At 52.0% G+C, this 57383-nt stretch carries 52 protein-coding genes, 3 tRNA genes and 2 riboswitches (2 of these 57 only partly in view); of the genes, 15 read left to right on the top strand and 40 right to left on the bottom strand.

The window, feature by feature from the left end:
- Nucleotides 1-1381, bottom strand: the 5' portion of a protein-coding gene (locus tag HC248_RS12830; RefSeq protein WP_168922816.1) for an ABC transporter substrate-binding protein. 203 nt of this gene lie to the left of the window's left edge; 1381 of the gene's 1584 nt are visible here — the first part of the coding sequence; its start codon is at nt 1379-1381; its stop codon lies off the left edge, out of view.
- 70 nt (nt 1382-1451) lie between these two features.
- Entirely contained in the window at nt 1452-2429 is a 978-nt protein-coding gene (locus tag HC248_RS12835) for an ABC transporter permease (RefSeq protein ID WP_168922817.1), read from the bottom strand.
- 290 nt (nt 2430-2719) lie between these two features.
- Between HC248_RS12835 and HC248_RS12840 the strand changes: the two genes are divergently transcribed.
- Nucleotides 2720-3916 carry a M20 aminoacylase family protein gene (locus tag HC248_RS12840; protein ID WP_168922818.1) on the top strand — a complete coding sequence of 399 codons (1197 nt, stop codon included), beginning with the start codon at nt 2720-2722 and terminating at the stop codon, nt 3914-3916.
- On the top strand, nt 3913-5010 hold the full coding sequence (locus HC248_RS12845) for a M14 family metallopeptidase (protein WP_168922819.1): 1098 nt from the start codon (nt 3913-3915) through the stop codon (nt 5008-5010). The genes HC248_RS12840 and HC248_RS12845 overlap by 4 nt, the downstream gene beginning before the upstream one ends.
- Before the next feature lie 24 nt (nt 5011-5034).
- Here HC248_RS12845 and atzF read toward each other — a convergent pair whose 3' ends face one another.
- The 13 genes from atzF to HC248_RS12910 form a co-directional block, all read right to left on the bottom strand.
- Nucleotides 5035-6867 (bottom strand): allophanate hydrolase, encoded by a 1833-nt coding sequence (atzF, locus tag HC248_RS12850; RefSeq protein WP_168922820.1) that lies wholly within the window; start codon nt 6865-6867, stop codon nt 5035-5037.
- A 34-nt stretch (nt 6868-6901) separates the two neighbouring features.
- On the bottom strand, nt 6902-10522 hold the full coding sequence (uca, locus tag HC248_RS12855; protein WP_168922821.1) for an urea carboxylase: 3621 nt from the start codon (nt 10520-10522) through the stop codon (nt 6902-6904).
- 80 nt (nt 10523-10602) lie between these two features.
- On the bottom strand, nt 10603-11265 hold the full coding sequence (locus tag HC248_RS12860; protein ID WP_168922822.1) for an urea amidolyase associated protein UAAP2: 663 nt from the start codon (nt 11263-11265) through the stop codon (nt 10603-10605).
- An 84-nt stretch (nt 11266-11349) separates the two neighbouring features.
- Nucleotides 11350-12087: an urea amidolyase associated protein UAAP1 gene (locus tag HC248_RS12865; RefSeq protein WP_168923834.1), complete on the bottom strand. Its 738-nt coding sequence runs from the start codon at nt 12085-12087 to the stop codon at nt 11350-11352.
- An 87-nt stretch (nt 12088-12174) separates the two neighbouring features.
- Nucleotides 12175-13011 carry an ABC transporter ATP-binding protein gene (locus HC248_RS12870; RefSeq protein WP_168922823.1) on the bottom strand — a complete coding sequence of 279 codons (837 nt, stop codon included), beginning with the start codon at nt 13009-13011 and terminating at the stop codon, nt 12175-12177.
- A 4-nt stretch (nt 13012-13015) separates the two neighbouring features.
- Nucleotides 13016-13834 (bottom strand): ABC transporter permease, encoded by an 819-nt coding sequence (locus tag HC248_RS12875; RefSeq protein ID WP_168922824.1) that lies wholly within the window; start codon nt 13832-13834, stop codon nt 13016-13018.
- A gap of 56 nt (nt 13835-13890) precedes the next feature.
- Nucleotides 13891-13998, bottom strand: a riboswitch (guanidine-I (ykkC/yxkD leader).
- 190 nt (nt 13999-14188) lie between these two features.
- Nucleotides 14189-14932, bottom strand: a complete 744-nt coding sequence (locus HC248_RS12880) for a hypothetical protein (protein WP_168922825.1) — start codon at nt 14930-14932, stop codon at nt 14189-14191.
- On the bottom strand, nt 14929-15735 hold the full coding sequence (locus tag HC248_RS12885; protein WP_168922826.1) for an N-acyl homoserine lactonase family protein: 807 nt from the start codon (nt 15733-15735) through the stop codon (nt 14929-14931). The genes HC248_RS12880 and HC248_RS12885 overlap by 4 nt, the downstream gene beginning before the upstream one ends.
- Nucleotides 15732-16523, bottom strand: a complete 792-nt coding sequence (locus HC248_RS12890) for a creatininase (protein ID WP_168922827.1) — start codon at nt 16521-16523, stop codon at nt 15732-15734. Before HC248_RS12890 ends, HC248_RS12885 begins: the two co-directional genes overlap by 4 nt.
- Before the next feature lie 45 nt (nt 16524-16568).
- The gene (locus tag HC248_RS12895; RefSeq protein ID WP_168922828.1) at nt 16569-17468 is read right to left on the bottom strand and encodes a DMT family transporter; all 900 of its coding nucleotides are present in this window, start codon (nt 17466-17468) and stop codon (nt 16569-16571) included.
- 23 nt (nt 17469-17491) lie between these two features.
- Entirely contained in the window at nt 17492-18256 is a 765-nt protein-coding gene (locus HC248_RS12900; protein ID WP_168922829.1) for an SDR family NAD(P)-dependent oxidoreductase, read from the bottom strand.
- Nucleotides 18256-19269 (bottom strand): fatty acid desaturase family protein, encoded by a 1014-nt coding sequence (locus HC248_RS12905; RefSeq protein ID WP_168922830.1) that lies wholly within the window; start codon nt 19267-19269, stop codon nt 18256-18258. The genes HC248_RS12900 and HC248_RS12905 overlap by 1 nt, the downstream gene beginning before the upstream one ends.
- Before the next feature lie 85 nt (nt 19270-19354).
- Nucleotides 19355-20389 (bottom strand): ABC transporter substrate-binding protein, encoded by a 1035-nt coding sequence (locus tag HC248_RS12910; RefSeq protein WP_202882385.1) that lies wholly within the window; start codon nt 20387-20389, stop codon nt 19355-19357.
- A gap of 54 nt (nt 20390-20443) precedes the next feature.
- Nucleotides 20444-20555: riboswitch (guanidine-I (ykkC/yxkD leader) on the bottom strand.
- Between the two features lie 319 nt (nt 20556-20874).
- On the opposite strand from HC248_RS12910, the gene HC248_RS12915 reads away from it, so the two are divergent.
- On the top strand, nt 20875-21675 hold the full coding sequence (locus tag HC248_RS12915) for a TorF family putative porin (RefSeq protein ID WP_168922831.1): 801 nt from the start codon (nt 20875-20877) through the stop codon (nt 21673-21675).
- A gap of 169 nt (nt 21676-21844) precedes the next feature.
- Here HC248_RS12915 and HC248_RS12920 read toward each other — a convergent pair whose 3' ends face one another.
- The 9 genes from HC248_RS12920 to HC248_RS12960 all read right to left on the bottom strand — a co-directional run bounded on the left by HC248_RS12920 (nt 21845) and on the right by HC248_RS12960 (nt 32376).
- Entirely contained in the window at nt 21845-23002 is a 1158-nt protein-coding gene (locus tag HC248_RS12920) for a Fic family protein (RefSeq protein ID WP_168922832.1), read from the bottom strand.
- A 312-nt stretch (nt 23003-23314) separates the two neighbouring features.
- Nucleotides 23315-24922 (bottom strand): gamma-glutamyltransferase family protein, encoded by a 1608-nt coding sequence (locus HC248_RS12925; protein ID WP_168922833.1) that lies wholly within the window; start codon nt 24920-24922, stop codon nt 23315-23317.
- A 25-nt stretch (nt 24923-24947) separates the two neighbouring features.
- Nucleotides 24948-25835 (bottom strand): ABC transporter permease, encoded by an 888-nt coding sequence (locus HC248_RS12930; RefSeq protein ID WP_168922834.1) that lies wholly within the window; start codon nt 25833-25835, stop codon nt 24948-24950.
- A gap of 3 nt (nt 25836-25838) precedes the next feature.
- Nucleotides 25839-26780: an ABC transporter permease gene (locus HC248_RS12935; RefSeq protein ID WP_168922835.1), complete on the bottom strand. Its 942-nt coding sequence runs from the start codon at nt 26778-26780 to the stop codon at nt 25839-25841.
- Nucleotides 26781-26803: 23 nt separating this feature from the next.
- On the bottom strand, nt 26804-28348 hold the full coding sequence (locus HC248_RS12940; protein ID WP_168922836.1) for an ABC transporter substrate-binding protein: 1545 nt from the start codon (nt 28346-28348) through the stop codon (nt 26804-26806).
- Between the two features lie 75 nt (nt 28349-28423).
- Complete coding sequence (locus tag HC248_RS12945) at nt 28424-29527, bottom strand: ABC transporter ATP-binding protein (protein WP_168922837.1); 1104 nt, start codon at nt 29525-29527, stop codon at nt 28424-28426.
- Nucleotides 29524-30516: an ABC transporter ATP-binding protein gene (locus tag HC248_RS12950; RefSeq protein ID WP_168922838.1), complete on the bottom strand. Its 993-nt coding sequence runs from the start codon at nt 30514-30516 to the stop codon at nt 29524-29526. Before HC248_RS12950 ends, HC248_RS12945 begins: the two co-directional genes overlap by 4 nt.
- Nucleotides 30513-31238 (bottom strand): DUF1028 domain-containing protein, encoded by a 726-nt coding sequence (locus tag HC248_RS12955; RefSeq protein WP_168922839.1) that lies wholly within the window; start codon nt 31236-31238, stop codon nt 30513-30515. The genes HC248_RS12950 and HC248_RS12955 overlap by 4 nt, the downstream gene beginning before the upstream one ends.
- A 208-nt stretch (nt 31239-31446) precedes the next feature.
- Nucleotides 31447-32376, bottom strand: coding sequence for an NAD-dependent epimerase/dehydratase family protein (locus tag HC248_RS12960; protein WP_168922840.1), 930 nt, complete (start codon nt 32374-32376; stop codon nt 31447-31449).
- A gap of 63 nt (nt 32377-32439) precedes the next feature.
- On the opposite strand from HC248_RS12960, the gene HC248_RS12965 reads away from it, so the two are divergent.
- The gene (locus tag HC248_RS12965; protein WP_168922841.1) at nt 32440-33480 is read left to right on the top strand and encodes a CDP-6-deoxy-delta-3,4-glucoseen reductase; all 1041 of its coding nucleotides are present in this window, start codon (nt 32440-32442) and stop codon (nt 33478-33480) included.
- Between the two features lie 242 nt (nt 33481-33722).
- Nucleotides 33723-34682, top strand: a complete 960-nt coding sequence (locus HC248_RS12970; RefSeq protein WP_168922842.1) for a Bug family tripartite tricarboxylate transporter substrate binding protein — start codon at nt 33723-33725, stop codon at nt 34680-34682.
- Between the two features lie 83 nt (nt 34683-34765).
- On the opposite strand, the gene HC248_RS12975 is transcribed toward HC248_RS12970, so the two are convergent.
- The 3 genes from HC248_RS12975 to HC248_RS12985 are packed head-to-tail and all read right to left on the bottom strand — an operon-like array spanning nt 34766 to nt 38508.
- A complete protein-coding gene (locus HC248_RS12975; RefSeq protein WP_168923836.1) occupies nt 34766-36061 on the bottom strand; it encodes a 3-deoxy-D-manno-octulosonic acid transferase in 1296 nt (431 codons plus the stop codon).
- Nucleotides 36058-37095 (bottom strand): lipopolysaccharide heptosyltransferase I, encoded by a 1038-nt coding sequence (gene waaC, locus HC248_RS12980; protein WP_168922843.1) that lies wholly within the window; start codon nt 37093-37095, stop codon nt 36058-36060. Before waaC ends, HC248_RS12975 begins: the two co-directional genes overlap by 4 nt.
- Nucleotides 37096-37122: 27 nt before the next feature.
- Nucleotides 37123-38508, bottom strand: a complete 1386-nt coding sequence (locus HC248_RS12985) for a phosphomannomutase/phosphoglucomutase (RefSeq protein ID WP_168922844.1) — start codon at nt 38506-38508, stop codon at nt 37123-37125.
- Between the two features lie 285 nt (nt 38509-38793).
- Here HC248_RS12985 and HC248_RS12990 point away from each other — a divergent pair, with 285 nt between their 5' ends.
- The 3 genes from HC248_RS12990 to HC248_RS13000 are packed head-to-tail and all read left to right on the top strand — an operon-like array spanning nt 38794 to nt 41358.
- Entirely contained in the window at nt 38794-39324 is a 531-nt protein-coding gene (locus HC248_RS12990) for a methylated-DNA--[protein]-cysteine S-methyltransferase (RefSeq protein WP_168922845.1), read from the top strand.
- Between the two features lie 35 nt (nt 39325-39359).
- A complete protein-coding gene (locus HC248_RS12995; RefSeq protein ID WP_168923837.1) occupies nt 39360-40241 on the top strand; it encodes a DMT family transporter in 882 nt (293 codons plus the stop codon).
- 10 nt (nt 40242-40251) lie between these two features.
- The gene (locus tag HC248_RS13000) at nt 40252-41358 is read left to right on the top strand and encodes a PAS domain-containing sensor histidine kinase (protein ID WP_337778949.1); all 1107 of its coding nucleotides are present in this window, start codon (nt 40252-40254) and stop codon (nt 41356-41358) included.
- Here HC248_RS13000 and HC248_RS13005 read toward each other — a convergent pair.
- Entirely contained in the window at nt 41309-42289 is a 981-nt protein-coding gene (locus tag HC248_RS13005) for an IS30 family transposase (protein WP_168920864.1), read from the bottom strand. The genes HC248_RS13000 and HC248_RS13005 overlap by 50 nt on opposite strands.
- A gap of 32 nt (nt 42290-42321) precedes the next feature.
- Here HC248_RS13005 and HC248_RS13010 point away from each other — a divergent pair, with 32 nt between their 5' ends.
- From HC248_RS13010 to HC248_RS13020, 3 genes are all read left to right on the top strand, one after another.
- Complete coding sequence (locus tag HC248_RS13010) at nt 42322-42582, top strand: ATP-binding protein (protein ID WP_168922846.1); 261 nt, start codon at nt 42322-42324, stop codon at nt 42580-42582.
- Between the two features lie 101 nt (nt 42583-42683).
- Complete coding sequence (locus tag HC248_RS13015; protein ID WP_272953617.1) at nt 42684-43043, top strand: response regulator; 360 nt, start codon at nt 42684-42686, stop codon at nt 43041-43043.
- Nucleotides 43044-43054: 11 nt separating this feature from the next.
- The gene (locus HC248_RS13020; protein WP_168922848.1) at nt 43055-43879 is read left to right on the top strand and encodes a response regulator; all 825 of its coding nucleotides are present in this window, start codon (nt 43055-43057) and stop codon (nt 43877-43879) included.
- Nucleotides 43880-43966: 87 nt separating this feature from the next.
- Here HC248_RS13020 and HC248_RS13025 read toward each other — a convergent pair whose 3' ends face one another.
- Entirely contained in the window at nt 43967-44653 is a 687-nt protein-coding gene (locus tag HC248_RS13025) for a Crp/Fnr family transcriptional regulator (protein ID WP_168923839.1), read from the bottom strand.
- A gap of 288 nt (nt 44654-44941) precedes the next feature.
- On the opposite strand from HC248_RS13025, the gene HC248_RS13030 reads away from it, so the two are divergent.
- Nucleotides 44942-46297: a hypothetical protein gene (locus tag HC248_RS13030; protein ID WP_168922849.1), complete on the top strand. Its 1356-nt coding sequence runs from the start codon at nt 44942-44944 to the stop codon at nt 46295-46297.
- Nucleotides 46298-46436: 139 nt separating this feature from the next.
- Here the strand turns inward: HC248_RS13030 and HC248_RS13035 are convergent.
- From HC248_RS13035 to folC, 9 genes are all read right to left on the bottom strand, one after another.
- Nucleotides 46437-46513: transfer RNA gene (locus tag HC248_RS13035), tRNA-Asp, on the bottom strand.
- A gap of 92 nt (nt 46514-46605) precedes the next feature.
- Nucleotides 46606-46681: transfer RNA gene (locus HC248_RS13040), tRNA-Glu, on the bottom strand.
- A gap of 102 nt (nt 46682-46783) precedes the next feature.
- Nucleotides 46784-46859: transfer RNA gene (locus HC248_RS13045), tRNA-Ala, on the bottom strand.
- A 72-nt stretch (nt 46860-46931) separates the two neighbouring features.
- Nucleotides 46932-48341: a glutamate--tRNA ligase gene (gltX, locus tag HC248_RS13050; RefSeq protein ID WP_168922850.1), complete on the bottom strand. Its 1410-nt coding sequence runs from the start codon at nt 48339-48341 to the stop codon at nt 46932-46934.
- Nucleotides 48342-48357: 16 nt separating this feature from the next.
- Nucleotides 48358-49587: an O-succinylhomoserine sulfhydrylase gene (locus HC248_RS13055; RefSeq protein ID WP_168922851.1), complete on the bottom strand. Its 1230-nt coding sequence runs from the start codon at nt 49585-49587 to the stop codon at nt 48358-48360.
- 6 nt (nt 49588-49593) lie between these two features.
- Entirely contained in the window at nt 49594-51108 is a 1515-nt protein-coding gene (gene purF / locus HC248_RS13060; protein ID WP_168922852.1) for an amidophosphoribosyltransferase, read from the bottom strand.
- A 33-nt stretch (nt 51109-51141) separates the two neighbouring features.
- On the bottom strand, nt 51142-51627 hold the full coding sequence (locus tag HC248_RS13065) for a CvpA family protein (RefSeq protein ID WP_168922853.1): 486 nt from the start codon (nt 51625-51627) through the stop codon (nt 51142-51144).
- Between the two features lie 18 nt (nt 51628-51645).
- On the bottom strand, nt 51646-52470 hold the full coding sequence (locus tag HC248_RS13070) for an SPOR domain-containing protein (RefSeq protein WP_168922854.1): 825 nt from the start codon (nt 52468-52470) through the stop codon (nt 51646-51648).
- 98 nt (nt 52471-52568) lie between these two features.
- Complete coding sequence (folC, locus tag HC248_RS13075; protein ID WP_168922855.1) at nt 52569-53882, bottom strand: bifunctional tetrahydrofolate synthase/dihydrofolate synthase; 1314 nt, start codon at nt 53880-53882, stop codon at nt 52569-52571.
- A 112-nt stretch (nt 53883-53994) separates the two neighbouring features.
- On the opposite strand from folC, the gene HC248_RS13080 reads away from it, so the two are divergent.
- Nucleotides 53995-54402, top strand: coding sequence for an arsenate reductase (locus HC248_RS13080; RefSeq protein WP_168922856.1), 408 nt, complete (start codon nt 53995-53997; stop codon nt 54400-54402).
- 278 nt (nt 54403-54680) lie between these two features.
- Nucleotides 54681-55448 (top strand): glycine zipper 2TM domain-containing protein, encoded by a 768-nt coding sequence (locus HC248_RS13085; protein WP_168922857.1) that lies wholly within the window; start codon nt 54681-54683, stop codon nt 55446-55448.
- A gap of 106 nt (nt 55449-55554) precedes the next feature.
- On the opposite strand, the gene HC248_RS13090 is transcribed toward HC248_RS13085, so the two are convergent.
- Both HC248_RS13090 and HC248_RS13095 read right to left on the bottom strand, forming a co-directional pair.
- The gene (locus HC248_RS13090) at nt 55555-56358 is read right to left on the bottom strand and encodes an anti-sigma factor (RefSeq protein WP_168922858.1); all 804 of its coding nucleotides are present in this window, start codon (nt 56356-56358) and stop codon (nt 55555-55557) included.
- A 75-nt stretch (nt 56359-56433) separates the two neighbouring features.
- Nucleotides 56434-57009: a sigma-70 family RNA polymerase sigma factor gene (locus tag HC248_RS13095; RefSeq protein WP_168922859.1), complete on the bottom strand. Its 576-nt coding sequence runs from the start codon at nt 57007-57009 to the stop codon at nt 56434-56436.
- 177 nt (nt 57010-57186) lie between these two features.
- Between HC248_RS13095 and ppnP the strand changes: the two genes are divergently transcribed.
- Nucleotides 57187-57383 carry the 5' portion of a pyrimidine/purine nucleoside phosphorylase gene (gene ppnP / locus HC248_RS13100; protein WP_168922860.1) on the top strand. The gene runs 130 nt beyond the window's last position, so only the first 197 of its 327 coding nucleotides appear in the window; its start codon is at nt 57187-57189; the stop codon falls past the right edge of the window.

Raw genomic sequence — 57383 nt, forward strand, 5'->3', positions numbered from 1 at the left:
CATCGACCTTGGGATTGCAATAAGAACCTAGATTGAACTGACCCGCACCTTGATCATCTGGACAAGCAAAAATAGCATTCAGAGCGTTGTGCGCGTCATAGGTACTTGGCGTCCAACCCAGCATGTAAAAACTGGTGTCACGGCGTAAGATTTTAGGAAAGTAAGTACCCTTGGTTTCGGCCTGAAGATTAATTTTTACATTGATGCGAGACAGGTTTGCCGACACTGCTTGGCAAATACGGCTGTCGTTCACATAGCGGTCGTTGGGGCAATTCATAGCGACCTCAAAGCCATTCGGATAACCGGCTTCGATCATGAGTTTTTTGGCCGCTTCCACGTCGTAAGGCAAACGCACATTTATCGTCGGATCGAAACCGTTGATGCCGGGCGCAACCATCAAAGCCGTCGGCGTCGAAGCTCCGCGCATCACCGTGCGTTTAATACCCTCAATATCAATCGCTTGATAAAAAGCTTGGCGTACGCGTTTGTCTTTGAAGGGATTTTTACCTTTGACATTGGAATACAGCAACTCATCACGCTTTTGATCCATACCCAGAAAAATAGTTCGTAGTTCTGGCCCTGTCATGACACGGGTGCTGGCGTTTTTATTCACGCGGTCAATGTCTTGCACTGGTACCGGTTCCATCACATCGATCTCACCAGACAGCAGCGCGGCAACACGCGTCGCATCATTGTCAATCGGGGTAAAAATCACTTCTTGTGCATTGCCTTCAATCTTGCCCCAATAGTTGGCATTACGAGAAAAACTGGTGCGCACATTAGGCTGGCGCTCGCGCAGGCGATAGGGACCTGTGCCGTTGGCACGAAATGAAGCTGCATTTTCAATGCCTTTGCGTCTATCCACAGGCACCACAGCTTGATTGGTTTCGCACCATTTTTTACTCATCATATAAACCAGAGAAATCACGTCCGGCAGTATCGGAAAAGGTGATTTGGTTTCTATTTCAACTGTGAAGTCGTTAATTTTTCGCACTTCCTTGAAATCGTTGGTGTAGCTTTTAAGGTCAGATCCTTCGGCTTGAGTGCGCTTAAAACTAAACAACACATCATCCGCAGTAAACGGTGTGCCGTCATGAAACATCACACCTTTACGCAATTCAAAGCGCCAGATAGTGGGTGAGGTTTGTTTCCAAGATGTTGCCAAGCCCGGCGCCAAGCTCAAGTCCTTGTTGCGCAGCACCAAGCCTTCATAGACGTTGCCGGTGATGCTGAACTGCAGCGATTCACTCAGAGAGTGCGGATCCATAGACAGCGAGTCACCAATATTGGCCACACGCAGCGTTTGCGATTGGGCAGAAAAACTGGCGACAACCAGCGCAGACAGCAGAGCACTCAGACGCAATGTGGACTTGAACTTCATGAATAACTCCAGGCAATGTTAGAAAAACTCGCAAGAAACATAGTCGCCTCAGGGCGCAAAAACACTGCGATTAGTGGCGCCCACCACCTAACCGAAGCCGGGGATCAACCGCAAAATACAACAGGTCAACAAACAAATTAATCAGTACAAATATCAATGCAATCAAGCACAGATAGGCAGACATCACCGGTATGTCTGCAAAGGTCACTGCCTGAATGAAAAGCAGACCCATGCCCGGCCACTGAAAGACGGTCTCTGTGATGATGGCGAATGCAATTAAGCCGCCTAGCTGCAAACCTGTGATGGTCAAAACCGGCACTAAAGTATTTTTCAATGCGTGACCGAAATGAATGCTGCGGCTAGACAAGCCCCGGGCGCGAGCAAACTTGATGTAATCGGTTCTCAGCACTTCAAGCATCTCAGCGCGGACTAGCCGCATGATCAAGGTGAGTTGGAAAATAGCCAATGTAACTGCCGGTAAAACCACATGCTGCCAGCCGTCTAGCGTCAGTAAACCGCTACTCCACCAACCAATTTTTACCGTGTCACCACGACCAAAACTAGGCAGCCATCCAAGACCGACGGAAAACATCAGAATCAATAAGATGCCGATTAAGAAAGTCGGTAACGACACGCCTAGCAGCGAGACTGTCATCATTAATTGACTAGAAAAAGAGCCACGCTTTAGCGCCGAATAAACCCCCATGGGGACACCTAGCAGCAAAGCCAAAACAGCGGCCACTGCAGACAGCTCTAACGTGGCGGGAAAGCGCTCAGCAATCAGGCGCGAGACTTTTGCGCCCTGACGCAAACTAAGCCCAAAGTCACCCTGCACCGCATTGACCAAGAAATGACCAAATTGCACAACAAAAGATCGGTCCAAACCCAAGTCAGTGCGGAGTTGACGGATCTGCTCTGGTCTTGCATCTTGGCCGAGCAGAAACACTACGGGGTCACCCACGTATTGAAACAACATAAAGGCAATAAAGGCCACCACAATCATGACGATCACGGCTTGCGTCAAGCGACGAAAAATAAAGACAAGCATTAATATTTAATCTCGGGTTAACACCATCCTAGCCTAGCAATTGCCGTGCCGGTCTCGGGGTTTACTTGTAGAAAATTCTGCACCAGAAAAACGATAAGTATGCATATGTATTTTTTAATTAAATTAAATACCTACCGACAAATGCATAACTAGCGTATTAAAAATTACACCTCAGCAGATCAATCAAGACACAGTCGCTGCAAATCTGGCAAACTGTATGACAACAAATGTGCGCGCATACCCGGTCACACCTGAACGTGGAAACGCGGCATTTTTAACCTGAGACTCTCATGAAAATCTTAGATTCCTTAGTCACCCAAGCCGCTGGTATTAGCGCCGTCAGACGCGATATTCACGCCCACCCAGAGCTATGTTTTCAAGAAGTCAGAACCGCAGACGTTGTAGCGCAAAAACTCGCCGAATGGGGCATTCCCATGCACCGCGGCATGGGCACAACCGGTGTGGTGGGAATTATTAAAAATGGCACTTCAAAACGCGCTATTGGCTTTAGAGCCGATATGGACGCCCTGCCCATGCAAGAGTCCAACACCTTTGCCCACGCCAGCCAATACAAAGGAAAAATGCACTCCTGCGGCCACGATGGTCATACCGCTATGCTGCTCGCTGCAGCCCAGCATTTCGCCACCAACCGAAATTTTGACGGCACGGTTTATTTGATTTTTCAACCTGCTGAAGAAGGCGGCGGTGGTGCGCGTGAAATGATTAAAGACGGTATGTTTGAAAAGTATCCTATGGACGCAGTGTTTGGCATGCACAACTGGCCGGGCATGAAGGTCGGACAATTTGCCGCCAGTCCAGGCCCAGTGATGGCGTCTAGCAATGAATTCAAAATAACCGTTCGCGGCAAAGGCGGCCATGCGGCGTTGCCGCACAACGGCATTGACCCCATACCCGTTGCCTGCCAATTAGTGCAGGCCTTTCAAAATATTATTAGCCGAAATAAAAAACCGGTTGATGCCGGCGTGATTTCGGTCACCATGATCCATGCGGGAGAAGCCACCAACGTGATTCCCAACAGTTGTGAGTTGCAAGGAACGGTGCGCACTTTCACGATTGAAGTGCTGGACATGATTGAAAAGCGCATGCAGCAAATCGCTGAACATTTATGCGCGGCGAATGATGCGACTTGCGAATTCAGCTTTACCCGTAACTACCCGCCGACGATTAATCACGAAAAAGAAACGCAATTCGCACGCGATGTGATGGAAAAAATTGTCGGCAAAGACAACGTCTGCCGCCAAGAGCCCACCATGGGTGCGGAAGACTTTTCATACATGCTGCAAGAAAAACCCGGCTGCTATGTGTTTATCGCCAACGGCGATGGTGACCACCGCGAGATCGGCCACGGCGGTGGCCCGTGCATGCTGCACAACCCAAGCTACGACTTTAATGACGACTTGATCCCGCTGGGCGCAACCTACTGGGTCAATCTTGCCGAGAGCTGGTTAAAGAAAGAATCCGCGTGATTGATGTCGAACATGCATTTTCAAAAAGTTATGCCGAGGCCAGAGAAAAGTTTTTAGCCGCTGCCAACAGCATTGGCAAAAAAGTCGATTCACGCCAGCATCCTCTGGCCGGCAAAGACGGCGAAGAGCTGGCTATGGACATAGTGTTGGATGGCCAAGCCGATGCGCAAAACCTTTTAATCGTGAGCAGCGCCTGCCACGGTGTGGAGGGTTATTGCGGCTCTGGCGTTCAAACCTATGCGATGCACGATGCAGAGTGGCGCAATAACGCCAAAGAGCAAGGCGTCGCAGTGCTTTACATTCATGCGCTCAACCCCTACGGTTTTTCACACATTCGCCGCACCACACATGAAAACGTGGATTTAAATCGAAACTTTCAAGACTTCAATCAGCCTTTGCCGGATAACCCGGCTTACCGCGAAATCGAAAGCCTGCTGCTACCCGAGGAATGGCCACCGAATCACAACAATATTGCGGCGACTGATCAATACATTAGCAACAACTCTGTACAAGCATTTCAAGCTGCGGTGACACGCGGCCAATATGAATTTGAACAAGGCCTTTTCTTTGGTGGAAAAGCAGCGACCTGGAGCAACCAAACATTGCGCCAAGTGCTGCGCGACTACGCTGGCCAAGCCAAACAAATCGCTTGGATAGATCTTCACACCGGTTTAGGCGAGAGTGGCGTGGGTGAGCGCATCAGTACCTGCCGCGAAGACAAATTAGCGCTGGCCAGAGCCAGACGCTGGTGGGACGGCGGCGGCACGACGCCGGTAACATCGATTTACGATGGCTCGTCAACCTCGGCTCTTCTGACTGGCTTGATGTCCAACAGTGTTTACGAAGAATGCCCAGAAGCGCTTTACACCGGTATCGCAATGGAATACGGCACTTTGCCGCCGCTACAAATGATGGAAGCGCTGCGCGCAGAGCACTGGCTCAACATTAACCCGCAAGCCTCTAAAGAATTGTCCGCACGGATTAAAAAGCAAATGATGGATGCTTTTTATGTTGATACGCCAGACTGGCGTGAGCAAGTCATCACACAAGCTAGGCAATCCTTGTTTCAAGCCGCACAAGGTTTAAAGGGCTAAAGGATTAAGGGCTAAAAACTAAACCTATGACAGTGCAAGAAACTGGCGCCAGCCACCTAATGCACTGATGTCTTTGGCTTGCGTGTTGGCTAAATCAACCGCATAAGCTTCGCAAGTAAAACCCAAAACCACAGAGCCATCGGCAAGTTCAACACTGCCAATCCCAAGGGGTGCGGGAATGCCGGCAACAAATGAGCCAAACTCACGCTGCTCTAACGCCCACACTTCCACATCAATCGCCACACCCCCCTCGGCCACGCGCAACATGCCAGGCCTAAAAGGTGGACCGCCGGGCAGTGCAAAAAGTTTGTAGCAAGCCGCGCTTTTGGTGCGACTGACTAACTTTGCACCGCGCTGCGTGAGTTGCCAATTAAGCGGCAGACCGCTTAAATGTGCACCACAAACTGCGACCTGCACCAAGCCGGATGGAAAAGCGGCAGCGCTTGGCACAGCTTGCGGCAAACGGTGCGGCGCATGCTCGGTCGCACCTACGCTTAAAACGCAAGCGGCATGCAAACGCGCGGCCAAACTAAGCAAGGGCAAATCCTTGCCAGCCGGCGCTACCAAGGTCACGCCCCAAGGCATGCTGTCCATTGCATCCGACATAAAACCAGTGGGCACAGCAACTGCTGCAAGGTCTAGCAAATTGACATAGTTGGTGTAGTAGCCCAGATTGGAATTGAGCACAATTGGATTGGCGTTAACCGCTTCAATCGTATAAGGCGTGATCGCCGTTGGTGTCAGCATGCAATCAATATCCAGCCACTGTTTTCGCGTTTCGCGCTCTAGCGCTTTAAGTTTGTAGAGCGAAGAAAAAGTATCGGCGGCAGAAATATTTTTCGCTTTTTCTGTGATGGCTAAGGTGACTGGGTGCAGGGCTTCGGGTTGGCTTTCTATAAAGCTGCGAATCGCTTGGTAGCGCTCGGCCACCCAAGGCCCGTCATAAAGCAAAGCCGCCACCGCCAAAAATGGCCGCAGATCAATTTCTACTGGCGTGCCGCCTAAGGCTTGCAAATGCGCAATCGCTTTTGCAAACTGGCCTGGCCCTTCTGCATTGCCATGAAAAGCCAAATCAGCTTGACGCGGCACGCCAAACTTAAATGCTGGCGCAACACCAAAGTCGTGACCATGCGGCGGCAAAGTGCGTGAGTAAGCGTCTTGATCATCTAGCCCTTGCGCGCAAGCCAATACGCTAGCGGCGTCACCAGCCGTCAATGCAAAAATCGACACCACATCCAAAGTCCTACAAGCCGGTACCACGCCGGTGGTGGGGATACGGCCACAACTCGGTTTAAGGCCTATAAGATTATTAAACATGGCCGGAACCCGGCCGGAACCGGCGGTGTCTGTCCCCAACGAAAAACTGGCCAAACCCAAGGCAACGGATACTGCCGAGCCGGCTGAAGATCCACCCGAAACATAAGCTGGGTTTATGCTGTTTTTGCAAGCGCCATAGGGCGAGCGCGTACCCACCAAACCGGTAGCGAACTGGTCTAAATTGGTCTTACCAATTGGAATGGCACCCGCATCAATCAAGCGCTGCACGGCTGTGGCGCTGACTTCTGGCAAATAAGAAAATTCTGCGCAAGCCGCTGTCGTGACAATGCCGGCTAAATCTATATTGTCTTTAATCGCAAAGGGAATGCCGTACAAAGGCAGGCTGTCCATGTCGCGGTTTTCTAGCGCCAAAGCATAGACCCGTATTTCGTCCAAGCTGAGTCGGCGAATCCAGATATTGCGGTCTAGCGCAGCGTCTTCAGCACACATTTTGTCGTGCAGCATTTCAACAAATTGCAACGGTGTTAGGCCAGCGCGGTAGCGCGCTTGCAAAGCGGGAATGGATAAATCGAGGTGCATTTTTTTCTCCAGTTTTGTAGGTTTATAGGTTTTTTTAGCGCATCAAAACCAGCGCTTGACCAGCGCTGACTGACTGGCCTTCGGTGCAAAGCAGTTTTTCAATGATTCCGTCACATGGCGCTTGCAGACTGATTTCCATCTTCATAGATTCCACCACTAGCAGCGATTGACCAGCAACTACCGAGTCGCCCACAGCCACTTGCATAGACCAGACACCGCCAGATACTTGCGATGCCACTACCGTGCCATCAAAGTCGAGCGCAGCGGCACCGGCGTCTAGATCATCCGCAGCTACGCCGCCATCCGGCGCTTCGGACACGCCATTGATGCGCCAGCGTTCGCGCTCCTCATTAAAAGCGGCTTGCTGGCCTCGCTTGAAGTGACTAATCGATGCTGCGTTGGCGTCTAAAAAGCGCTGGTATTCGGATAAGCGAAAGACACCGTCTTCCATACGAAGGCTGACACGACCGGCAATAAAGTCTTTGCGGTACTCCAGCAAGTCTTCTGCCGCCATGGGGTAAAAACGAATCTGATCAAAAAACCGCAGCAGCCAAGGTTTGCCCTGGCTGAACTGATTGGTCACGCGCCAGCGGTTCCACATTTGCACGGTGCGCCCGACAAACTGATAGCCGCCTGGGCCTTCCATGCCGTAGACACACATATAGGCGCCGCCAATACCCACCGCGTTTTCTGGCGTCCAAGTGCGCGCTGGGTTGTACTTGGTGGTCACCAATCTGTGCCTTGGGTCTAGCGGCGTAGCGACTGGCGCGCCTAGGTAGACATCGCCCAAACCCAACACCATGTAACTTGCCTCGAACAAAATATCGTAGACCGCTTGAATGTCAGCCAAGCCATTGATGCGGCGAATAAATTCAATATTGCTAGGACACCATGGCGCATCGGGATTGACCGACTGCATGTATTTCTCAATCGCCAACTTAGTCGCAGGATCATCCCAAGACAGCGGCAACCACACCGTGCGGCTGCTCACTTCAATATCTTGCGCGGCGCTGAGGCCGTGCTGGGCTTCCAGCAAAATAGCCATCAACTGCGGCAGCGGCAATTGCAAAGCGTCGTAATGCACTTGCAAAGAACGTATGCCGGGCGTCAGATCAATCACGCCTGTGAGCTCGCCGTTGTCAACCAAAACCTGCAAACGCAGCATCAAGGCTTGGACTAAAAAGCGCAGGCGTAAATCGAGTTGCAACTCACCAAACTCAATCAATACATAAGCGTCACCCGCACGGCGGAAAACCACTTCTACCGATTCACCTTGGGCTGCAACCCGGTGCAGCACAGCGCTGTCAACCGGCCAAGCGTTAGCCTCGACCAAGGACGGTGGCAAGGCAGTTTGAGAAGGCTCGGCCAGCGCCAATTGCTGCGCTTTTGCCGCAGCGATTGCTTGTGCATGCGTGAACGGAATAAAACGCACGGTATTGCCCGCGGCGAGTTGGCCAAGTTTCCACAGCTCTGACTGCACCACAGTCGCCGGGCAAACAAAGCCGCCCAAACTCGGGCCATCGGGTCCCAAGATAACTGGCATGTCGCCAGTGAAATCAATCGCACCAATCGCGTAAGCGTTGTCATGAATATTCGAAGGATGCAGCCCGGCTTCACCACCATCACTGCGCGCCCAGCTTGGCTTGGGGCCAATCAAACGCACACCGGTGCGGCTGGAGTTGTAGTGCACTTGCCAATCGGTGAAAAAAAACATTTCCATGTCTTGGGGCGTGAAAAAGTCAGGTGCCGCATGTGGGCCAACTAACACGCCTATATCCCAATGCGCTTGATAAGTCGGCACTAGCTGCGCCGCAGTCTGCAAATCCATAGCTGCAATAGGGCTTGCCTCGCTAATATGCAGCACATCACCGGCGCGCAGTACGCGCCCGCCATGACCACCAAACTGACCCAAGGTAAAGGTCGATTTGCTGCCCAAATAATCAGGCACATCTAGCGCACCACTGACGGCTAAATAGGTGCGGCAACCCGCACTGCTGACACGCCCCAAGCGCAAAGTTTGGCCCGCATTAATCGTCAACGCAGCATTCATAGCGGCACTCTGACCATCGAGTAAAAGCTCAATCGGCGCGCCAGTCACCGCCACAACCGCAGCACTGCGAAAACGCAAAATCGGCCCGGACAGCGTGATCTCTAGCGCGGCAGCGCCTTGCGCATTACCGACTAGACGATTGCCCAAGCGCAGCGCCAAACCATCCATAGGCCCAGACGGCGGCACACCCACAGACCAGTAACCCAGACGGCCTGGCCAGTCCTGCACGGATGTTTGCACGCCCGGGCTGAGCACTTCTATCGCATGACTGGGCGCAGAAAAAGCCGCCAAACTTTGGGTCGTGTGTTGGCCATCGAGAAACGGCGTAAAACGCATCACACCGCGTAAATACGCGAGGTTTGATTCAAGTCCCGCAATCCGCGTGTCTATCAAAGCTTGCTCAAGATTGGCAATCGCTTGCGCACGGTCTGCGCCAAAAGCAATCAGCTTGGCCAGCATAGGGTCGTAATGCGCGCTGACTTCGGTGCCACGTGCAATCCAAGTATCAACGCGTAAATTTTCAGGGAAAACAACTTCAGTGAGTAAGCCGGTAGACGGCTGGAAATTCTTCGCTGGATCTTCTGCATAAAGCCTAGCTTGCACCGCATGACCGCGCACCATTATTTTTTGCGTGTCCAGTGCCGGCATATCGCCAGCAGCCAAGCGCACCATCCACTCGACCAAGTCAACACCCGTCACCGCCTCGGTCACGCCGTGCTCAACTTGCAGTCTTGCATTGACTTCTAAAAAGAAAAATTCTTGGGTTTGTGCATCGACCACAAACTCCACCGTGCCGGCCGAACGGTAAGACGCAATCGCGGCTAACTTACGCGCGGTGTCTTGCAAAGCAAGACGCACTTCTTCACGCAAATTAGGTGCGGGTGTTTCTTCAACCACTTTTTGATTGCGTCTTTGCAGCGAACAATCACGCTCGCCCAAGCTCAGAACTGCGCCCAAACCATCGCCAAAAATCTGCACTTCAATATGTCTGGCGTTGGAGATATAGCGTTCGATAAAAACACCGGCATCAGAAAAATTAGCTTGCGCCAAACGTTTAACCGATTCAAAAGCCGACGCAAGATCTTGAGAATTGCGGCACATCTGCATACCAATACCGCCGCCGCCAGCACTGCTTTTAAGCATCACCGGATAGCCGATGACATCGGCTTCTAGCAGCGCGGCCTCTAAGCTATCCAACAAACCCGTGCCCGGCAGCAAAGGCACGCCGGCTTTCAACGCCAGCGCACGTGCGGTGTGCTTTAAACCAAACAAACGCATTTGCTGCGCTGTCGGGCCCATAAAAGCTAAACCCGCGGCTTCGCAAGCTTCGACAAACTGTGCGTTTTCAGACAGAAAACCATAACCCGGATGTATCGCTTCAGCACCCGTGCGCAAGGCCGCTTGGATAATCGCCTGCATGTCCAGATAACTGCTGGCGACTGCCGCAGGGCCAACACACACCGCCTCATCGGCCATGGCGACATGGGCTGACTCTGCATCGGCTTGCGAGTAAATCGCCACTGAAACCACACCCATTTTGCTAAGTGTACGTATGATGCGGCAGGCAATCGCCCCGCGGTTGGCTACAAGTACTTTTTTGAACATAAATCAGCTCAGTGCAAAGCGCAGGTCGTCCTGCAAATAAAAAAATAAATCAACAGTCGTCTGCTGATCAAAAACTGTTTTTAAGCCGCGTCCCAGACCGTGCAGCGCACCGGTGTTGGGTTGTAGCCATTGCAAGGGTTGTTTAATTGCGGGCAGTTGGAGATCAAAACAATGACATCCATTTCAGCCTGCATTTCCACATATTTACCGGGTGCAGAAATACCGTCTTCAAACGTCAAACCACCGTCTGGAGTGACCGGCACGTTCATAAAGAAATTGATGTTTGAAGCGATATCTCTTTTATGCAGGCCGTAATCACTGTTGCCAATAGCCTGCATAAAACTGTCACGGCAGCTGTGCATGCTGCGTTTATCCAGCGCATAACGCACAGTATTGCTTTCGCAAGAACATGCACCGCCCAGCGTGTCGTGACGACCACAGGTATCGGCCACTATGCGCAGCATGGCCTTGCCTTCGCTAGACAGAAGCGTTGTGTCCAGACCCAAATACAGCGCACCTTGCGCCGTGATGGTGTGGGTCAAGCTGTAGTGCTCTTTGATGTCGGCGGCGTTAAAGAAAAGCGTGTCAACCGCTTGGTTGCCTTCTAAGTCGGTGATGCGAAAAGTCTGGCCTTTGCGCAAGGTATGAATCCAAGGCGAGCCAGCGGGAACCACAACATCAAAGCTTGCCAAAGCCGGATCAAGGTCGCTACTTTGTGTGCGGGGCTTAAAATTTAAAGACATGATTTATTCCTGATAGATATGGGTCAATGCAAAACTGAGGCGATTAAAAAACGTATTTATAAGAACGCATTTATAAAACTACGTTTATAAAAACCAGCGTTCAGAATTGATAAAGCCTCTTTCGTTTTCAGCACAAGACAGACGGCAAGCATCATCAGCGCCCGCCGTGCCTGAGCGCCATGCACTTAATCTCACCGCACCTGGCGCGTAGTCAGGCCTAGGATCTAGCGGGTGCGGCGCAGCAGAGAGCAGCACCAACACATTCATCTCAAAACGCACATCAACATATTGGCCGCTGGCGCGGTGGCTGGTATCAAAGTTAATTTTTCCTTCAACGTCGCTGGTGACTTTGCTGAAAAAATTCACACTCGGCCCCATATCGCGGCGGCTCAAGCCCCACTTTGTGAGTTCGGTCAAAAGTCCTTCTTGACCACTTCTGTGCATGTTGTTGCGGGCTGTTTGGTAATTCAGTAAGCCGTATTTTTTCTCCATGCTGGCGCTGTCCAACACGCCGCAAAAAGTGTCATGCCAGCCGCAGCTGTCTTCTGGGATGGAGCACAGCACGCGGCCCATGTCTGAATAACACGCATGCCCAGCGGTAAGAAAAGCCGTGTGTTGGGCTTTTAAAGTGTCTGGCATGTTGTAGCGTTCGGTTTTTTCTTCTTGATTAAAGAAAAGCGCAGACACATTTGCAAGGCCTTGCAAATCGGTAAGGCGCAAAGTATTGCCCCGGCGCAGCACACCCGACCAATGGCAACCACCGGGCAAGGCTTCATTCCACAACAACTTATCTTCTGAAAATTTAGAAGATGACTGCGGCATCGCGGCAATCGCGAAGGGGGTTAAATCTGAACTATTTTTTGGCATAAACAACTTAAAAATTTAAATCAATCGGCGACTTAGAAAACCTTAACCCAACACTTGGGCGCGGTTAAGTTTATCTAACATGTCGTGGTCGGTGCTGACACCGGTGCTTTCGCGGATGCGTTGCAAAATCTCGGCGCGTAGGGCTCTGAAATCTGGCGTGTGTTTCATCTCTTGCGTGCGCTGCGCCGCAAGTGGCACTGGATAAATACTATGAATACGGCCCGGCCTAGGCTGCATCAAGACGACGCGCTGACCCAAGTAAACCGCTTCTTCAACATCGTGTGTGACGAACACAATGGTGGTTTTCTCGACCCGATGTATATGCAAAATCAAGTCGTGCATGACTTCACGGGTTTGCGAGTCAAGCGCGCCAAACGGCTCGTCCATTAGCAATACCGATGGCCGTCCCATCAGCGCGCGGGCAATCGCTACGCGCTGCTGCATGCCGCCAGAGAGTTGATTCGGGTAAGCGTTGCGCACTTTATCCAAACCAATTAGACCGAGCAAAGCGTCAGCACGGCCAGACGCAACTTCAACATCAGAGGAAGAAATTTGCTGGCGATTAATTTGCAAACGCCGGCTGAACTTTATGTTTTCAATCACAGTCAGCCACGGGAACAAGCTGTAGTGTTGAAACACCATGGCTCTTTCTGCGCCCGGGCTGTTGATGCTTGCGCCGTCGCAAAGAACATCTCCGCTGGTGCGAAATTCCAGACCCGCCAAAATTCTCAGCAAGGTTGATTTTCCGCAGCCGGATGCACCCACTATGGTGACAAATTCATTTTCTTGAATCTCTAAGCTGACATTTTCTAAGGCAGCGGTTGGACTGGCTGCGCGTTCAAAAATTTTGCCGACGTTTTGTATATTGAGTTTTGACATGTGATTAAACCCTGGCCTGTGCCCATGGATACAAGCGCCTATGCAGATAACGAAAGCCTTGGTCTAAAAGTAAACCAATGACACCGACCAAAATAATGCCGCCAAAAATAGTGTCGGTTTTTAAATAGCGTTGGGCTTTGAGAATCGCGTAACCCAAACCCGAATTAGCAGCGACTAATTCCGCCACCACCAAATAAGTCCAAGCCCAGCCCATGGTGATGCGCAAGGTATCTAACATGGCTGGCCGTGCTGACTGAGCCAGCACCAAACGCACCATTTCAAAACGCGTAGCGCCCATGGTGAGCGCCGCTTCAATCTGGGCCAGTGGCACAAGGCGAACATTCTCAGCAATCATCAGCACCATTTGAAAAAACGTACCGATGAAAATAATCGAGATTTTGGCGCTCTCGCCAATCCCAAGCCAGAGCATGACCAGCGGGATAAATGCGACGGCTGGCATATAGCGGATGAAATCAATCAGCGGCTCTAGCAAAGCCTCGGCCGGGCGAAAAGCACCGATTAGCAAACCCAGCGGCAAGGCCAGCAATGCTGACAGCCCAAAGCCAGCGCTGACGCGGTAAATACTAATTGCGGCGTCGCCTAACAAATTGTCATCGACTAGCCAGGTATAAAGACGCGTCACAACTTTGAGCGGGCCGGGCAGAAAAATTGGGTCTACCCAACTTGAAGCGGCATACAGCGACCACATCACAAAGGGAACGAATAGCCCGAGTACGGCGAACATCCAGTACTGACGGCGAGATAACTGGCCTGCGATACGCCAAATGCCGGGTCGGCTAGGTAGCGAGGATTTTTTTGACATGCAAGCTCCAAAAGTTGATGAGACGTGGCTAAGAGAGGACAGCAATAAATACCATCTCCTCCCGGGCTTTTGTCCCTCCGTGGAGCCGCATAAATGCGGCCGACAGCTCTCGGACCAGACAACACAAAAATGCATTTGTGCTCGGAACCCTAGCTCTCTAGCAAATCAAGCGATGTGCGGTGCACGGCGCCCTCTCTTAACTCTGTACTTGCAATATCAATGCCAACTCTTTTCAGCCCTTAATCATGCGCATTCTTAAATGGACGCACAGATTCGTGCATTAACTGCTGCTGCCAGCGTGCCGTCTTCGCAATTCAAACGAGCACGCACCGTATGCGTGCTAACGCTTGACCATCACACAGTAGAGTCAGTGCAAGTCCACTCTAAAACTTGCCAGTTCACACCGACAAAACTGCCGCGTGTAATAGCGCTGCTTGGGCTAGAGCTATGAATAGATAGCGCTAGGCTTTGGGATTTTTTCTTTCGTAGTGTGGATTGCTCTATGCGCCAAACACCAGAGTCCAAAGTGCCAAAAGAAATTTCAAAATCCAAGTACTCATTTTTCAATACTGGCTGGCTAAGAATAAGGTCTGCCAGCGATTGCCCCATGGACAAGGCCAGCGGCCACGGCACAGCGCGCGGCCGCACATACATAAGATATCGCCCAGCCATTAACAAGCGGGTTTGATTATCTTTGCCCTGCTCATTTAGGCCAGCCAGCACAATAAAGCGACCGGTCGACTCCGGCAGGCGGCTCCAGGCTTCAAAATAGATTGAATGAATGCCGGTCTCTTCAACCGTGTCGAGGGTTGGGAACAGCATCACCCCAGCATCAATGTCTAGACGTGGCGGCTGAAAGTCCATTCGTCTGTGCCAAGTGCAAACTTGCCTTTCGGCTACTTTTTCAACCAGCGTGACGCCGCAAAATCCTTGTTGATTTTCTACTTTTAGCGGCATAAAAGAATCGGGTACGCGCAGGTCGGCATGCCAATAACTAGTTTGCATCCAGCGCACAAAGCTGCTGTCGTCGCGCATCGTTGGGGTTTGCAAAAGATCGCGCTGCCACACGCCTCGGTAATTGTTGGGTACTGGCTTCATTGATAAGCCTCTGGGAAAACTGGCAGTGAACGGTAAAACGCCATATCGTGATTGGGCCAGATTTGCGCACCGGTTTTTTTTGCCAGCGTTTTTAGTTTTCGTATGCTGCTAATGGCTTCTTGCTCGCGGCCTTGCCAGAGTGTGCCGGGTGCAATTTCGTGGTCTAGATTTTCTTGTAAATCTGCCGCATCACCGGCGAGTAAAACCGGCTGACCCTTGGGCAATTCAATCAGCATAGACATATGCGCCACGGTGTGGCCTGGGCTTGCAATCGCATGCACACCTGGCAGCAAACTGTATTCACCTTTTTGTAATTTAAATTGCAAAGGTGAGCCGGCATCATCGAGTAAATCATCGGCAAACACCGCGCCATCCGCGCCGCTTTTCGCGACTTCTAATTCTTCTTGCTGCACATGAATTTCTGCCCCACAGCCGCAGCGGCGTAACTCTTTCAGTCCACCCGCATGATCGAAATGCAAATGGCCAAGAAAAATAATATCTACATCTTTGGGTGTTAAACCAAGGCGTGCCAAATGCTTGGGCAGGCGCTGCGACTCCTCCATCACAGGCGCGCCATACTCAAAAACTTCTGGCTTATAGAAGTGCGCACTGGCGACTGGGTCACTGATTTTTCCGTGGTCACAACCAACGTCATACAAAATTCTGCCGTTTCGGGTTTCGATTAAATAAGCCAGTATGGGCGCATCAATTCGCTGGCCGCGGCCGAGATTAAAAGTTGAGATAGATTTATCGTAGCTATAACTGCCGGTCAGCAGTGGCCACATTTTGGTAACTTGGGTCATTGGGAATTTTTAATCAATGTGGGCGTGCGAAAGCCTTTGCTAATTGCCTCGGCGATGCGCTGGCTCACTTCGTTGGCTAACAAACGGCCTTTGTTCGCGTCAGACCCTAATGCGGATGACAAGACGCCAGAAGGCGGCACCCAGTCTGTGCGGCTGGGATAAATATCGTAGGGCGGGAAATCGGCCGGGCCTTCGTTGGGGATTAAATCCAAGCGCACTAGCGAAGGGTGGTAGTGCAGCATCATGGAAGTTTCCATCACCGCTGCGTGTTCCAACGCAAAACCGGGAAAGCCGTCCGGGAAAACATGGGCCAGCGTTTCTGCTGTCATAAAGTCCCAATACTCTAGGCGCATGACTTCTAGCTGCGAGCCAGCGCCAACATCACGCAGACCCAAATCAATACCTTCAATTAAAAACCACTGGTTTTCATAGTGACCATTTAAAACCACTAACTTGGTTGCGCCATGGCGCGCGAACTCTCTGACGGCGTCGCGCACCGAGCCGATTAAAGTTGCCGCATCGACACTGGTGGTGCCGCAAAAATGTTGACCACCGCCGCACTTGGGTTGTGATTTATAGCCATATGACAAGGTCGGCGCAACCAGACCGCCGACCAATGCTGCGGCATCCGCAGCGACTGAAGCCGAGAGCAAACCATCAGTGCCCAGCGGCAAATGCGGGCCGTGTTGCTCTAGTGCGCCAACGGGCAAAAATATAGGCGGCGCAGTATTTTTAATTCGGCTTTGGTAATCCATCCAAGACAGCTGATTCATCCATACAGTGCTCATACTCAATCCTTTAAACGTCGATTTAAATCATCAAACTGCTGTCAATCAAGTCGGCAGGATTGGCGCTTCTGCGCTTGTATCGGTGGCCTCAATCAGCGCCGCGCAGCCAATCAAAGCCCCGCCTAGCCATTCAATCGCGGATAAATTTCCACCACCAAACCAAGTCGCGGTGAGTACTGCGACCAATAGTTCAGACAACATCGCCACGCCAGCGCGGCCGGTTTCCATGTGCGTGACACCAAACTGCCAAGTCACAGTCGCTAGCAACATCCAACCAAAACCGTAAGCCAGCACAGCCAGTACTGAGCCCGCTGTCAAGGACGGAACACTTGCGCCCTGCCCCAACATCCAAAACCCCGACAGCACGCCGCAGCCAATAAAAACCGATGCGGTTTTTGAGCGAATCGGAATGCGTTGACCAGCGCGCGCCAACACGTTGTTGCCCGCAAACGCCAAACCGGCGGACAGGGCTAAATAATCCGCCAGACTCAAAGCAGTAGTGAAAGCCTGACTGCCGCCCAGCACCAACCACAAACCAGCAATCGCCACAACCACGGCCAACTTACGCCGACGGCTGACCGTCTCACCCAAAAACAAATACCCACCCAGCACTGACCATACCGGCGCGAGATAAAAAAGAAACATCACCCTAACCACATCGCCCAGCATCAAGGCATTGACAAACGATGTATTGGCCCAGCCACCAACCAGCGCAAGAGCCAGCAAAATAGCCGTTTGCTGGCGCCACATAGCGCGCTCGCGCCAAAGCCAAATACCCAGCACAAGTCCGACCGGGCCGTAGGCTAGTAAGGACAGCGTGGGGCCAGACAAACCAATATCCACAAACTGTTTTAGCGGCCACCAAGTTAAGCCAAATAGCGAGGAAGAAAACAACAGCACCAAAATCGGTAATGCTGCGCCCGTTGAAGCGCTTGCTAGTTTCATAGTTGTTTGACTTTTTTTATCCATCAAGGCATGACCGATCCGCCGTTCGGCCCGAGTACTTGACCGCAATAAAAGCGTGATAAATCAGAGGCTAAAAATAAGGCCGTGGCGGCAATTTCTTCCGGCTCGGCAATGCGCTGCTGGGGTATGTCTTTTTCTTTCGCCATGCATTCGGCACTCATGCTGTCGATTGAAACCATGACGGTATTAACCGGGCCGGGCGCAATCGCATTGATGCGAATATCCGGCGCAAACTCAAGCGCCAAAGATTTTGTCAAACCAATAACGCCAGCCTTGGCCGCGCAGTAAGGCGCAAATTGCGCGCGGCCTATCAAGGCTAAATCCGACGCGATATTGATGATGACGCCGCGGCGAAGATTCAGCATAGACGGCAGAAATGCGCGTGACATTAAAAACACGGATTTCAAATCACACGCCAACATCCGGTCCCAATCGGCTTCTGTGGTTTCCAAAAATGGAATCTCGGCGATGATGCCGGCGTTATTTACCAAAATATCTATCGGCCCAATAGCGCTTTCAACCCAAGCGGTCATTCGCTCAACGTCTAGCGCCAAACTCACATCCGCCTCAAAAGCCCAAGCCTTCACGCCCATGGTTTGAATCTCTTGCACCAAGGCTTGAGCCTCTGAAGTGCTTGCCAAATGATTCACCACCACCGACGCACCAGCCGCCGCAAAAGCCAAGGCAGTCGCGCGGCCTATGCCGGTGGCCGCACCGGTTATCAACGCTGTGCGGCCGGCTAAAGACAAACTCAAAACAGACGTCATCAAACTGCCGTCAAAAAAGAAACACCCACGGCGCCTAGAAAACCATCGGCTCTGCCCTTAACGCCTAAGTCTTGCACTTGACCGTAGTCGACCGCCAACACGCGTTTAACCCGATTGATGTGAAAGCTGCGCAGCAATTCGCCGACCGTGATTAACTGCGCATACTGCACCGGATACAGCTCTTTATGAAACTCAGGCAGGCGATGCCAAGGCGCGGTAGGTCGCTCGTGGTGCGCATTATGAAAACCAAAATTCAGCCAAATTAAATTTAAAAAACCAGACTTCAAACCGACGATGTCGCTATAGGTATTGGCTTGCTCGTACTCGCGGTCGCGCAGCTTATCAGCCGGCAAGGGTTTGTCGTCGAGAACTGGGTAAGACTCATAGGTGTGCTGAAAGCAATCGGCAAAACGCAAGGCTGTGACAAACACCAAATAGGCGGCGAAATAAAGCACCAAGGCTTTGAGTGACCACAAGCCCAAAGCAATCCACGCAGATAAACGCAGCGCGCCCACAACCAGCACACGGCGACGGCCAGCGCGTTTGCGTTCATCAGTAAACGGCACAAGCATGACAAAGCCGCGCATTAAAAATTCAACCGCTGGAAAGTAAGCCCATTCCAAGGCTAAGACGCTGTTGCGAAACCATGCCGGCGAGCGGTTTAAAAAACCGCGCACATCAAAGGTAATCACATCGGCGCGCTCGACATGGTGGCGCATATGTTTTTTGCGCATGTCAGAAAAATTGGCAAAGCAGCTGCCGTTAATGATACTCATGACACTGCCCCAACGCTCATTCGCGGCGGGGGTTTTAAAAATCGCGTAGTGCGCAAATTCGTGAATAAAGTAAGCCGACCAAATCAAAGTTTGGGCGACCAATAAAAAGCCCAAAACATTGAGCATCCAATTAGCCGAACCGAGTAGTCCCACCCCAGCGATATACGCCAGAATTGTCCAAGCCATTGCCAGTACGTTGGGCCAAACACCATCGGCATAGCGAAAAACAGAAGTCATGATGAAAAGCCCTTAACGCAAAAAAATAAAAACCTTCAGCAAGAAAACTAATTCGCTTGCTGAAGAAAAAAGCCGGTCTTAAAAATTATTTTTTAAGCAAGGCGTTAACGAACTGGGCATCAAAAGTCAAGGCAGCTGCCGGCAAGGCTTTGATCTGGCCTTTGTCTTTGAGAATCTGACCAATAATTTCGCCACTGGCGTAATAAGAGGTTGTGTCTTTAGACAAGGTAAACGCTTTGGGCATTTCAGCGACGGGAATGTTGTAGACGCCAGCTAACTGCTCTTTGACTTCTTTGGGCGAAATACCCATGAATTTGCCAATGATTTTTGCCGACTCTTCTGGCTTGGCTTTCATGTAAGCCATGCCGTCGATATAAGCTTTGATGACGCCAGCGATTTCTGTTGGCTTGGCTTTGATGACTTTTTCGTCAAACACCATCACGTCGGCAATCAAACCAGGTGCATTTTTTGAAGAAAAAATCACCTTGAATTTTTGACCACCACCTTGGCTCAAAATCTGCGACAAGCTTGGCTCATAAGTCACACCACTTGGCATTTGGCCAGAGGCCATAGCAGCCGGTACGGCTTCTGGCGTCATGCTCACCGGGGTGATGTCTTTGTCAGTCATACCCTTGGTTTTAAGCGCGTAGGAAATCAAAAAATCCGATGGTGAGAGCGGATTAAAACCAACTTTTTTACCCTTTAAATCAGCCACGGTTTTAATGCTGCTGTCGACCACAATCGCGTCGCCACCGTTCGAGTAATCAATCGGCATGACCACTTTTTGCCTCTGACCATTAGCGACTTGGCCAATCACTTGGTCATACGTGAGGTGACCACCGTCGATAGCGCCAGAGGCAATTGCTGGCGGAATTAATGCTGGGTCGGTGAAAACCTGAAGAGAAACTTTGAGGTTGTATTTTTTATAAAAGTCTAGTGCTTCAGCAACATAAAAAGGGCCGTAGCCAATCCAGACAATCGTGCCAATTTTCATCGATGCGGGGGCGGCAAAACTGGCGGCTGCGACCATGGTGAGTGCAAAACCCAGAATCGGTTTGCTCAGGCGAGACAGCAACGAGCGGGATTCTTGGCTTGAAAGTGAGAGGCTAGAAGAACGCATGGAAAAACTCCTGGAGTAAAAAATGGGGCGCAGAAAAGTACGACTTGTACATCTGTCTCCCGGGCTTTTATCCCTCCGTGTAATCTCTTGCGAGACCGGCACACTCTCGGACCAGACATCCTGTGATTGAAAACAACCTTGGACCGGAACCCTAGTACGCCTACGTTCTAGCATTTGCACAGTTTTGTACAAATCGCTTTTCATGCAATGGTGCTGTACGCAATAGCCATGCCAACGTGCACAGCGCTAAAAACACTAAAACGCAGCGCAGGCGCACTTATACGCACTGCAAAAGCGCACCACACGGCGCAATGCACTGTTTTAAAACGGCAGGCGCAAAAGCTTTCGATTTACTGACACGACTAGCTTAAAAATCTGCGCTTATGGCGCATAAAACAACTGGTAACACTGGCACGAAACCTGCAGATACAAATTCGTGCATTTTTCACCTTGGTTTTTTTAGTTCTTCTACACACGGACTCTTTATGAAAATTTTCTTATCTTCTGGTTTAGTGTTGGCTTCATTGCTTGTGTCAGGCGCCGCAATGGCTCAAACCGCCGCCCCTACTGCTGCTGCAGAACCAGAATTTACGCTGGGCTACAACTTGGGTCTGACCAGCGATTACCGGGTTCGCGGCATGTCGCAAACAGCTTTCAAAACGGCTGTGCAAGGCGGTGTTGATTACGCCAACAAAAATGGTATTTACTTGGGCTTGGCCGCATCAAATGTAAGTTGGGTCAAAGAATTCAATGGCGCTACCAAAGGTAGTTACGAGGTCGATTTGTATGGCGGCTACAAAGGCGCGATCAATAAAGATTTCTCTTATGACATCGGCCTTATCACTTACCGCTATCCGGGCAATGACTCAGGCGTCGCCAATCCGGCGCGCAATGTGGCAGCCGGCGCTTACTCTAAAGCCGACACCACAGAAATTTACGGCGCTTTGACATACACCATGTTCACGTTTAAATACAGCCGCAGCACCGGTGACTTTCTGGGCAACTTAAAAAGCTCGGGCAGCCAGTACTTTGACTTAAGCGCCGCATTTGATCTTGGCGACGGCATGACGATTACTCCGCATATCGGCCGTCAGTTAATACCAAATCAAAACAGTTTGGGCAACTACTCGGACGCATCACTGAGCTTTAGCAAAGACTTTGGCTCAGGCCTTGTGGCCAGCATTGCCGGTGTTACGACGAACGCGAACCGGACTTTCTACAGCGATACCAATGGCCGGTTTCTGGGTAAAAGCGGTTTGTTGGTTGGTGTGAAATATTCGTTTTAATTAAAAACACGCAAAACCATGCGATTCGCTAACGCACCAATACCAATGCTGATGAGCTGAAGAAACCTAGCGCTAGGTGTTTGATTGGTGTGTTGGCTTTAAGCGTTTTATGTTCAAGCCCAGCATGATCAAGCTAGGGGTCTGATTTTTTATCTACAGACCTTGAGAACTAGCCCTCGCCTCTGAGCGGCGCCGAAATAAAATTTTCCTGTGACAAGGCATGAATCACGCCTCGCATGAGTCGGCTGTTATCAAACCCTAGGCTGTATTGGCGTGCGTTTGGCGAAATCGGTTGGAGCATTTTTCTCTCCACCAACTTTTTGATTTGGTAAGTAGTCTGCGCTGCGTTCATGCTTGGCATAACTTTGCTCAAGTCGGCCGCTTTAGCTACGCCCAGCTTCACCGTCGCTAACAAAACGTTTTCTTCTTGTGCTGAGATCAAGCCTCGGCTGCGTGCGTAAGTCAGTGCGGGTAGCAAAATTTGTTTGCTTAAATAGTCGTAGCGAGTGAGTTGGTCGACCTTTTTCAGCTCGGTCAAAAACCCTTGCAAGACATAGGTGCACCACTGCTCTAGGTCGACTGAAGTGCCGCTGTCTGCGCTGGAAAGCATGGCGTAATACTGGTCTCGGTCGCTGCAAAAAACAGCTGTTGGGTTTAACACCCGACCGCCTGCCTTGACGTTAAAACCGTACTTAATCATCAAGGCATAAGTCAGCAGCCTCACCACACGGCCATTGCCGTTGCCAAAGGGGTGAATCCAGCCAAAGCGATGGTGGGCCAAGGCCACCTTGATCAAGTCGTACTTGGGTGCATCAGCGCGGTTGATAAACGCCACCAGTTCTTCTATATAGCCCGGTACCTGCACAGCTTCTGGCGGCAGATGGCTTGACTGGGCAATCCGAACGGCTTTGCGGCGGTAAGCGCCGGGCGTGGCGTCGCCTTCGCGCACCAGACCCTGCACCGCCAAAGTGTGTAGCTCACGGATGAAATGCTCGGAGATCACCGACCCCGGATCGATTGCAGTCTCAATGAAAACCATGGCTTGCTCGATGTTGTCAATTTCACGCAATTGGTCATCCGCGCTGGCGCTACCGTCTAGTGCGCTTTCAACATAGTCTGCCAATGTGGTGTGGTTACCTTCAATGCGAGCAGAACCCAAACTCTCCAATATATGAAAGACGCGCTTGAGCTGAAAAAACACCGGCGCAGGTGTGGTGCCCGCCAGTTGCAGGCGGCGTAAGTGCTCTAGCTCGGTCAGCACGTCAACTAAAGGGGAGTCAAAACTCGGGTTTATCAGCGCTAGATGGATGTGAAAAAATTCCGGCATGATGCTCCTTTATCTTTAATCTAGGGTAGTAGCTTTCTGTAATTTTATAAAAAAAAACCATTTAAAAACAACAATTTATTTACTTTTTGCCAGAAGATTATCTGTAATTTCTGAAGAATACTATCTCAATATCTTGGCACTGTACAACGCTGAAATGCTATGGCCAATAAGGTAATTACGGTTCTTATCGCTAAACCTCGGAGCCAACCAAGTAGAACAACGCAAAAAGCCGCACCAACGCAGTGAGTCACTGCATCAGTGCGGCTGAGCGGCCAAGTACGAAAGCTTTAACAAAAGCTTTTAGCTTGACGATTAAATCCCCACAACCGCCCCATCAGTACGCGGCTCAGTGCCGCCGCACAGCACGCCGGAGGCATCGCGCCAAATGATTTGGCCGCGCCCAAAAGACATCCGATTCGATTGCCAATTCACCGCATGGCCGCGCGCCGCCAGACCTCTGAAAATATGCTCTGGTGTGGTGCTTTCAATCTGCACTTGCAGACCTTTTTCCCATTCCCAACGCGGCGCATCTAGCGCAGCTTGTGGGTTCAGGTGAAAGTCCACCGTGTTCATAATCATTTGCAGATGGCCTTGCGGTTGCATAAAGCCGCCCATCACGCCGAACGGTCCAACTGGCATGCCGTTCTTGGTCAGAAAGCCCGGAATAATCGTGTGATAAGGTTTTTTACCCGGCGCTAAGCTGTTGGCGTGGTCTGGGTCAAGCGTGAAATTGTGACCCCGGTTATGCAGCGCTATGCCAGTGCCGGGCACCACCATGCCGCTGCCAAAACCCATGTAATTGCTTTGGATCATGGAGACCATATTGCCTTCATCATCGGCAGTGGTTAAAAACACCGTACCACCTTGAGGTGGTGTGCCGGGCAAGGGTTGGCTGGCGTTTTGGCCAATCATTTGACGCCGTTCGTGGGCATAGCCTTCCGACAGCAAGTCCTCGACTTTCACGCGCATATGACGCGGGTCAGCAATGTGTTTGAGACCATCGGCAAAAGCTAGCTTGATGGCTTCAATCTGGCGGTGATAGGTCAGCACGGAGTCGCGCTCAGAAAAGTCAAAACCCTTGAGTATGTTCAGACCAATTAAGGCGACCAAACCGTGGCCGCTGGGCGGGATTTCCCAGACGTCGTAGCCACGGTAATTCACGCTAATCGGGTCTACCCACTCGACCGCATAGTCGGCTAAATCTTGGGCACTGAGGTGACCACCAGCGCCTTGCACGCAGGCGGCAATTTTCTCGGCCAGCGGGCCACGGTAAAAACTCTCGGCATGGCTTTCGGCAATAGAGGTCAAAGTGTCGGCATGACCGGGCAGGCGAATCATCTCGCCAGCGTTCGGTGCGCGCTGTGCGGCGAAAGTGTCAAACCAAGCTTTAAAGTGCGGCTCGGTTAAATTTTTTCTAAACACTTTTGTCGCTTGCTGCCATGCATAAGCGACCGATGGCGAGACCGGAAAACCGTTCGCCGCATAGTTAATCGCCGCACTCATGGAAGCGGTCAGCGGCAAATTACCAAAGCGCTTGGCCAACGCCGCCCAAGCTGCCGGCGTGCCCGGAACTGTGACCGACAGTGGGCCGTATTTAGGCATTTCCTTGTGACCTAAGGCCGCCATGCTTTGCAAACTACTGGCCTGTGCAGCCGGGCCGCTGGCGTTAAGTCCATGCAGTTTTCCGCCGTGCCAGACCAGCGCAAAAGCATCACCGCCAATGCCGTTAGCAGACGGCTCAAGTACCGTCAAGGCAGCAGCAGTTGCAATCGCCGCATCAATCGCATTACCCCCTGCTTGCAGCACTTGTATGCCGGCCTGCGCCGCTAGCGGCTGCGAGGTAGCGACCATGCCGCGGCTGGCGTAGACCACGTTGCGGCGCGATGCATAAGGAAAGTGTTGGGGATCAAACTCAAGCATTCTTGTCTCTTTCTTTTAATTGAAATTATTTGTGGCGCGGATCGAGCGCATCGCGCAGTCCATCGCCTAAAAGGTTAAAGGACAGCACCAACAAAAAGATGGACAGTCCCGGCCATAGCGCCATCCACGGCGCGTTGTCAACATAGTTTTTAGCCGTGTTGAGCATACTGCCCCAGCTAGGCGCAGGCGGTTGCTGACCCAGACCGAGAAAAGACAAGCTGGCCTCGGCAATCACCGCCGCGGCAATCGCCAACGTGGCTTGCACAATCAGTGGCGGCAAGATATTCGGCAGTATGTGGCGAATCGCAATACGCCAATGCGGGTTACCAATGGCGCGTGCAGCTTCGACAAAATCTTCAACCTTGACCGACAACACTTGACCCCGGGTTAAGCGAATAAAAACCGGCGTAGCAGACACTCCGATAGCAATCATGGCGTTGGTCAAACTGGGGCCAAGAAAAGCAGCTAATGCGATGGCCAAAATTAAAAACGGCACAGCCAGCATGGCATCAGTAAAGCGCGAGATCACGCCATCAACCCAGCCGCCTAGATAACCCGCCAAAAGACCAATCGGCACACCCAAGCACATGGCGATGCTGACTGATACTAGGCCGGCTAAAAGCGAAGCACGCGCGCCCCAAATCACACGCGAGAACACATCGCGGCCGATCTCGTCAGTGCCAAACAGATATGCCGCGCTAGGCGCTTTACGCACCGCGCTCCAACTGGTTTGCAAGGGATCTTGCGGCGCTATCCAAGGCGCGAACAAGGCCAGCAAAACAAACATCAACACAATGATTAAACCCAGTATGGCACCACGACGGCGCAGTAAGCGCAGCAAAGCACGCTTAGCGGGCGACAGCTCTCGCGGTGTGAACGCAGGCTTGGCCACGGATAAATTAACGGCACTCATGGCTTAACCCCGAAGACGTGGATTGACATAAAAATAAGCTAAGTCGGCGAGCAAGTTCAGCAGTATGTAAACGCTAGAAGTAAATAGCACCACGCCCTGCACCACTGCGTAATCGCGATTAAAAACCGCATCCACAATCAGCTTGCCAAAACCCGGAATAGAAAATACCTGTTCAGTCAACACGGCGCCAGACAGCAGCGTGCCAAACTCCAGTGCACCCAGCGTGATGATGGGTGTGAGCGCATTGCGCAGTGCGTGTTTCACCACCACTCGGCCCTCACTCAAACCTTTGGCGCGCGCGGTTCTAACGTAGTCGGCGCTCAACACTTGCAACATGGCGCTACGGGTATGGCGCATCAGCACGGCGGCAATCGCATTGCCGAGCACAAAGGCCGGCATGATCATGGCCGCTAGGTTGGCTTTGAGGTCTTCAAACGGGCTGACGTAACCCGACGCAGGCAACCACCCGAGCGAGACAGAGAACAGCAAAATCATCAAAATACCGAGCCAAAAGTTGGGCGTTGAAAGCCCCCACAGCGCCAGCGCATTGGCCAAATAATCCCAAGCAGAATCTTTCGCCACAGCCGAGACAATGCCGGCTGGAATACCAATTAACACCGCAATCAACATAGACAGCGCAGCGAGTTGCAAGGTGACGGGAAGCTTCTCCTTGATTAAATCCAGCACCGGTTTTTGTATCCGCAGCGACTCACCCAAATCGCCCTTGAATACGCCGCCAATCCAATAGGCATAACGCACCGGCAAAGGTTCATCCAAGTGCATTTTTTTCTGCAAATAGGCAATCACCGTTGGGTCCTGGTCTTCACCGGCCAGCATGATGGCTGGGTTGCCCGGCAGCAATTGCTGCAAGCCAAAAATGATGATGGTGACCAAAAACACCGTCGGTATCAGCGCTGATAAGCGCCTTAGAAAATAACTGAGCATGGCGTAGGCCTAGAAAATTGAGTTTATTTAAAAGCCAGTCCCTGCACGCGCATCAGGCCGTCAGGAATAGCACGCACACCGGTCAACTTATTGTTGTAAGCCCAAAGCCAATTGCGGTGATAAAGATAAATCACTGGCCGGTCTTTGTTGGTTTGAATGGCTATTTTCTCGAACAGCTTGGCGCGCTCAGCCGGCTCCCGCACAGAGCGCGATTGGCTTAGCAACGCATCAATTTCTGGTTTGCAATAACCCGAATAATTAAGCGGCTGGTTGCAGCCGTAAAAACTAAACAAGTTGCCGTCCGGATCAACCCGGCCGCTCCAAGCGAGCATGTAAACATCGAACTGGCCCTTGTCAGCCAAGTTAAGCGAGGTGGCAAATTCTGTCGATTGAATCTTCACATCAAAGCCGGCTTCCTTGGCCATGGCCTGCACCACTTGGGCAACACGCTGGCCGTCAGAAGTAGTCGGCGTCATCAGATTCACCACCGGATTAACCACACCGGCTTCCTTGAGCAAAGCCTTGGCGCGGGCGATATTGCGTTTTGGAATTGGTACGCTCTTGGCATAAAAACTATTGTTGGGTGCCAGCCACTGGTTGCCGGGTGAGGCTTCGCCGTCCATCGCCACTTGGGTGATGCCGGCCCGATCCAGCGAGAGCTCAAAAGCTTCGCGCACGCGCGGGTCGCGGCCCATGGCGTTCTTCTTGGCTTCTTCGCTTTTGCCAGTGTTAATCGTCAACCCTTGGTAGCCTAGTTCAGTGATGCGGGCGACGGACAGGCGTTTGTCGTTTTTGATTTGTGGAATGTCTGACGGCGCGACGCGTTCGATCAAATCTAACTGGCCAGCGCGTAAATTCGCCAAACGCACAGTGGAGTCAACCACGGGTTGAAAAATTATTTTGTCAAAGTGAATCGCACTTTTATTCCAGTAATTAGGAAAGCGGTCCAGCACAATCTTGTCTTGCGCTACACGCTCATTAAATTTAAACGGGCCAGAGCAAACCGGCTTGGTGCCAAAGCTGCCAGGGTTTTCTTTGGCGGCTTTGGGCGACACCATCATGCCAGCCCTGTCGGCCAACACGGACAGCAGTGGTGCGAACGGCTGCGACATATTCAAACGCACGGTTAAATCATCGAGCACATCGACGCTGCTAACCGGCAGCAACTCGCCGCGGCGGTTGGAGCCGGGCAGGGTTTTATGCCGTTCGATATTGAACTTCACCGCTGCTGCATCGAATTTTTCACCGTCATGAAAAGTCACGCCGGGGCGTAGTTTCATGATCAGGATTTTGTTGTCTGGCGACCAAACCCAAGACAGCGCTAACTGCGGCACTATGCCGAGTTTTTCATCAATATCAACCAGCTTGTCGCACAGCGAAGCAAACACAATACGGCCAACAAAAGTACGCGCCATGCTGGGGTCAAGCACATCCGGATCTTCCGCCAAACCGATGCGTAAAGTCTGTGATTGAACACCAAAAGCCAGCGTGCTCAGAGCAATCGCAAGAGCGGCGGGTAGGTGACGTTTAAAAGCGGATTTGGCGGATGGCAGTTTGGTATTTTTCATGCTGTCTCAAAGTTAGGTTACAGAAGAATTAAACAAAAAAATGAAGAAGAATTGGCGTTTGAAAAAAGATGAAAATCAAATCGCTGCGGGCAATACTTGTTTGGCAGCGCTGTTAGAAAAAGCCGCTTGCAAAATTTGCAAACGCCGATTCGGGGTGGGAATATGCATTTCAGCAGGCGGTGCACTGGCTGCAATCTCGCGCCAAAAATGGCACGCGACGCTGTGACCGCCGTCAGATAAAAGCTCTGGCACTTCTTCGGCACAGCGCGCTTTGGCGTGCGGGCAACGCGTGTGAAAGCGGCAGCCGCTAGGCGGCGAAACCGGATTCGGCACATCGCCCTGCAGTAGCACACGCTGGCGCACCAAGCCGGGCTCTGGCAGCGGTATCGCACTGAGCAAGGCTTGGGTGTAGGGGTGACGCGGCTGATCAAACAAACTTTTCTTATCCGCGTATTCCACCATCTGGCCGAGATACATCACCGCCACATGCGAAGCAATGTGTTTGACCACCGCCAAGTCGTGGGCGATAAACACATAGGCCAGCCCGAGTTGTTTTTGCAGGTCTTGCATCAGGTTCACGACCTGAGCTTGTATCGACACGTCGAGTGCCGACACTGGCTCATCACACACAATCAAACGCGGCTCAACCGCTAGCGCTCTGGCAATCCCTATACGCTGACGCTGACCGCCCGAAAACTCATGCGGATAGCGCTGCAAATACTGCGCGGGCAGGCCGACCAAATCGAGTAATTCAATCGCCCGCGCTTTTTGCCGACCACGCGCTAAGCCGTGTAATTGCAAAGGCTCGATCAGCGTTTGCTCTACCGTCATGCGCGGATTGAGTGACGAATAAGGGTCTTGAAAAATCATCTGCAACTCACGCCGGCGCTCACGCATGGCCGCGGGTTTTAACGTCATCAAGTCTTGGCCCTCAAACCAAACTTTGCCGGAAGTAGGCTCTAGCAAGCGCAGCACCAAACGGCCAGCGGTCGATTTTCCGCAACCCGATTCGCCGACCAAGGCCATAGTCTGGCCAGCACGCAACTCAAAACTCAAACCATCGACCGCATGCACCACGGCTTTATCACGGCTAAAAAGGCTTTTTTGAACCGGGAAATGTTTGACTAATTTTTCCACTCGCAGCAAAGGCGTGCTGCTATTTTTCTTCGCGTCGTTCATGCAACTGTCTCGCTAGAAAAATCAAGAGGCGCCATCCAGCAAGCCGCTTGGTGACCATCGCCCAAGTCGGTTAGCGGGGGTGGCTCGGCATGGCATTTATCTTGTGCGAACGGGCAGCGCGGCGCAAACCGGCAGCCTTGTAAACCACTCATGGGCGTGGGTACTTGGCCTTCGATGGCCGCAAGCCGGTCTTGTTCTAAATGCAGTTTAGGAATCGATCCCAGCAAGCCAATGGTGTAGGGGTGCTGGGGATTTTCAAACAAATCTTTAACACTGGCGCGCTCGACAATCCGGCCGCTATACATCACCAGCACATCGTCAGCCAGCTCAGCGATCACGCCTAAGTCGTGCGTGATCAGCATGATGGCGGTGCCGGTTTCTTCACGCAGGCTGCGCATTAATTCCAGCACTTGGGCTTGGATAGTCACATCCAATGCGGTGGTCGGCTCGTCGGCAATCAACAGGGCTGGCTCGCAGCACAAAGCCATGGCAATCATGACGCGCTGGCGCATGCCGCCTGAGAGTTTGTGCGGATACTCGTCTATGCGCCGCTCTGGTGCGGGTATACGCACACGGCGCAGCATTTCTATCGCGTGGTCTCTGGCTTGGGCTGGATTTAAATCGCGGTGGCAACGAATCGCCTCTGTCAATTGATCGCCAATCGTGAAGGCCGGATTCAATGAGGTCATGGGCTCTTGAAAAATCATTGCAATACGGTTGCCGCGCAAAGCCCGCATCTCAGGCGCAGACAACTGCGTCAGATCAGCGCCATCAAAAACAATACTGCCGCTGGCAATACGGCCTTGGCCTTTGGGCAGCAAGCCCATGATGGACAGCGAGGTGACGCTTTTACCGCAACCGGACTCACCCACAATGCCCAGTGTGCGGCCGGCTTGAACGGAAAAACTAACGCGATCAACAGCGGTGAATTCACCGCCTTCAACTTTGAAACACGTGCTTAGGTTTTTTACTTCTAACAATGCGCTCATGCTTGTGGCTCCGGGGATTTTTGGGCGGCGTGAAAGCGCGCTATGTGGGCATCAATTTCTGTACGATCGATGATGCCGCTGGGGTTTTCGCGCGTCGCGAGACATTGTGAAAAAGGCAAGTAACGCTCCAAACTCACGCGGTAAAGGCGGAGCAATTCATCCAGTGGTTCTGTATGGTCGTCAATACGAATGTCTAGCGCGGGATAGTCTTGACCCGAGTAAATCAGTAAGGCCGCAGCTTGCTTGCCGCGCTTATCGCCGCCAGCGGTTTGACCGGCTTGCATAGCCAGAATCAAACGCAAGGCAAATGGCAGCGCATTATTGTGTTTATAACTTTGGGCAGTCGCGGCAATCACTTCAGGCCCGGCGAGCATATTGCCAGCGACTGAAAAACCGTTATGCAAACTGTGACCGCACCAGTCCACGCACTCTGCACCGGTGTGGGCAGCGCCTCGGCCTAGCGCATCGACAAGGTGAATTTGGCGCTGCGCAATGCCCGCGTCCAGCGCTAACAATGTGCGCAAAATTTCAGCCGGATCGCGTCCATCAGCCATAGCGGAAAGTGAAGGCGCGGCGAGCAAGGGATTGACCAGTGCTTGGGTGGCCAACGCGCCCACATGGCTTTGGCCAAATGGGCAAAGTGCACCGACTGCAAAAAAGCGACTGGCAACGGCAACACCCAAATCTCCGTTGGTGTCGCGTGCAACTATGGACCAGGTCATGCCATCCTCTCATGCGCTATGAGAGTGGTAAATCCAGCACTCATGCTAGGCTAAACCCTGATAGAAAAAGGCTGCGTCGCATCAGAGCATAGCCTGAAATACGCTTTAGAAAAGCCTCTGAATCATTAGGTGACAAAGTATTTATATAAACCATGCCAGCACTTATGCAAGACTCAGGCCAAAGTGGCCGACGCAGAAAAAAACGTTTTTAGATTTTTTTCTGCAAGCCGCTAACCACGTCGGGATAGTTCAGTTTCAAGCGCAATTCTTTTTTAAGCCGGCTGTTGTCCATACGGCGCGATTCAGACATAAAGCTCAATTGCATTGCCGGTAACAAACGTTGCGCCTCTGTGCGCGTTAAGCGCGGCGGCGGCGCCAGGCCGTAGAGGGACGCGGCCAAGTCAAAGTAGTCGCCCATTTTGAGATCGGTGTCATCGCTGACATTGCTCACACGCTGCGGCCTGCCGCGCCATAGCGCGGCTAAACAGGCGCGCGCTAAATCGTTGGCGTGAATGTGGTTGGTATAAACATCGTCCTCGGCCAGCAGCACCGGCGTGCCCTTGCGAAGCCTAGCCTCAGGCGTGCCGCCCACTCGATCGAGCGCATAAATACCGGGTATGCGCAAAATATGAACCTTGCTGCCGGTGCCGCGCCCGAACAGACGTAATTGGTCTTCCGCATCGACACGGCGCCAAGCGCGGCCAGTCTGGGGCGCTAAGGTGCGGGTTTCATCGATGTGCTGGCCCTCGCAGTCGCCATACACGCCGCTGGTTGAGCCGTAGACCAAGCTTTGCGGCAGACTGCGCAGCCGCAGCGCGCGTAGCAAATCTAGCGTTCTGGGATCGGTGCGGGCATAGGGGTCAAGATTCGGCGGCGGCGCTAAATGCAGCACTCTTGTAGCTAACGCTGAGAGCCGACGCAGCGTGCTTTTATCGTCTAAGTTACCGAGCAATGGCGTGATCTGCTGAGCGCGAAGCTCATCCAGCCGGGAGGCCGAAGAAGTCAGCGCCAGCACCCGAATCCGGGACGGTAGCAAACGCGCAGCGCGCATGCCGACGTCACCACAGCCAATGATTAAAACGCGTTGGCGGCGAAAGCGAGAAGGCAGTGCGCCTAAAGGGTTTGAGTTTGAGGGCAAAATTGGGGGATGCGCCGCTTTAGTGGCCACATTAAAAAACCAGATGTCTTAAGGATAACCACTATGAGTTTTAACATCACAGTATTGCCCAGCGGGCGATCTTTTACCGTCAACCCAGATGAAGCCCTGCTGGCAGCCGCCATCAGCCAAGGCATTGGCATGCCGTATGGCTGCAAAGACGGCGCTTGCGGGTCTTGCAAATGCAAGAAAATTTCTGGCACTGTCACGCTAGGGCCGCACCAAGCCAAAGCCCTCTCGCCGGAAGAAGAAGAAGCTGGATTTATCCTGACCTGTTGCGCAACCGCGCAAACCGACGTGGTGTTGGAGTCGCGCCAAGTCACCGACGAAAGCGCTTTTCCGATCAAAAAAATGCCGGTACGGGTTAACGCGTTAAACAAAGTTTCGCCCGATGTGATGGTGATGCGCCTGCAATTACCAGCCAGCGATGTGTTTAAGTACCACGCCGGTCAGTATGTTGAATTCTTGCTCAGAGACGGCGACAGACGCGCTTACTCTATGGCCAACGCACCACACCAGCAAACCGATAACCCGGGTCTTGAATTGCATGTTCGCCATTCGCCAGGCGGTAAATTTACCGATCCGGTGTTTGCCACCATGAAAGAAAAAGACATCTTGCGTATTGAAGGGCCTTACGGCAGCTTTTACCTGCGCGAAGAAAGTGAAAAACCGATGGTGATGCTGGCCTCAGGCACCGGCTTTGCGCCCATTAAAGCCATGATTGAGCACATGCAGTTCAAGGGCATTACCCGCCCCACGGTGTTGTACTGGGGCGGTCGCCGTCCACAAGACCTATACCTGCACGAATGGGTGTTAGCCAGAGTCGCAGAAATGCCAAACCTGAGCTATTTCCCCGTGGTGTCAGACGCGCTGCCTGAAGACGCATGGACTGGCCGTACCGGCTTTGTTCACCAAGCGGTTTTGCAAGACATTAGCGACTTTTCGGGTCATCAGGTTTATGCCTGCGGCGCGCCCATAGTGGTGGACTCAGCGCAAGCTGCCTACATTGCTGCAGGCTTGCCTGAAGACGAATTTTTCGCTGACTCTTTCATCACGGAAAAAGAAAAAGCTGCTGCGCTGACTTAACACGCGTTGGCTTAATCGGTGATGACGCTGCGCACTGAGCTTTGATCAATCAGCCATCCGCTTTTAGCGCGGCTAGCAATTAGCGCTTTTAAATTTGCTTTTTTTAACCGCTCTTTGTTGATTGTTCAGTGCAAAGCAGTGCAGCGCTTAATGCAACCCTCAGCATCAAGCTGGGGTGTGACAATCTTGGTATGAAAATCAAATACCAAAGTGACAGGGCTAGCTCTTCTAAAAGAGTGTTAATGGCGGGCCTGGCTTGCGCCATGGCTCTTTTTCTTGCACCCGTTAGCAGCGTACTGGCGCAATCAAAAGTCATACGCTTGATAGTGCCTTACGCACCCGGTGGTCCGATAGACGTGACGGCACGCATGATGGCTGAAGGGGTAAGAAATACCTTGGGCACGGTGATCATTGAAAACAAGCCGGGTGCCGGCGGCAACATCGGTTTGGACATGCTGGCCAAGGCTGCGCCCGATGGTATGACGATTGGAATTGCAGCCGTTGCAACCAATGCGATCAACCCTTGGCTCTACAGCAAAATGCCGTTTAATGCAGCGACGGATTTCGCACCCATCACGCAAATGCTGCGTGTGCCAAACGTGTTGGTGATGAATGCCGAAACCGCCAAGCGGCTAAATATCAACAGCGTAGCGGACTTGATTAAATATGCAAAAGCCAACCCAGCCAAACTCAATTACGCCAGCGGTGGCAACGGCAGCGCTGGCCATTTAGCCGGTGAAATTTTCAAAGCCAGAGCCGGTGTTTTCGCGCTGCACATTCCCTACAACGGTGGTAATCCAGCGCAGCTTGCCTTGCAAGGCGGTCAGGTCGATTTCAATTTTGATAATTTGGCAACGGCGGCTGCGGGTATCAAGTCAGGCAAGCTCAAAGCACTGGCTGTGACGACTTTAGCGCGCAGCAGTGCCTTGCCCGATGTGCCAGCGTTATCAGAAACGCTCAAGGGCTTTGAGATTGATACTTGGTGGGGCTTAGTTGCACCGGCCGGTACGTCCAAAGATGTGATTGCAAAACTGCATCATGCCTTTGCCGCAGCGCTCAATTCACCCGAAATCAAAAGCCGCTTCGCCTTGTTAATGGCCGAACCAGTAGCCAGTACGCCAGAAGAGTTTGCCCGCCTGATGAAAAACGAGTTGGCTAAATATGAAAAAGTAGTCAAGGCGTCGGGTGCTAAGGTGGACTAAGGTGGACTAAGGTGGACTAAGGTGGACTAAAAAATGATGGCGCCAGAGAACTGGATCTTCAAATTTCAGGTTAACCAGCAAACTCAATCACGCAAAAATGGCTGCAAGGCTTTAAACGTCAAGCGTGCCGCTCCGCTATAGCCAGCGGCAAACGCCAAACTGGCACGGGCTGCATCAGACAATTGCTGCGGATGGCTGATCAGCGCCATAGCGGCGGCAAAGCCTTGAGTCATATCGGCTACGCGCTGGGCTGCACCGCAGGCTTGGGCTTGCTCAGCGGCTTGGGCAAAGTTAAATGTGTGGGGGCCCATGACGATGGGGCAAGCGCAGGCGGCGGCTTCAATCAGATTTTGTCCACCTAAGGGCGCAAAGCTGCCGCCTAGCAATGCCGCGTCGGCTAGCGCGTAATACAAGGCCATTTCGCCGAGTGAGTCGCCCAGCCAGACATCGGCCTGCATCGCCTCAGCGCTGGCGCTTGGGCCGGCATCTGACCAGCTGGAGCGACGCGAAACGCTCAAACCCAGACCGCGCGCTAACTCGGCGACTTCATCAAAGCGCTGGGGGTGACGCGGGACTAGCAAAAAACGCGGGCTAACTAATCGCTTGGGCTGATCTTTAAACTGGCGAATCTGGCTTAGAAAATCGATTTCCTCACCTTTACGCGAGCTGGCAAACAGCAGCAGCGGTTCGGCCCGCTTCCAGAGGCGGCTTTTGGCGAGCAAGGCAGCATCCAGACTGACATCGAACTTGAGGTTGCCAGACACGCTTAGCCGCGTCACGCCCAAGCGGGCAAAGCGGCTAGCGTCGGCTTCAGTCTGCGCGAGTACAGCGCTTAAACCGCTATAAGCTGGGCGCGATAAGCTGGCCAATCGCAGGGCTTGGGCAAGGGATTTTTCAGACAACCTGGCATTGACTAACAGCATGGGCAAAGCGCAGCGCCTAGCCTCGGCTAGCGTGACCGGCCAGACCTCGGTTTCCATCAACAGTCCCAGGCGCGGCTTAAAGTGATGCAGAAACCGCCGCACCACCGCAGGGCTGTCCCAAGGCTGCCAGACCTGCACATCACCCGCACGCAATAACGCCCTGCCCGCCTCGCGTCCGGTGGCCGTGCCGTGAGTAAGCAAGATGCGCAGGTCGGGATAGTGTTCACGCAAAACCGCCAGCAAGGGCGCTGCTGTGCGCGTCTCACCGAGCGAGACCGCATGCAGCCACACCAGCTCACTTCGCGTTTCTAACGGCTGGCTGTAGTGGCCAAAGCGCTCTGCTACGGCGTAGCCATAGCCCGGCTCAAGCTGACCGCGGCGTGCCAGTTTGCGCCGCAGCAAGGGCTGACTCAGCCACATCACTAACGCATACAAACGCAGCATCAAGCGATTCATGCTTGGGCCGCGCATTGCCAAGCCTGCCATACCGCGGCGACCTCTGGCACGGGTAGGCCGTAGACGCTGAGCTGACGGCTTGGCTTTGCTGCGGGAAAAGAGACCGGCCCAGTGCGCCAGGCGGTGTCAAAGTTATACAGCTGCACGTGCGGTAAATCCAGTGCGACGGCAATGTGACTGACGCCGCTGTCCACGCCTATGACACCGGCACAACCAGCGAGCTCGTCGCACAAAGTATTTAATGCCAGCAACGGCATCACCACGGCGGCCGGGTATTGCCCGGCTTGTAATTGACTGCTGTTAAAGCAGTCCGCCATGGCTTGGCTGGTGGCTAATTCTGCGGCGTTGCCGTGCAGCAAAACTATCTGCATGCCGGCGGCATTAAAACGCAAACCCAGCGCCAGCCAGTGCGCCATTGGCCACTCTTTGTCGGCGCGTGAAGTACCGTGTACAAATGCAATCCGCTCGGGCTGAGCGGGCGTTGAATCGGCATAGCTGGCTGCGTTGGCTGAATTGAAAGACCGCAAGCCAAAGTTAGGCTCGGGCTTAAAACTGTAGTTAAGCGCCTTGGCCGCCAGCTCGCGGCCGCGCTCGACCGCGTGAATATGCGGCTTTATACGAATCGCCACATCGGCTAGCCAGCGCGTGGGCGCCTCGTAGCCAGAGCCTTCCGTTTGATTAGCCAGTGCATAACGTTTGCCGCCAGGCGCCAAGCGGGCCAGCCAAGAGACCACTGCCGATTTAGTCAAACCCTGCAAATCGATGACCGCGTCGTAGCGTTCACGCTGGAGTTCGGCTTTAAAGCTACGCCACTCCGCGCGGGTTGTCGCGGCCAAGGGCGATTTACTCCAGCGCCGAATCTTGCAGCCTATGCTGCGGTGCAACTGCGGCTGGCGCTCAAGCAAAGAAGCAAAAGACTGCTCCACAACCCAGTCAATCTGAGCGCCGGGAAAAGCGGCGCAAATGTCTTGCACCACCGGTAGGGTGTGAACGATATCGCCCAAAGACGAGAGTTTGACCAGCAGGATTTTCATGAATGATGGGCTAGCTTCAGGCGTTTTTTAGTGTGCAGAAGCCGTAAAACTCGCCTCTGGTTTGACACTGCGTAGCAGCGCCAACATGTCAGTTTCAATCCGCGCCAAAGCCTCAGCCGTGTGGCCCTCAAAACGCAGTACCAACACCGGCGTGGTGTTGGAGGCGCGAATCAAGCCAAAGCCGTCCGGCCAATCAACCCGTACGCCGTCAATCGTGTTGAGCACAGCCGGCGCAGCAAACTGGGCTTTTGCTATCAAAGCTTGGACGACTGTGTGCGGCTCACCTTCTACGCAAGCGACGTTGAGCTCGGGCGTGCTAAAGCTAGTGGGCAGGCCATTGAGTACTGGGCCGGCGTCGGGAGAGCGGCTAACTATCTCTAACAGTCTTGCGCCGGCGTAAGTGCCGTCGTCAAAACCATACCAGCGCTCTTTAAAGAAAATATGACCACTCATCTCACCGCCCAATGGCGAATCGACTTGCTTCATTTTGGCTTTAATCAGCGAGTGACCGGTTTTGAACATCAAGGCGACGCCGCCTGCGGCCTCAATCTCGGGCGCTAGGCGCTGCGAGCACTTAACGTCAAACAGTATCGTGCCGCCCGGCACACGGGACAGCACATCACGCGCAAACAGCATCATCTGACGATCGGGGTAAATATTTTGTCCGTCCTTGGTGACTATGCCGAGCCGGTCGCCGTCGCCATCAAAAGCCAGACCGATTTCGGTGTCACCGTCCTTGAGGGCTTGGATTAAGTCACGCAAATTCTCCGGCTTGCTTGGATCAGGATGGTGGTTGGGGAAGTTACCGTCCACTTCGCTGAACAGTTCTGTCACCTCGCAACCTAAGGCCCTAAAGATGGCGGGTGCCGATGCGCCGGCAATGCCGTTACCTGAGTCAATCACTATCTTCATAGGCCGGGACAGTTTGATGCCGGAGACGACACGATCTTGGTAATCAGCGTTCACGCTGACCGCGCGGATTTGGCCGGGCTGCTTGGGGAGAACCCAGTTTTCAGTTTCTATGATGTCACGCAGGGCTTGAATTTCGTCGCCGTAAATCGCCCGTCCCGCCAGCACCATTTTGAAACCGTTGTAATCCCGGGGGTTGTGACTGCCGGTCACCTGTATGCCGCTATTTGCCAGCGTGTTCGCGGCGAAATACAGCATGGGTGTGGTGACCATGCCCACATCGATCACCTCGACTCCGGCTTCGGACAAGCCGCGCATCAAAGCGGCTGCCAAAGACGCTCCGCTCAAGCGACCGTCTCTACCCACAGCGACGGTTTTTTCACCCTCTGCAATAGCGCGGGTGCCGAAAGCTTTGCCGAGGGCTTGAGCCAGAGCCTCATCAATAGTTGCCGGCACAATGCCGCGTATGTCGTATGCCTTGAAGATGGATGCGCTAACTTGCATGAGTGGGCCCTATAAATCTGGCCTAGCACGTTCCCAGTATGAGTACTGCGTGCAGGCCGAACAATTGTAGGCGGGGCTAGTCATCTTGAGCGCTGCCAACGACTCATCCACTGCTGCTCGGCGTATCATAATTTCTTACTCTCGCGTAAGCTCCGACTGCGGCAACATACCGCAGGCTGTGTTTGATTGCGACAGCGATGCGAATAGTCAAGACTAAAGCCATCAAAGTCGACACAAACTCAGACTCAAAGCCAAGCTAAAAGTCAATATCCAATAGGAATCACCATGCTATTTGATCCCACCATGGTTCAGAGCGACTACCGCAGTCCACTGGGCCGAATTATTTTGGCTGCCACGGATTCGGGTCTGGCCGGTTTGTGGTTTGATGACCAGCGCCACCTGCCGTCTAAAACCGTCGCTGACAAATGGCCAGAGCAGCCCAAGCACGCGTTGCTGCACCAAGCCAAAGCGGAACTTGACGAATATTTTGCCGGTCAGCGCAGGCAGTTTTCACTGCCCCTCGATTTGCGCAGCGGCACGCTTTTTCAGCAGTCGGTATGGCGGGCGCTGCTATCCATAGAACCGGGTCAGACCAGCAGCTACGACGCTATCAGCGCGATAACGGGTAGGCCAACAGCTTTTAGGGCTTGCGGCGCGGCGATAGGACGAAACCCGGTTAGCATCATCGTGCCTTGTCACAGAGTAATAGGCGCAAACGGGTCACTGACTGGCTATGCAGGCGGCCTGGCACGAAAGACGGCTCTGCTTCGCCTCGAAGGCGCGGCCTGCGTAGAACCCCAAGAAAGCTTGATTTGAATGCAATAACTGCCTTAACCACCCCAAACAAATGGATGAGCGACTTTGTACTGCTAGCCGCTATCTGGGGCTCTTCATTTTTATTTATGCACATCGGTGCGCTGGAATTTGGGCCGTTGCCGACAGCCTTGGTGAGAGTTGCAATTGCCGCGCTTTTTTTGTTGCCCCTGGTTTGGTTACGCGGCCAACTTCCGCAGTTGGTGAAAAATTACAAAAAAATATTTCTAGTCGGCATGCTTAATTCTGGCATTCCGTTTGCTTGTTATGCCTATGCTTTGCTGTCTATCAGCACCGGTATGTCAGCCATTCTTAACGCCACGGTGCCGATGTTTGGCGCATTAATCGCTTGGGTATGGCTTAGAGACAAACTCACACTGCTGCGCATGCTGGGCTTATTACTCGGCTTTGCCGGTGTCGCCATGCTCGCTTGGGACAGTGCCAGCTTTAAGCCCAATGCAGCAGGTGTAGCGCCAGCATGGGCCATGATGGCTTGTCTACTAGCTTGCTTGTGTTACGGCATATCAGCGAGCTACACCAAGCGCTATCTGACTGGCATCAGCCCTTTGGTGACGGCCGCCGGCAGTCAAATGGGTGCAACGCTAGGTCTGGCTTTGCCAGCGGCCTGGTTCTGGCCAACTGAGGTACCGGGCACTCATGCTTGGTTGGCCATGTTGGTCGTAGGCGTGTTGTGCACGGGCATAGCCTATATTCTGTTCTTTCGTCTAATTGCCAACGCCGGGCCGCAGCGTGCGCTGTCAGTGACTTATCTGGTACCAGTGTTCGCAGTGCTGTATGGCGTGCTGTTTTTGAACGAACATGTCACAGCTTGGATGCTACTGTGCGCTGCGGTAATTGTTTGCGGCACGGCACTAGCGACCGGTCTCATCAAGCTGCGCAGCAGGGCTGCGGTTTATTAAAAGCAATGGCATGTCCATGATTAATACCGGTGACGTCAATCCGCTCATAGACAAAGACAAAGGTAAAGCAGAGCGCATTGAGATTCAACGCCAAGCGACCTTGCTACAAGCCGATGGATTACAAAACGCTATTTTCAACAGCGTCAATTTCTCCAGCATAGCCACCGATGCCAAAGGTGTGATTCAGATTTTCAATCTAGGTGCTGAGCGCATGCTGGGCTACTCAGCCAACGAGCTAGTAGACCAAGCAACACCGGCCGACATTTCAGACCCGCAGGAAGTCCTAGCACGTGCCAAGGCCTTGAGCTTAGAGCTTGATACGCAGATCAAACCCGGCTTTGAAGCGCTGGTCTTTAAGGCTTCAGGCGGTATAAAAGACATTTACGAGCTGACTTATATCTGCAAAGACGGCAGTCAATTTCCGGCGATTGTGTCTGTCACAGCGTTGCGCGACAAGCTCGGTGAAATCATTGGCTACCTATTCGTTGGTACGGATAATTCGGTGCGCAAGCAATTCGAGCAAGCGTTGATTAAGACTATGGCAGAAACAGAAAAAGCCAATCTCACGAAGTCAGATTTTCTCTACCACATGAGGCACGAGTTGCGCACGCCGCTCAATGCAATCCTAGGTTTCGCACAACTACTTGAGTCAGGCAAACCGGAACCCACGCCATCACAAAAACGCAGCGTCGATCAAATTTTGCAGTCGGGATGGCATCTGCTTGAGTTGATGAATGAAATTCTTGACTTGGCGTTGATAGAGTCGGGCAAGCTCTCGCTACTCCTTGAACCAGTCTCGCTCGCCGAAGTGATGCAGGAATGCGAAAAAATAATAGAGCCGCAGGCCAACAAGCGCGGCATCCAAATCGAGTTTCCCCACTTTGACCAAGCTTGTTTTATCAACACCGAGCGCACGCGACTAAAACAAATTGTCATCAATCTTTTATCCAATGCGATTAAATACAACAGTGCCAATGGCTCGGTTTACGTCAGCTACAGCAACACCAGCCCGACGCGTGTGCGGATTGCGTTTAAAAGCACTGGAGACGGTTTAAACCAGGGCGGATTCAAGCTTGAAGTGCAACCGTATGCTGATAGGACTCTAACTGTTCCATAAAAACCTGATGCGGCGTTCGATACCCTAAACATTTTCTAGGACGATGATTGAGCCTGTGCATCGCTAAAGCAATGTCATCGTCGGTGATGCAATTAAAGCGCATCCCCTTTGGGAAAAACTGGCGAATCAAACCGTTCATATTCTCGTTCGCCCCACGCTCCCACGAGGCGTATGGATGGGCGAAAAAGAAATCTGCACTCAGCGCAGAAGCTATTCGTTCATGCTGGGCAAATTCCTTGCCGTTATCAGTCGTGAGAGTGTGCACGCAATGAGCGAACGGTTTGAGTAAAGTGATTAACGCGTCCCCTACGGCTTGCGCTGTTTTGAATGGCACGTGGAAAATTATTGAATAGCGAGAGACACGCTCATTAATCGTCACTAGTGCTTGCTTCTGCCCGGCACCAATCACCAGATCAGCCTCCCAGTCGCCAAAGCGCGCACGCTCAAGCACGATGTCGGGTCGCAGTTCTATTGAGACCTGGTGAGAGATGGTGCCGCGCCGTTCACGGCCACTGCTGCGTTTTTTTCGCGTCTTCTGGCAACGCAGTGTTTTATGCAAGGTGCCGCCCGCGCGTTTGTCAGCGTAGATGTACTGGTAAATGCTCTCATAGCTAACACCGGGTTGGTGGCTAGCTTCGAGGTGGCCGCTGATTTGCTCGGGGCTCCAAGCCTCAGCCAACTTTTCCTCCACTACAGCCCATGTCGAGTCAGCAACTCTAGGACTATTGGCGCAGGCAAGTCTACGTTCTTGGGCTTTGTCATTTGCCTGCTTAGGGCGATAGCCTCGTAGACCGCGGTTACGACGCAACTCACGGCTGATGCTCGATTTATCACGGTCCATCATTTTTGCAATTTCACTTTGATTGAAGTTTGCTTTGACGAGGATTGCAATCTGGTAACGTTCGTCACGGGTGAGGTGTGTGTAAATCATTCTGGGCAACTTTGACTTGGTAGTCGGGAAGCTTGGATGCTCTCACATCTCACCCACCCGTACGGTTAATTTCAAAGTTGCACTTCAGACTTGAATCCGCGCAGGAAGAAATTGCTGATTTGTTTCAAACATTTAATCGACTGGGACAGCAAGCAAACACCGAGCAAGACATAGGCTTAATGATGACTAAACGCTTGGTTGAATTAATGGACGGCAGTATTGGTGTGGAAAGTACAGTCGGAGTGGGTAGTAATTTTTGGATAGAAATAAACACCATCGGTGATAAAAACTAGTCTGTGTAGCCACTCGATTTACTGCCGCTCGCTAGCGTCTTAACGCTATTTTTTTTCCGAACTTAAGCAGCCTACTCTACGTTGAAAAAACTACTAACCTGATGCTAGTGAACAAAATAATCGCTAAAGACAAAAGTTTTCGGTTGTTCCCAGCAAAAGACTGCATCGCCGGCGTTATGCTAGCGCGTATCTGCCAGTCAGACTTGACACTCATGGACATAGATCTGCTTGGTATCCACGGCATGCAGACCATGCAAAATTTGTCTGCTGAGCCCAACACAGCGTATATTCCAGTCGTAGCCTTAAACGCTAACGCTGTGCCAAGAGACATCGAAGAAAAACTTGCGGCGGGATTTTTTTGCCACCTGAAAAAATCCATAAATATCACTGCATTTATGCACACGCTAAATGATGCGAGAACACTTTCTGGTGCCGAACAAAACAAAAAATCCAAGCTATAAAAATCATGACTATGACTATTTCACGAGCGGAAATACTGGCCGCGAAAATTTTAATTGTTGACGATCAACCAGCCAATATGGAATTGCTTGAACAACTTCTGGCTGTCACCGGTTATACCAACTTAGAGCAAACCAGCGATTCGCTTGAAGTGCTTGGACTTCATCAAAAAAATGATTACGACTTGATATTGCTCGATTTGAAAATGCCAAAGATGGATGGGTTTGAGGTGATGCAAGCACTTAAGCAACACGATCCAGACCACTACTTACCAGTCATAGTTTTGACCGCCGAACCTACACACAAGTTGCGCGCGCTCAACGCGGGTGCCAAAGATTTTCTCAGTAAGCCGTTTAGTTTGGTTGAAGTCAAAACACGTATTTACAACATGCTAGAAGTCCGCTTGCTCTACAAAATGCTGGCAAAACAAAATCAGTTTCTTGAGCAAGTCGTGAGTGAGCGGTCGATCAAACTCAGCGAAAGTGAGGCCCGCTTCACCAGCATGGCTAAACTGCCAGCACATTGGTATTGGGAGCAAAGCGCCAACGCGCAGAACACAACGATTAGTGGCTCAGCGCTTGAACTTTTAGGGCTCAGAATCACCGCCTTTTTCGGCCAACATGCGGCAGAAAAAATCCTTGGTTGGAATGTGTTGGAACAGCAAAAGCTGCAAGAAACCATCGTTAAACAGGAAGCGTTTCGAGACTTTAGATTTAGCCGCACTAATGAAGATGGCACGCAACAATTTTTTCAAGTCAGTGGTGAACCCATGTTCGATACTGCTTACCGTTTTGTGGGGTTTCGAGGCATAGGTTCAGAGCTAACGCCAAATACCTGAGCGTCTAAACGTCTAAACGTCTAAACGTCTAAACGTCTAAAAATTAGAAACACCAACAATGCTGAAAAATAAGCATTGCGTCAGGTACTAGCTAAACAAAAGACGGTCGTACTCTTTTTTGACTACCGCATAACATTCACAACTGCGCGCCTCTAAAGCCGTGCGATTGAGCGCGTAGATATGACCACGGCTGTAATGGATGACACCTGCGTCCTGTAGTTTGATGGCATTTTCGGTCACACTTTCACGGCGCACACCTAGCAAATTAGCCAGCAACTCTTGCGTCATGAGCAGTTCGGCGTTGTTTAATCGGTCTAAATTTAGCAACAGCCAGCGACACAATTGTTGTTCAAGCGCATGGTGTCGATTGCAGACCGCAGTCTGGGCTACCTGAATGAAAAGTGCATTAATGTAGCGCAGCATTAAAGACAGCGTAGGCCCGTGCCGGTTGACTTCATCGATTAAAACTTTGGCTGACATGCGATAAGCGGCACCTGCACTGTGCACCACCGCCCGGCTAGTCGCTAAGCCTCCACCCATCAGTAATGAAACGCCTACGAGCCCTTCATTACCGACCACGGCTATTGCAGAAGATTCACCATTCTTTGTAGCGCAAAGTAAAGAGACGACTGCCGTAACAGGAAAATACGCATAGGTTGGTGACTTTCCGGTGTCATTCAAGACATCACCAAGTGAGAGCTCTACCCAATCAAGCTGTACTCGCCAACGCTCAAGCTCTGCAGCTGGCAGTGCGGCGAGCAATGAATTTCTCATTAACTCGGCGTCAATGTCGCGCGTGCTTAGCTTGGTAGCGGAGTACTTTGGGATGCTGTCCATATTAAGTCTGTCAACAATCGCGTCTACGAGTGGCGCCTGTTCGTTGACTCTGTGTTTGTGTACGCAGTATAGAGACTTGTTGAAAACTTACGGAGTTTTAAGAAGACCGATGAGCGCTAGGCGCGCTAAAACAATATTTTTTACAACTTATCGTTGCATTTTTTTTCAAAAATATGTAACTTATTAATTCAATATGTATACAAACAAAACTTTTGGAGAAACCAGATGAACAGAGTTCCACCCAGCACACCAAAGCTCAAAATACTCACCCCACAAGACAGTAAAGACGAAAGTCCAAAACAAGTTAAGAGCGCAGAAAAAAGGATCACATCACCGCGCTTAGAGGCGCTAAAGGTGTCATTTAAATCTCTACAAAATCGTATGGCGCAAGTGAGCTCTTCAAGAAATATACCTACTGAGCTAATCACAAAGAAGGAGACTTGGGTTTGCTTAGAAAAAATCAATAACTTCATCACGGAAGTTTCAGAAAACCAAGGCAGATCCCAATCACTTAAAGCGATAAGCTCTGCTAGCAAACATTGGGGAGAAAAAGATTCAAGCGTAGAGATGTTAATTGGTGTTGAATTAAAAAATTATCTAAGTCAAGCATCGTTGAAAGATGTGCTGGCACTCAACAAGAATTTAGAGCGTGTTTGGCCAAATATTAAGGCAGAAGATGAAAACATTCTGACTATATTTCGTACGCATGTTGCCAACCATCTCATGGTGTTACGGGCAAGCACACAACCTTTTGTCATCCCTATGCAGTCGTTGAAGCCGCCATTGATACAAGAACTTTTGACATTATTAGTGGAATCTGAAATCGGGTTAGCGCTCAAAAAACCAACTGAATCCGGGATTACGTCAGCAACTGCAACTGCAACTGAGAGCAAAAAATCATCAGAAGAATCTACAAAAAAAGACATAACCCACTCTTGCTGGAAAGACTTAGAAAGAGCAAGTTTCAAATACAGAGATGAAGAAGGTCAATTAAAGCCACTTTATGATGCCTCTGGGTGGGACCCGGCAAAAGACGACCGTGATCAGCGCAAACTCAGTGCCATAGAGAAATGGCGAACTCTTGCGGGTGGTGACAGCGATGTCATGCTACGCAGTTCTAATCAAGCACAACAAGGCCTGTTTGGGTCTGTATTAGTTTTGCTTCAAACCAGCAACCAAACACCGATTAAATTTCAAGAAGATGCACTAGCAATGGACGGGGAGAACGGATATGTTTTGATTCCAGCAGAGACAGTTGGTTTTCCTACAGGTGGCAAGGAAAAGCTTAACTACACACTGAGCAGCAATGGCAAAGGGGGAATAAAAATAGAAGCTGATTACTCGAAGTCTGAAAATATTTTTTTTAATTCAGTAAGCTTACAGACATCAAGCATGATGGAAATTAATCCCAAAAGGAGTTCATTTGCAATAAGCTTAGTATTAGATATTCCAAAGACGGGTCCAATCACTGTAGAAAAAGCGCAATATGCTTTGAGTATTGATTTCTCTGATCCAAGTTTGAGTAAAAGTACAGCGGACACAGAAAGTAAGAGCGCTCAGCCAATCAAATCAGATGGCTAGACTTAGCTGTCGTGCAGACAAAAAATCTGCACTGTTAAAAACCAGACTAAAAAATTGCCCATTTCAAATATCAATCAAGGGTATTGATGAAATGAAAATAGAAAAAGCCACCAGTCTTGCGACTGGTGGCTTTAAATATTGGCGGAGCGGACGGGACTCGAACCCGCGACCCCCGGCGTGACAGGCCGGTATTCTAACCAACTGAACTACCACTCCTGGTAGATAGCGTTTAGCCTGTAAATTTCTCTACAAACCGAAGTGCTAAAGACTTCTTACCTAAACACTTTGCTTTTCAGCAAAATGAATATTGGCGACCCTACGGGGATTCGAACCCCGGTACTCACCGTGAAAGGGTGATGTCCTAGGCCTCTAGACGATAGGGTCATAACCTTGGAACATTTCTGCTCAGCCTATGAGTTTAACCTCAAAAACCACTCAGAAAACTAACAAAATACAAATAAAACCAACAAAATCTTTTCAGCGTTTTGGTGGAGGTAAACGGGATCGAACCGATGACCTCTTGCATGCCATGCAAGCGCTCTCCCAGCTGAGCTATACCCCCTTCAAAGACTAAGTAATTAACTACTTATTCACTGCTGAGCTTTAAATTATAGCTTGGAAATATTGCCCGATTTCAAAGTTTCAAAAGATTAATCACAACTTCTTTTTTCATCAACTCCAAGCTCGCATCAATCGACGGTGTTTGCGGTGTGCCCATTACCAACACCCGCACCGGCATGGCCAGTTGCGGCATTTTCAGACCACACTCTTGCAGCACTTGTTTGATGGCCGCTGCAATGGCTTGGCGATTCCATTCACAGTTAGCTAAGGCCTCGGCTAGCTTAGCCAGCGCCGGCTTGACGGCATCGGTGACGTGCGTTGCAAGGTCGATTTCACTGGCACTAGCACCACCGACTAAAACCTTAAGCCAAGCGGCCAACTCAACCAAAGTAGCGCAGCGATCTTTAAACAAGCCGCAACCGCGCACCAAACGATCTTGGCCTAAGGCCTGCATCACAGCGTCATCTAAAAAAGGCTGAACCAAAACGGCTAATGCCTCATCGCTACTGGCTTTGAGGTGTTGGGCATTAACCCAGCGCAGTTTGGCCTCGTCGAATTGGGCTGCGCTTTTGCCCAAGTGGTCTAGGCTAAACCACTCCAGAAATTGTGCGCGACTAAAAATTTCATCATCACCATGGCTCCAGCCCAAGCGGGCTAAGTAGTTAAGCATGGCATCGGGCAGATAACCCTCGGCGGCGTATTGGGTAACGGGCTTAGCGCCATTGCGCTTACTCATCTTCTCGCCCAGCTCATTGAGCACAGTAGGCAAATGCGCATAAACCGGAACCTCGCGGCCCAGGGCGCGAAAGATGTTGATCTGGCGCGGCGTGTTGTTGATGTGGTCGTCGCCGCGAATCACATGCGTAATACCCATATCCATATCGTCAACGACGACGCAAAAGTTGTACGTGGGTGTGCCCATTAACTCGCCCGGCTGAGCGGGTCTGGCGATCACCAAGTCGTCGAGTTCGTCGTTACTCACTTCGATACGGCCTTTGACTTTGTCATCCCAAGCAACAGAGCCGCCTTGCGGATTTTTAAAGCGCAGCACCGGTTGCACGCCTTCGGGCACGGGCGGCAAGGTTTTGCCTGGTTCGGGGCGCCAGCGGCCGTCGTAGCGCGGCTTTTCTTTGTCTAGGGTTTGCTGCTCACGCAGCGCGTCTAGCTCAGTCATGCTCATATAGCAGGGGTAGACATGGCCACCGGCTTGCAGCTCTAGCAGCACTTCTTTGTAGCGTGCGATGCGCTGCATTTGATAAACCGGGCCTTCGTCATAGTCAAGCCCAAGCCAGCGCATACCCTCCAAAATCACATCAACGGCGGCTTGCGTAGAGCGCTCAACATCGGTGTCTTCAATCCGCAAAATAAAATCGCCACCACTAGAACGCGCAAACGCCCATGGGTAAAGGGCTGAGCGAATATTGCCCAAATGAATAAAGCCGGTGGGTGACGGCGCAAAGCGAGTTCTGGTTTTAATCGTCATAGTTTTAAAAATTCTCTCAGACCGACAGACTGTCTAGGCCACGCGCCAAATCGGCTTTGAGGTCATCAATGAATTCCAAGCCGACGGCCACACGAATCAAGCCTTGGCTTATACCGGCCGACTGACGCTGGGCCTCAGACAGCCGTCCGTGCGAGGTAGTCGCTGGATGGGTAATCGTGGTTTTGGTATCGCCAAGATTGGCGGTGATACTGCAAACCAAAGTCGAGTCAATCACATGAAAAGCGTTTTTGCGTACGCTCTCAACATCCGCGCCCTTGACATCAAAAGACAACACCGCACCGCCGCAGCCTTGGCCATTAATGGTTTGCTGACGCATGGCCAATTCATGTTGCGGGTGGGACGCCAAACCGGGATAGTAGACCCGCGCCACCGCTGGCTGCGCTTCCAGCCAAGTCGCAAGTTCCAGTGCGCCAGCGCTTTGTGCTTGCATACGGATAGACAAGGTCTCCATGCCTTTGAGCACAACCCACGCATTAAACGGCGAGAGCGACATACCGCCGCTGCGCATCACGGGTATGAATTTTTCATCTATGAGTTTTTTCGTGCCGCAAATCGCGCCAGCAATCACGCGGCCTTCGCCATCTAAGTATTTGGTGCCGGAGTGGGTGATCAAGTCAGCACCCATAGTCACTGGCCGGCACAATGCGGGCGAGCAAAAGCAGTTATCGACGGCCAGCAAAGCGCCAGCGGCATGCGCGATATCGGCGAGTCCTTGAATGTCACACACTTCAGTCAGTGGATTGGTCGGAGTCTCGGCGAACAGCAGCTTGGTGGTCGGGCGCACCGCTGCTTGCCACTCGGCTAAATCGGTCTGGGAAACAAAACTGCTTTCAACCCCAAACTTAGCGAACTCACTGCCAATCAGCTTGATCGTCGAGCCAAACATAGAGCGCGAGCAAATCACATGGTCGCCGCTTTTCAACAGCCCAAAACACATCAGCATGATGGCGGACATGCCGCTAGACGTGCCTATGCAGGCTTCTGTGCCTTCCAGCGCAGCCAGACGTTTTTCAAAACTGGTGACGGTCGGGTTGCTAAAGCGTGAATAGGTGTAGCCCTCTTCTTCGCCGGAAAAGCGCCGCGCGGCAGTGGCAGCATCAGGTTGCACAAAGCTGCTGGTGAGGTAGAGCGCTTCTGAGTTCTCGCCATACTGGCTTTTATCAGCGGCTACGCGCACGGCCAAGGTGTCGCGGTGCAGGCCTTCGGGTAATTTCTTCTCTGTCATTGTGATTTACTCCTGTGGGTTGGGCAGCGCTAGGCGGGAGACATCGACGTCGCCATCCTCGCTGCTGTCCACGCGTTGCGCGTTCATTTTTGCAATCGTCTCGACGGTGATGTCGCCGGTGATGTAGACGCCATCAAAGCATGAGGCATCAAAGCCATTAATTTTTTTACTCAGCGAGCCAATCGCCCGCTTCATGCCTTCGACGTCTTGGTAAATCAGCGCATCGCAGCCAATGACTTGGCGAATTTCTTCTACCGTGCGGTCGTGTGCGACCAATTCATTCGGCGTAGGCATATCAATGCCGTAGACGTTGGGAAAGCGTACCGGCGGCGCAGCGCTGGCGAGATAAACTTTTTTAGCACCTGCATCGCGCGCCATTTGCACGATCTCACGACTGGTGGTGCCGCGCACGATGGAGTCGTCTACCAACAATACGTTGCGACCCTTGAATTCGCTGGCAATCGCGTTAAGCTTTTGGCGCACCGATTTTTTGCGCACGCCTTGGCCCGGCATGATGAAGGTACGGCCGACGTAGCGATTTTTAACAAAGCCTTCGCGGTAGGGAATGCCGAGCAAATGCGCAAGTTGGGAAGCACTCGGGCGGCTCGACTCGGGGATGGGAATAATCACATCTATCTCGTTGGGCGGGACGGTGGAGATCACGCGCTTGGCTAAGGTCTCGCCTAAATTGAGACGCGCCTGATAAACCGAAATACCGTCGAGCACCGAGTCTGGCCGTGCCAAATAAACAAACTCAAAAATACATGGCTTGAGCTCGGTTTTTTCCGCGCACTGCTGGGCGTGAACCACGCCGTTCAAATCTACAAACACCGCCTCACCGGGCTCAATATCGCGGTCAAGCTGATGCAGCGTGCCTTCAAGCGCCACCGATTCGCTGGCTACCATGACGGTTAAGCCGGCTTCGTTCTCGCCGTGCCCAATGCACAGCGGGCGAATTCCAAACGGATCGCGAAAAGCCAACATGCCGTGACCAGCTATCAACGCCACCACAGCGTAAGAGCCTTTAATGCGCTTGTGCACGCCGCGCACGGCGGCAAATACATCAGCCGGAGTGAGCGACAAGCCGCGCGTGGTTTTTTCTAACTCGTGCGCCAACACGTTGAGCAGCACCTCGGAGTCGCTCTCGGTATTGATATGCCTGTGATCGGTATTGAACAGTTCGGTCTTTAACTCGGCCGCATTGGTTAGGTTGCCGTTATGTGACAACACCAAACCAAACGGTGCGTTGACGTAAAACGGTTGTGCTTCGTCTTCGCTGTAAGCGTTACCCGCTGTTGGATAACGCACTTGGCCCAGACCCACATTACCCGGCAAAGCACGCATATTACGGGTGCGAAACACATCTTTGACCATGCCTTTGGCTTTGTGCATGTAGAACTTGTGGCCCTGCTGCGTGACGATGCCAGCGGCATCTTGGCCACGGTGCTGCAGTAGCAACAAACCGTCATATATCAACTGGTTGACCGGGGCTTTGCTAACGACGCCGACTATTCCGCACATGGTGATCCGATCATGATTTCAAAAAAATAAAAACTAATTCAAGAAGGCTGCAAAGCGCTCTGGCAACATGGGCTTGATGGTGGTCAGCGTGCTGGCCAGTACCGCCGCGCCCTTCGATTCCCGCCACCAGTCGCTGCTGTTTAAGCTGGTCATATTCATCACCACCGTGGCGACCAGCAGCAATATCAAACCGCGCACTAAGCCAAAAGCCGCGCCCATGGTGCGGTCTACTGGCCGCAGGCCAATCGCCTCAACCATCTTCTTTAAAACAACGGCGAACAAACCGGCGAGAAAGATGGCCGCAATAAAAACCAAAACAAACGCAGTGGCGTAACGCGCCGACTGGCTCAGAGACTGAATCGGCAACATCAGCGCTACGCTGGGTGCAATCCACTGCGCCGCATAAAAAGACGCGGCCCAGCCGAGCACCGACAACACCTCATAAACCAAGCCACGCAAAGCGCCCAGCAACATGGAGGCGAGCAGCAAAGCAAGAATAATCCAGTCAAGCGAGGCCACGACTGCCTTGGCAAAACATCACAGGGTCAAGATCGCAGCGGGCAGATCAAGCGTCTTGATCTTGCCAGCGGCTTTTTCTGCATCTGCACGATTGGTGAACGGACCAACACGCACTCGGGTGCGACTGCCCTCAGATGTTTCTATTAACTGGGTATAGGTCTTGAGTCCGGCTTTTTCTAGCTTGGCGCGAATCTCGCGGGCTTTGGATGCATCGGCAAACGCGCCTACCTGCACGATTAATCTCGACTCGCTGGCAGCAGATTCAACCGGATTGGTCACTGCTGGTGGGGTGGCTCGACCTTCAAGCAAAGCCTTTGCACGCGCGCCGTCTTTGGACAGCGCCACGGGTTTGTCCTCAAGAGTTTTGGCTTCAGCTTTAAGGCTGGGCTTGACCTCAGCGATTGGCGCTTGAACAACGGCCGGACTGACGGGCTTTGGCTCAACAAGTATTTCTTCTTTGGGAGACAGGCCAGCGCTAGGTGTCAATTTTTCAGCGGCTGGCACAGCGCTAGTGGCAACCGGCGCTGGTGCTGTAGGGACAGGCACAGCGCTAGGTGTTTCGGCCGTCGGCGACGTGGCGATATTGGTCTGAGCGGCCGGCACCACCAACGGCTTGAGAGTGTTTTTTCCGGGAATCTCAATCGCAATATCAATCGCAATCGGCCGTGGTTGAGTATCGAAAAGCAGAGGAAAAACCACAATGCCTATCAAAACCAGCAAGGCCGAGCCTATAAGCCGGTGCTTGGCGCGTTGACGTACGACTTCCAGACTCTCGGTTTGCGTGCCCGAAGTGGCATTGGAAGGTGCGGCTGCGCTAGTACGGCGAAAGTTAAAAAGCGACATGGTGCGAGGAGGTTTTCTGTAGGCTTTTAAGTGCTGAAGTGCTTGTAATTAAAGTCAAAGGCAAACTCGGCAAAGACAAACCGCAGCCTCAGCCAGGCTTAAACCGTCATATGCTTGGCTAAAAGACGCGGCACGCCATCTTTTAAAATACCACCCACTGTGTAGAAAGAACCAAAGACAACGATTCTATCAGCGGGGTCTGCTGCGGCTATTGCTGCTTGCAAGGCTTGCTCAGGACTAGAGAAAGAAAGCGTGAGCACATCTTTACGAGTTTGTTGCGCCAAAGACTTAGCCATTAAATCCGCGCCGCTAGCCGCTCTGGGTGTGGGTAAATCAGTGAAATACCATTTATCAATCAAAGGATTAATGCGTGCAAACATGGTCTCAAGATCTTTATCGCCCATAGCGCCAAAGATTCCATGCGTGCAAGGGTAAAAGCCCATTGCGTCTAAATTTTCAGATAAAGCAGCAACCGAGTGCGGGTTATGCGCCACATCCAGCACCAGCGTAGGCTGACCCGGGATGATTTGAAAACGTGCAGGCAAATCCACCATAGACAAACCATTGCGCACCGCTTGCGCCGTCACCGGCAGGTGATCCCGCACGGCAGTTAACGCTGCCAGCACACCCGCTGCATTGACTAACTGGTTCGCGCCGCGCAGTGCAGGATATGCCAGACCAGCGTAGCGCCGACCGCGGCCGGCCCAGCCCCACTGCTGCTTGTCGCCGGAAAAATTAAAGTCTTTACCAAACTGCCAGAGGTCAGCGCCGATTGCGGCGGCGTGGTCCAAAATGCTTTGTGGCGGCACTGGGTCGCTGCACACCACAGGTCGGCCGGCGCGCATGATGCCGGCTTTTTCAAAGCCTATGCTTTCGCGGTCTGGGCCAAGAAACTCCATGTGGTCAAGGTCAATGCTGGTGATCACCGCACAATCGGCATCAAGTATGTTGACCGCGTCTAGCCGCCCGCCTAGTCCGACCTCAAGCACCACCACATCTAGCTTGGCGTCTGCTAAGAGCAGCAAAATAGCTAGCGTTGTGAACTCGAAATAGCTTAAGGAAATCTCTTCCCCGCCCTGAGTTCTAGCCAGCTCGACGCGCTCAAAATAAGGCGTCAAAGCCTCTGGCGTGACAATCTCGCCGCGCACTCGGCAGCGCTCTTGAAAATGCACCAGATGCGGCGAGGTAAAAACCCCGGTGCGATAGCCCGCTTCTAACAATACCGCTTCGAGCATGGCGCAAGTAGAGCCTTTGCCGTTGGTGCCGGCCACCGTGATGATCGGGCAATCAAATGCCAAACCTAGGCGCAAAGCCGCAGCGCGAACACGCTCTAAAGTCATGTCTATGCTGATGGGATGCAGTCGCTCGCAATGGGTGAGCCAGTCTTCAAGGGTTTGCGGTGTGTTTTTCATGGATCATCTATTGTCGCCTTAGGCTGTTGTCAATGCTAAAAAAGGGGCTGCTGCCGACAAGCTAATTAAAGTGTTGGCAGACCCTTTAATGGATGAATGGCAAAATCGAGACATGATTACGTTATATGGAATTCCCAATTGCGACACTGTCAAAAAAGCCCGAGCCTGGCTAGACAGTCAAGGCCTTGCCTACACCTTTCACAACTTCAAGCGCCAGGGCGTGCCACTCGACCGGATTCCGGTTTGGAGTCAAGCACTCGGCTGGGAACGACTGATTAACCGCCAAGGCATGACTTGGCAAAAACTAACTGACAAACAAAAAGCCGATGCAGGCAAACTCGCAGGTGCAATGGCGCTAATGCAAGCAGAGTCCAGCGTTATCAAGCGGCCAATAGTCGAGTGGCAAGACCCCATTACGACGACGATTACGCTGGGTTTTGACACCCAGACTTGGTCTATGCAGGCGGATGAGCTTAAAGATAACGAACGCAGGGCGAGTTTGGCAAAAGCGGCTGGATAAAGCGGCTGGACAAAACGACTAGCCAAAGCGACTGGCTAAAAAACCGTGATGAACACCTTGCGAAGACGAGACGATTAAATAATTGTTTGGCTTTACAGTGAATTTACCGAACTCTCACGAACAAAAGAAGTCCGAAAGTTTAGTCTGCAATATACGTAAAGATAGCCTGTTCAAGTCAGCCGATTATTGCGTCGAACCGTTAGACACAAGTAAAAAGAAGTTTAATTTTTTGAGTCGGTTTTTTGTCAACCATCTCTCACCTTTCAAAGGTAAGCATCATGAAAAAAGTTATTGTCTTATCCACCGCTGCTATCGCCGCCTTAATGTCCATGAATGCGTCTGCCATAGAGATCATGGCCCGCGTCGTCTCCAGCACACCAGTACTGCAACAAGTGGCAGTACCGCATCAGGTTTGCAACAACGAAGCGGTGGTGGTCCAGTCGCAAAAGTCCGGTGCTGGTGCTTTGCTAGGCGCTGTGGCCGGCGGCGCTGCTGGCAACGCCATCGGTAACGGCGGTGGCCGAGCCGTAGCGACCATGCTGGGTTTGTTTGGCGGCGCCATATTAGGCAACAACATTGAGGGCTCTAACAACCAAGTCCAAAATGTGCAGCGCTGCGGCACCCAGACAAGTTACGAAAACCGCACCAGCCACTTTAACGTGGTCTACGAATACCAAGGTGCCCAGTACAACGTGCAGATGCCGCAAGACCCTGGTCAATACGTACGTCTGCAGGTGACACCTGTAGGCGGTATGAATTCGGGTCCACAAACTTATTCGCAGCCAACTTCACCGGTTTACATCACACCGGCACAACCGGTTTACGTACAACCCTCTGTGACCTATATCCAAGAAGCCCCAGTGGTGTATCGGGCACCGGTCTACTACCAACGTCAGTCATACGTATCGCCTTACTACGCCTCGCCAGTTGGCCTATCGGTTAACTTAGGCTTTGGCAGTGGCTACCGTGGTGGTTATGGCGGCCACGGTGGTTATGGTGCTTATAGCGGTCATGGCGGTTATGGCGGCGATCGCCACTGGCGTTAAGCCAAGCCAAGCCGGTTCACGAAACCGCCTTGACTCTCATTGAGCTTTGAATAAATAAAAAAAGGGTGCTGCAAGCACCCTTTCTGTTTTTAAAAACCCTACTGTCTCACAACACCGTCTGCAGTAAAGCGCCTTTAAACAGCAGCGGGCCTTTAGGACCACTGCCCTCGGGTACGCCGCCTTTGGCCTCTAAGGTCACGGCCAACATGGGCACACTGGCCATATCGTTGTGACCGACGGTCAATCTCAAAACTGCGTCAGAGCCCATCACACCAATGGATTTAGGCGCACCGCCCTCTGGCAATGCCCATAGCTGCAATGACCTATCCGGTTGCTCCTGAAAAGCGCCCACGCGTTTGAGCAATAACTGACGATGTTTGGCATCAAAAGTCACCAACATAGACGCCGCCGCCTTGTCATCAGCCAGTACGGCAACATAACGAATCTCTGGTGCTGCATCTAAACGGGTATTCAAGTTTTTAACCTCAGAGCCCAGACTACTGACTTGTTGCCCCAAACTTTGATTCAAACCACTGAGGTTACCCACCATAAACAGCGCCGCCACAGCCGCCAGCGTACCGACCGCCGAAGCGCCGCGCCACAGACTCAAGTTGGCCCACCAACTGAGCGAAGGCTTGGCTAGGTTGCGAGCCGTCTGCATAGCTCTGGCCTGCTTTTCAGCTTGGACTAAGTTGTTAATCCGCGTCCACACCAGAGGGTTAGGCGCAATATCGGGCTGCAGTTCAGTTACCGAAGCCAGCTGACCCTGCCACAGCAGCGCTGCTGCGCGCACAGAGGCATTCACTCTGGCGAGTTCTTCAAAGCGCCGGCGCGCGCCGCCGCGCAGCGTACCCAACGCATAACTCGCTGCTAGCTGATCGACCAAAGTCGGGTTTCGCGTGATATTCATACGCCGCCTGTGTGTAAAGTTTTCACTGTCATATTAATTTCAACTCCAAATCAAAATCCATCAAAGGTTGACCCTTCAAGCAACCTTTGTCATGCATTCACGCAATTGCGCCAATCCGCGCCGTATCCATGTCTTTACTGTGCCCAGCGGCAGCTTGAGCTGCTCGGATAATTCCGCATGACTCATGTCACGCAAATAAGCCAAACTCACTACTTCGCGCTGCTTGTTCTCTAACAAACTCAAGCAGTGCTGCAAGGCTAGTGCCTGCTGACTAGCATCCGCTTGATCCGCTGGGTTAGGTGAGTCGCCTGCAACAGTGTCTGAAATCACCTCATCAAGCTCTAAAGACTTATCAACCCGGTCGGACGTGCGTCTACGCAAAAAATCTAAACCACGACTGCGTACAACCAAACCCAGCCAAGCCATAGGTGGCGAGAGCGAAGCTTTATAACTTCCCGCAACACGCCAAATATTTATAAAGGCATCTTGCAACACGTCCTCTGCCCACTCGCGGTTACTCACCACCCGAACCGCCACGCCGTAGAGACGGGATGAGCTGATCTCGTATAACTCGCGTAATGCGGGTTCGTCAAACAGCGCAATACGTTCTAAAAGAGCGATCAGCTGAGCGTCTTGGCTTTCATTATTCATAAACCGATTGTGCTTTAAATAAGATACGCAAAAAGCACGCCCTTGGATTCACAAATTAGTCACGCGCCGTTGAAGATGCTTGGACACGCCGCCATAGCCTAAAATCAAAAATTACTCTGCGATGGCCGAATTCATCACGCGCCAACTTCCCTCTTTTTTTATGCAACATCAACTTTCATGACCACTGAAAAAATCAACAACATCAGCGTCACCACTTTGGCCAACGTTTACTTTGACGGTAAATGCATTAGTTACGGCATCACCTATGCCGACGGCAGTAAAAAGTCTGTTGGCGTGATATTGCCGGCGAGCTTGACGTTTTCCACAGGCGCACCCGAAATCATGGAATGCGTTGGCGGCGCCTGCGACTACAA

Source organism: Polaromonas vacuolata (assembly GCF_012584515.1).
Lineage (GTDB): Bacteria > Pseudomonadota > Gammaproteobacteria > Burkholderiales > Burkholderiaceae_C > Polaromonas > Polaromonas vacuolata.

What these genes read in the sequence shown, in the direction of transcription:
- HC248_RS13080 (WP_168922856.1), top strand. Translation starts at nt 53,995, where the DNA reads ATGATTACGTTATATGGAATTCCCAATTGCGACACTGTCAAAAAAGCC.
- HC248_RS13095 (WP_168922859.1), bottom strand. Translation starts at nt 57,009, where the DNA reads ATGAATAATGAAAGCCAAGACGCTCAGCTGATCGCTCTTTTAGAACGT.
- HC248_RS13005 (WP_168920864.1), bottom strand. Translation starts at nt 42,289, where the DNA reads ATGATTTACACACACCTCACCCGTGACGAACGTTACCAGATTGCAATC.
- HC248_RS13090 (WP_168922858.1), bottom strand. Translation starts at nt 56,358, where the DNA reads ATGAATATCACGCGAAACCCGACTTTGGTCGATCAGCTAGCAGCGAGT.
- HC248_RS12970 (WP_168922842.1), top strand. Translation starts at nt 33,723, where the DNA reads ATGGCGGGCCTGGCTTGCGCCATGGCTCTTTTTCTTGCACCCGTTAGC.
- HC248_RS12835 (WP_168922817.1), bottom strand. Translation starts at nt 2,429, where the DNA reads ATGCTTGTCTTTATTTTTCGTCGCTTGACGCAAGCCGTGATCGTCATG.
- uca (WP_168922821.1), bottom strand. Translation starts at nt 10,522, where the DNA reads ATGTTCAAAAAAGTACTTGTAGCCAACCGCGGGGCGATTGCCTGCCGC.
- HC248_RS13055 (WP_168922851.1), bottom strand. Translation starts at nt 49,587, where the DNA reads ATGACAGAGAAGAAATTACCCGAAGGCCTGCACCGCGACACCTTGGCC.
- HC248_RS12940 (WP_168922836.1), bottom strand. Translation starts at nt 28,348, where the DNA reads ATGAAAAATACCAAACTGCCATCCGCCAAATCCGCTTTTAAACGTCAC.
- HC248_RS12860 (WP_168922822.1), bottom strand. Translation starts at nt 11,265, where the DNA reads ATGTCTTTAAATTTTAAGCCCCGCACACAAAGTAGCGACCTTGATCCG.
- HC248_RS12990 (WP_168922845.1), top strand. Translation starts at nt 38,794, where the DNA reads ATGCTATTTGATCCCACCATGGTTCAGAGCGACTACCGCAGTCCACTG.
- HC248_RS13015 (WP_272953617.1), top strand. Translation starts at nt 42,684, where the DNA reads ATGCTAGTGAACAAAATAATCGCTAAAGACAAAAGTTTTCGGTTGTTC.
- waaC (WP_168922843.1), bottom strand. Translation starts at nt 37,095, where the DNA reads ATGAAAATCCTGCTGGTCAAACTCTCGTCTTTGGGCGATATCGTTCAC.
- HC248_RS12950 (WP_168922838.1), bottom strand. Translation starts at nt 30,516, where the DNA reads ATGAGCGCATTGTTAGAAGTAAAAAACCTAAGCACGTGTTTCAAAGTT.
- atzF (WP_168922820.1), bottom strand. Translation starts at nt 6,867, where the DNA reads ATGCACCTCGATTTATCCATTCCCGCTTTGCAAGCGCGCTACCGCGCT.
- HC248_RS12875 (WP_168922824.1), bottom strand. Translation starts at nt 13,834, where the DNA reads ATGTCAAAAAAATCCTCGCTACCTAGCCGACCCGGCATTTGGCGTATC.
- HC248_RS12890 (WP_168922827.1), bottom strand. Translation starts at nt 16,523, where the DNA reads ATGAGCACTGTATGGATGAATCAGCTGTCTTGGATGGATTACCAAAGC.
- folC (WP_168922855.1), bottom strand. Translation starts at nt 53,882, where the DNA reads ATGAAAAACACACCGCAAACCCTTGAAGACTGGCTCACCCATTGCGAG.
- HC248_RS12985 (WP_168922844.1), bottom strand. Translation starts at nt 38,508, where the DNA reads ATGCAAGTTAGCGCATCCATCTTCAAGGCATACGACATACGCGGCATT.
- HC248_RS13030 (WP_168922849.1), top strand. Translation starts at nt 44,942, where the DNA reads ATGAACAGAGTTCCACCCAGCACACCAAAGCTCAAAATACTCACCCCA.
- HC248_RS12870 (WP_168922823.1), bottom strand. Translation starts at nt 13,011, where the DNA reads ATGTCAAAACTCAATATACAAAACGTCGGCAAAATTTTTGAACGCGCA.
- HC248_RS12930 (WP_168922834.1), bottom strand. Translation starts at nt 25,835, where the DNA reads ATGAGTGCCGTTAATTTATCCGTGGCCAAGCCTGCGTTCACACCGCGA.
- HC248_RS12965 (WP_168922841.1), top strand. Translation starts at nt 32,440, where the DNA reads ATGAGTTTTAACATCACAGTATTGCCCAGCGGGCGATCTTTTACCGTC.
- HC248_RS12995 (WP_168923837.1), top strand. Translation starts at nt 39,360, where the DNA reads ATGAGCGACTTTGTACTGCTAGCCGCTATCTGGGGCTCTTCATTTTTA.
- HC248_RS12945 (WP_168922837.1), bottom strand. Translation starts at nt 29,527, where the DNA reads ATGAACGACGCGAAGAAAAATAGCAGCACGCCTTTGCTGCGAGTGGAA.
- HC248_RS13020 (WP_168922848.1), top strand. Translation starts at nt 43,055, where the DNA reads ATGACTATTTCACGAGCGGAAATACTGGCCGCGAAAATTTTAATTGTT.
- HC248_RS12905 (WP_168922830.1), bottom strand. Translation starts at nt 19,269, where the DNA reads ATGACTTCTGTTTTTCGCTATGCCGATGGTGTTTGGCCCAACGTACTG.
- HC248_RS12840 (WP_168922818.1), top strand. Translation starts at nt 2,720, where the DNA reads ATGAAAATCTTAGATTCCTTAGTCACCCAAGCCGCTGGTATTAGCGCC.
- HC248_RS12865 (WP_168923834.1), bottom strand. Translation starts at nt 12,087, where the DNA reads ATGCCGCAGTCATCTTCTAAATTTTCAGAAGATAAGTTGTTGTGGAAT.
- HC248_RS12895 (WP_168922828.1), bottom strand. Translation starts at nt 17,468, where the DNA reads ATGAAACTAGCAAGCGCTTCAACGGGCGCAGCATTACCGATTTTGGTG.
- HC248_RS13070 (WP_168922854.1), bottom strand. Translation starts at nt 52,470, where the DNA reads ATGTCGCTTTTTAACTTTCGCCGTACTAGCGCAGCCGCACCTTCCAAT.
- HC248_RS12880 (WP_168922825.1), bottom strand. Translation starts at nt 14,932, where the DNA reads ATGAAGCCAGTACCCAACAATTACCGAGGCGTGTGGCAGCGCGATCTT.
- HC248_RS12925 (WP_168922833.1), bottom strand. Translation starts at nt 24,922, where the DNA reads ATGCTTGAGTTTGATCCCCAACACTTTCCTTATGCATCGCGCCGCAAC.
- HC248_RS12900 (WP_168922829.1), bottom strand. Translation starts at nt 18,256, where the DNA reads ATGACGTCTGTTTTGAGTTTGTCTTTAGCCGGCCGCACAGCGTTGATA.
- HC248_RS12915 (WP_168922831.1), top strand. Translation starts at nt 20,875, where the DNA reads ATGAAAATTTTCTTATCTTCTGGTTTAGTGTTGGCTTCATTGCTTGTG.
- HC248_RS13000 (WP_337778949.1), top strand. Translation starts at nt 40,252, where the DNA reads ATGTCCATGATTAATACCGGTGACGTCAATCCGCTCATAGACAAAGAC.
- HC248_RS12975 (WP_168923836.1), bottom strand. Translation starts at nt 36,061, where the DNA reads ATGAATCGCTTGATGCTGCGTTTGTATGCGTTAGTGATGTGGCTGAGT.
- purF (WP_168922852.1), bottom strand. Translation starts at nt 51,108, where the DNA reads ATGTGCGGAATAGTCGGCGTCGTTAGCAAAGCCCCGGTCAACCAGTTG.
- HC248_RS12885 (WP_168922826.1), bottom strand. Translation starts at nt 15,735, where the DNA reads ATGACCCAAGTTACCAAAATGTGGCCACTGCTGACCGGCAGTTATAGC.
- HC248_RS13085 (WP_168922857.1), top strand. Translation starts at nt 54,681, where the DNA reads ATGAAAAAAGTTATTGTCTTATCCACCGCTGCTATCGCCGCCTTAATG.
- HC248_RS12910 (WP_202882385.1), bottom strand. Translation starts at nt 20,389, where the DNA reads ATGCGTTCTTCTAGCCTCTCACTTTCAAGCCAAGAATCCCGCTCGTTG.
- HC248_RS12920 (WP_168922832.1), bottom strand. Translation starts at nt 23,002, where the DNA reads ATGCCGGAATTTTTTCACATCCATCTAGCGCTGATAAACCCGAGTTTT.
- gltX (WP_168922850.1), bottom strand. Translation starts at nt 48,341, where the DNA reads ATGACGATTAAAACCAGAACTCGCTTTGCGCCGTCACCCACCGGCTTT.
- HC248_RS12935 (WP_168922835.1), bottom strand. Translation starts at nt 26,780, where the DNA reads ATGCTCAGTTATTTTCTAAGGCGCTTATCAGCGCTGATACCGACGGTG.
- HC248_RS13025 (WP_168923839.1), bottom strand. Translation starts at nt 44,653, where the DNA reads ATGAGAAATTCATTGCTCGCCGCACTGCCAGCTGCAGAGCTTGAGCGT.
- HC248_RS12955 (WP_168922839.1), bottom strand. Translation starts at nt 31,238, where the DNA reads ATGACCTGGTCCATAGTTGCACGCGACACCAACGGAGATTTGGGTGTT.